The organism is Halomonas urumqiensis, assembly GCF_003028575.1.
GTDB classification, from domain to species: domain Bacteria; phylum Pseudomonadota; class Gammaproteobacteria; order Pseudomonadales; family Halomonadaceae; genus Halomonas; species Halomonas urumqiensis.
On sequence record NZ_PYUD01000012.1, the window covers coordinates 1 to 54,371 of the forward strand.

General features: G+C 64.4%; 53 protein-coding genes. 24 read left to right on the plus strand and 29 right to left on the minus strand.

Annotated elements, in window-relative coordinates; genetic code table 11:
• Positions 1-189 precede the first annotated feature (189 nt).
• Together C6V82_RS17305 and C6V82_RS17310 are read left to right on the plus strand one after the other, a co-directional pair.
• Complete coding sequence (locus C6V82_RS17305) at positions 190-933, plus strand: COG3650 family protein (protein WP_102588892.1); 744 nt, start codon at positions 190-192, stop codon at positions 931-933.
• Positions 934-1,070: 137 nt separating this feature from the next.
• A complete protein-coding gene (locus tag C6V82_RS17310) occupies positions 1,071-1,679 on the plus strand; it encodes an FMN-dependent NADH-azoreductase (protein WP_102588893.1) in 609 nt (202 codons plus the stop codon).
• A gap of 84 nt (positions 1,680-1,763) precedes the next feature.
• On the opposite strand, the gene C6V82_RS17315 is transcribed toward C6V82_RS17310, so the two are convergent.
• Together C6V82_RS17315 and C6V82_RS17320 are read right to left on the minus strand one after the other, a co-directional pair.
• The gene (locus tag C6V82_RS17315) at positions 1,764-2,831 is read right to left on the minus strand and encodes a metal-dependent hydrolase (protein ID WP_102588894.1); all 1,068 of its coding nucleotides are present in this window, start codon (positions 2,829-2,831) and stop codon (positions 1,764-1,766) included.
• A gap of 3 nt (positions 2,832-2,834) precedes the next feature.
• A complete protein-coding gene (locus C6V82_RS17320; RefSeq protein ID WP_102588895.1) occupies positions 2,835-3,383 on the minus strand; it encodes a DNA-3-methyladenine glycosylase I in 549 nt (182 codons plus the stop codon).
• Between the two features lie 124 nt (positions 3,384-3,507).
• Between C6V82_RS17320 and C6V82_RS17325 the strand changes: the two genes are divergently transcribed.
• Together C6V82_RS17325 and C6V82_RS17330 are read left to right on the plus strand one after the other, a co-directional pair.
• Positions 3,508-3,957, plus strand: a complete 450-nt coding sequence (locus C6V82_RS17325) for a DUF411 domain-containing protein (RefSeq protein WP_102588896.1) — start codon at positions 3,508-3,510, stop codon at positions 3,955-3,957.
• A 52-nt stretch (positions 3,958-4,009) separates the two neighbouring features.
• Positions 4,010-4,450 carry a VOC family protein gene (locus tag C6V82_RS17330; RefSeq protein WP_102588897.1) on the plus strand — a complete coding sequence of 147 codons (441 nt, stop codon included), beginning with the start codon at positions 4,010-4,012 and terminating at the stop codon, positions 4,448-4,450.
• Between the two features lie 4 nt (positions 4,451-4,454).
• Here C6V82_RS17330 and C6V82_RS17335 read toward each other — a convergent pair whose 3' ends face one another.
• Entirely contained in the window at positions 4,455-4,859 is a 405-nt protein-coding gene (locus C6V82_RS17335; protein ID WP_102588898.1) for a DoxX family protein, read from the minus strand.
• Between the two features lie 101 nt (positions 4,860-4,960).
• Here C6V82_RS17335 and C6V82_RS17340 point away from each other — a divergent pair, with 101 nt between their 5' ends.
• Positions 4,961-5,410 carry an META domain-containing protein gene (locus C6V82_RS17340; RefSeq protein WP_102588899.1) on the plus strand — a complete coding sequence of 150 codons (450 nt, stop codon included), beginning with the start codon at positions 4,961-4,963 and terminating at the stop codon, positions 5,408-5,410.
• 77 nt (positions 5,411-5,487) lie between these two features.
• Here the strand turns inward: C6V82_RS17340 and C6V82_RS17345 are convergent, their stop codons facing one another.
• The 4 genes from C6V82_RS17345 to C6V82_RS17360 all read right to left on the minus strand — a co-directional run bounded on the left by C6V82_RS17345 (position 5,488) and on the right by C6V82_RS17360 (position 12,074).
• Positions 5,488-8,334 (minus strand): valine--tRNA ligase, encoded by a 2,847-nt coding sequence (locus C6V82_RS17345; RefSeq protein ID WP_102588900.1) that lies wholly within the window; start codon positions 8,332-8,334, stop codon positions 5,488-5,490.
• A 305-nt stretch (positions 8,335-8,639) separates the two neighbouring features.
• The gene (locus C6V82_RS17350; RefSeq protein WP_102588901.1) at positions 8,640-9,107 is read right to left on the minus strand and encodes a DNA polymerase III subunit chi; all 468 of its coding nucleotides are present in this window, start codon (positions 9,105-9,107) and stop codon (positions 8,640-8,642) included.
• Between the two features lie 203 nt (positions 9,108-9,310).
• The gene (locus C6V82_RS17355; protein WP_102588902.1) at positions 9,311-10,411 is read right to left on the minus strand and encodes a branched-chain amino acid aminotransferase; all 1,101 of its coding nucleotides are present in this window, start codon (positions 10,409-10,411) and stop codon (positions 9,311-9,313) included.
• Between the two features lie 142 nt (positions 10,412-10,553).
• The gene (locus C6V82_RS17360) at positions 10,554-12,074 is read right to left on the minus strand and encodes a leucyl aminopeptidase (protein WP_102588903.1); all 1,521 of its coding nucleotides are present in this window, start codon (positions 12,072-12,074) and stop codon (positions 10,554-10,556) included.
• 222 nt (positions 12,075-12,296) lie between these two features.
• Between C6V82_RS17360 and lptF the strand changes: the two genes are divergently transcribed.
• From lptF to C6V82_RS17400, 8 genes are all read left to right on the plus strand, one after another.
• Positions 12,297-13,379, plus strand: coding sequence for an LPS export ABC transporter permease LptF (lptF, locus tag C6V82_RS17365; protein WP_102588942.1), 1,083 nt, complete (start codon positions 12,297-12,299; stop codon positions 13,377-13,379).
• Positions 13,376-14,440 carry an LPS export ABC transporter permease LptG gene (gene lptG, locus C6V82_RS17370; protein WP_102588904.1) on the plus strand — a complete coding sequence of 355 codons (1,065 nt, stop codon included), beginning with the start codon at positions 13,376-13,378 and terminating at the stop codon, positions 14,438-14,440. Before lptF ends, lptG begins: the two co-directional genes overlap by 4 nt.
• A gap of 34 nt (positions 14,441-14,474) precedes the next feature.
• On the plus strand, positions 14,475-14,963 hold the full coding sequence (locus C6V82_RS17375) for an RDD family protein (protein WP_102588905.1): 489 nt from the start codon (positions 14,475-14,477) through the stop codon (positions 14,961-14,963).
• Positions 14,964-15,077: 114 nt separating this feature from the next.
• Positions 15,078-15,284 carry a (2Fe-2S)-binding protein gene (locus tag C6V82_RS17380; protein WP_102588906.1) on the plus strand — a complete coding sequence of 69 codons (207 nt, stop codon included), beginning with the start codon at positions 15,078-15,080 and terminating at the stop codon, positions 15,282-15,284.
• Positions 15,285-15,479: 195 nt separating this feature from the next.
• Positions 15,480-15,962, plus strand: coding sequence for a bacterioferritin (bfr, locus tag C6V82_RS17385; protein ID WP_102588907.1), 483 nt, complete (start codon positions 15,480-15,482; stop codon positions 15,960-15,962).
• A 349-nt stretch (positions 15,963-16,311) separates the two neighbouring features.
• Positions 16,312-17,349, plus strand: a complete 1,038-nt coding sequence (locus tag C6V82_RS17390) for an ABC transporter substrate-binding protein (RefSeq protein WP_102588908.1) — start codon at positions 16,312-16,314, stop codon at positions 17,347-17,349.
• Between the two features lie 2 nt (positions 17,350-17,351).
• Positions 17,352-18,128 (plus strand): ABC transporter ATP-binding protein, encoded by a 777-nt coding sequence (locus C6V82_RS17395; RefSeq protein ID WP_102588909.1) that lies wholly within the window; start codon positions 17,352-17,354, stop codon positions 18,126-18,128.
• 43 nt (positions 18,129-18,171) lie between these two features.
• The gene (locus tag C6V82_RS17400) at positions 18,172-18,939 is read left to right on the plus strand and encodes an ABC transporter permease (protein ID WP_102588910.1); all 768 of its coding nucleotides are present in this window, start codon (positions 18,172-18,174) and stop codon (positions 18,937-18,939) included.
• Between the two features lie 6 nt (positions 18,940-18,945).
• Here C6V82_RS17400 and C6V82_RS17405 read toward each other — a convergent pair whose 3' ends face one another.
• The 3 genes from C6V82_RS17405 to C6V82_RS17415 are packed head-to-tail and all read right to left on the minus strand — an operon-like array spanning position 18,946 to position 20,809.
• On the minus strand, positions 18,946-19,170 hold the full coding sequence (locus tag C6V82_RS17405; RefSeq protein WP_102588911.1) for a DUF1653 domain-containing protein: 225 nt from the start codon (positions 19,168-19,170) through the stop codon (positions 18,946-18,948).
• Between the two features lie 53 nt (positions 19,171-19,223).
• Positions 19,224-20,054 carry a tRNA cyclic N6-threonylcarbamoyladenosine(37) synthase TcdA gene (gene tcdA, locus C6V82_RS17410; protein WP_102588912.1) on the minus strand — a complete coding sequence of 277 codons (831 nt, stop codon included), beginning with the start codon at positions 20,052-20,054 and terminating at the stop codon, positions 19,224-19,226.
• Positions 20,051-20,809: a pseudouridine synthase gene (locus tag C6V82_RS17415; protein ID WP_102588913.1), complete on the minus strand. Its 759-nt coding sequence runs from the start codon at positions 20,807-20,809 to the stop codon at positions 20,051-20,053. The genes tcdA and C6V82_RS17415 overlap by 4 nt, the downstream gene beginning before the upstream one ends.
• 426 nt (positions 20,810-21,235) lie before the next feature.
• Between C6V82_RS17415 and C6V82_RS17420 the strand changes: the two genes are divergently transcribed.
• Both C6V82_RS17420 and C6V82_RS17425 read left to right on the plus strand, forming a co-directional pair.
• On the plus strand, positions 21,236-22,201 hold the full coding sequence (locus C6V82_RS17420; RefSeq protein WP_102588914.1) for a TAXI family TRAP transporter solute-binding subunit: 966 nt from the start codon (positions 21,236-21,238) through the stop codon (positions 22,199-22,201).
• A 68-nt stretch (positions 22,202-22,269) separates the two neighbouring features.
• Positions 22,270-24,072 (plus strand): TRAP transporter permease, encoded by a 1,803-nt coding sequence (locus C6V82_RS17425; protein WP_102588915.1) that lies wholly within the window; start codon positions 22,270-22,272, stop codon positions 24,070-24,072.
• Positions 24,073-24,092: 20 nt separating this feature from the next.
• On the opposite strand, the gene C6V82_RS17430 is transcribed toward C6V82_RS17425, so the two are convergent.
• The 13 genes from C6V82_RS17430 to C6V82_RS17485 form a co-directional block, all read right to left on the minus strand.
• Entirely contained in the window at positions 24,093-24,650 is a 558-nt protein-coding gene (locus tag C6V82_RS17430; protein WP_102588916.1) for a hypothetical protein, read from the minus strand.
• Between the two features lie 250 nt (positions 24,651-24,900).
• The gene (locus C6V82_RS17435; RefSeq protein WP_102588917.1) at positions 24,901-25,377 is read right to left on the minus strand and encodes a nucleoside deaminase; all 477 of its coding nucleotides are present in this window, start codon (positions 25,375-25,377) and stop codon (positions 24,901-24,903) included.
• A gap of 53 nt (positions 25,378-25,430) precedes the next feature.
• Entirely contained in the window at positions 25,431-26,618 is a 1,188-nt protein-coding gene (locus C6V82_RS17440) for a glycosyltransferase (protein ID WP_229843251.1), read from the minus strand.
• 27 nt (positions 26,619-26,645) lie between these two features.
• Positions 26,646-26,795 (minus strand): hypothetical protein, encoded by a 150-nt coding sequence (locus tag C6V82_RS18330; protein WP_229843252.1) that lies wholly within the window; start codon positions 26,793-26,795, stop codon positions 26,646-26,648.
• 174 nt (positions 26,796-26,969) lie between these two features.
• Positions 26,970-28,034 (minus strand): sn-glycerol-3-phosphate import ATP-binding protein UgpC, encoded by a 1,065-nt coding sequence (locus C6V82_RS17445; RefSeq protein WP_102588918.1) that lies wholly within the window; start codon positions 28,032-28,034, stop codon positions 26,970-26,972.
• Between the two features lies 1 nt (position 28,035).
• On the minus strand, positions 28,036-28,887 hold the full coding sequence (ugpE, locus tag C6V82_RS17450; protein ID WP_102588919.1) for a sn-glycerol-3-phosphate ABC transporter permease UgpE: 852 nt from the start codon (positions 28,885-28,887) through the stop codon (positions 28,036-28,038).
• 10 nt (positions 28,888-28,897) lie between these two features.
• On the minus strand, positions 28,898-29,782 hold the full coding sequence (gene ugpA, locus C6V82_RS17455; RefSeq protein ID WP_102588920.1) for a sn-glycerol-3-phosphate ABC transporter permease UgpA: 885 nt from the start codon (positions 29,780-29,782) through the stop codon (positions 28,898-28,900).
• An 87-nt stretch (positions 29,783-29,869) separates the two neighbouring features.
• On the minus strand, positions 29,870-31,192 hold the full coding sequence (gene ugpB, locus C6V82_RS17460; RefSeq protein ID WP_102588921.1) for a sn-glycerol-3-phosphate ABC transporter substrate-binding protein UgpB: 1,323 nt from the start codon (positions 31,190-31,192) through the stop codon (positions 29,870-29,872).
• Between the two features lie 315 nt (positions 31,193-31,507).
• Positions 31,508-32,704, minus strand: a complete 1,197-nt coding sequence (locus tag C6V82_RS17465) for a cation diffusion facilitator family transporter (protein ID WP_102588922.1) — start codon at positions 32,702-32,704, stop codon at positions 31,508-31,510.
• 135 nt (positions 32,705-32,839) lie between these two features.
• Positions 32,840-33,685 (minus strand): carbohydrate ABC transporter permease, encoded by an 846-nt coding sequence (locus C6V82_RS17470; RefSeq protein WP_102588923.1) that lies wholly within the window; start codon positions 33,683-33,685, stop codon positions 32,840-32,842.
• Complete coding sequence (locus C6V82_RS17475) at positions 33,682-34,569, minus strand: carbohydrate ABC transporter permease (protein ID WP_102588924.1); 888 nt, start codon at positions 34,567-34,569, stop codon at positions 33,682-33,684. The genes C6V82_RS17470 and C6V82_RS17475 overlap by 4 nt, the downstream gene beginning before the upstream one ends.
• Positions 34,570-34,623: 54 nt before the next feature.
• Complete coding sequence (locus C6V82_RS17480) at positions 34,624-35,907, minus strand: ABC transporter substrate-binding protein (protein WP_102588925.1); 1,284 nt, start codon at positions 35,905-35,907, stop codon at positions 34,624-34,626.
• A 17-nt stretch (positions 35,908-35,924) separates the two neighbouring features.
• Positions 35,925-37,106 (minus strand): ABC transporter ATP-binding protein, encoded by a 1,182-nt coding sequence (locus C6V82_RS17485; protein WP_102588926.1) that lies wholly within the window; start codon positions 37,104-37,106, stop codon positions 35,925-35,927.
• A 497-nt stretch (positions 37,107-37,603) separates the two neighbouring features.
• Here C6V82_RS17485 and C6V82_RS17490 point away from each other — a divergent pair, with 497 nt between their 5' ends.
• Positions 37,604-38,854 carry an MFS transporter gene (locus C6V82_RS17490; protein WP_180978317.1) on the plus strand — a complete coding sequence of 417 codons (1,251 nt, stop codon included), beginning with the start codon at positions 37,604-37,606 and terminating at the stop codon, positions 38,852-38,854.
• Here C6V82_RS17490 and phnE (C6V82_RS17495) read toward each other — a convergent pair.
• The 4 genes from phnE (C6V82_RS17495) to phnD are packed head-to-tail and all read right to left on the minus strand — an operon-like array spanning position 38,847 to position 42,404.
• Positions 38,847-39,662 (minus strand): phosphonate ABC transporter, permease protein PhnE, encoded by an 816-nt coding sequence (gene phnE / locus C6V82_RS17495; RefSeq protein ID WP_102588928.1) that lies wholly within the window; start codon positions 39,660-39,662, stop codon positions 38,847-38,849. The genes C6V82_RS17490 and phnE (C6V82_RS17495) overlap by 8 nt on opposite strands.
• An 18-nt stretch (positions 39,663-39,680) precedes the next feature.
• On the minus strand, positions 39,681-40,490 hold the full coding sequence (gene phnE, locus C6V82_RS17500) for a phosphonate ABC transporter, permease protein PhnE (RefSeq protein WP_102588929.1): 810 nt from the start codon (positions 40,488-40,490) through the stop codon (positions 39,681-39,683).
• Positions 40,487-41,371 (minus strand): phosphonate ABC transporter ATP-binding protein, encoded by an 885-nt coding sequence (gene phnC / locus C6V82_RS17505; protein WP_102588930.1) that lies wholly within the window; start codon positions 41,369-41,371, stop codon positions 40,487-40,489. Before phnC ends, phnE (C6V82_RS17500) begins: the two co-directional genes overlap by 4 nt.
• 37 nt (positions 41,372-41,408) lie before the next feature.
• Positions 41,409-42,404 carry a phosphate/phosphite/phosphonate ABC transporter substrate-binding protein gene (gene phnD, locus C6V82_RS17510; RefSeq protein WP_102588931.1) on the minus strand — a complete coding sequence of 332 codons (996 nt, stop codon included), beginning with the start codon at positions 42,402-42,404 and terminating at the stop codon, positions 41,409-41,411.
• Positions 42,405-42,620: 216 nt separating this feature from the next.
• Between phnD and C6V82_RS17515 the strand changes: the two genes are divergently transcribed.
• From C6V82_RS17515 to C6V82_RS17550, 8 genes are all read left to right on the plus strand, one after another.
• Complete coding sequence (locus C6V82_RS17515) at positions 42,621-43,607, plus strand: ABC transporter substrate-binding protein (protein WP_102588932.1); 987 nt, start codon at positions 42,621-42,623, stop codon at positions 43,605-43,607.
• 2 nt (positions 43,608-43,609) lie between these two features.
• Positions 43,610-45,310 carry an ABC transporter permease gene (locus C6V82_RS17520; protein WP_102588933.1) on the plus strand — a complete coding sequence of 567 codons (1,701 nt, stop codon included), beginning with the start codon at positions 43,610-43,612 and terminating at the stop codon, positions 45,308-45,310.
• Positions 45,298-46,344, plus strand: coding sequence for an ABC transporter ATP-binding protein (locus C6V82_RS17525; RefSeq protein ID WP_102588934.1), 1,047 nt, complete (start codon positions 45,298-45,300; stop codon positions 46,342-46,344). Before C6V82_RS17520 ends, C6V82_RS17525 begins: the two co-directional genes overlap by 13 nt.
• Entirely contained in the window at positions 46,341-47,384 is a 1,044-nt protein-coding gene (locus tag C6V82_RS17530; protein WP_102588935.1) for an MBL fold metallo-hydrolase, read from the plus strand. The genes C6V82_RS17525 and C6V82_RS17530 overlap by 4 nt, the downstream gene beginning before the upstream one ends.
• Entirely contained in the window at positions 47,371-47,904 is a 534-nt protein-coding gene (locus tag C6V82_RS17535) for a histidine phosphatase family protein (protein WP_102588936.1), read from the plus strand. The genes C6V82_RS17530 and C6V82_RS17535 overlap by 14 nt, the downstream gene beginning before the upstream one ends.
• A gap of 115 nt (positions 47,905-48,019) precedes the next feature.
• Positions 48,020-49,765, plus strand: a complete 1,746-nt coding sequence (gene aceK, locus C6V82_RS17540; RefSeq protein ID WP_102588937.1) for a bifunctional isocitrate dehydrogenase kinase/phosphatase — start codon at positions 48,020-48,022, stop codon at positions 49,763-49,765.
• Positions 49,766-49,806: 41 nt separating this feature from the next.
• Positions 49,807-50,547 (plus strand): SIR2 family NAD-dependent protein deacylase, encoded by a 741-nt coding sequence (locus C6V82_RS17545; RefSeq protein WP_102588938.1) that lies wholly within the window; start codon positions 49,807-49,809, stop codon positions 50,545-50,547.
• Between the two features lie 111 nt (positions 50,548-50,658).
• Positions 50,659-51,420: a tRNA-uridine aminocarboxypropyltransferase gene (locus C6V82_RS17550; protein WP_102588939.1), complete on the plus strand. Its 762-nt coding sequence runs from the start codon at positions 50,659-50,661 to the stop codon at positions 51,418-51,420.
• On the opposite strand, the gene C6V82_RS17555 is transcribed toward C6V82_RS17550, so the two are convergent.
• Both C6V82_RS17555 and C6V82_RS17560 read right to left on the minus strand, forming a co-directional pair.
• Positions 51,421-52,662, minus strand: a complete 1,242-nt coding sequence (locus C6V82_RS17555; protein ID WP_102588940.1) for a TraB/GumN family protein — start codon at positions 52,660-52,662, stop codon at positions 51,421-51,423. It lies immediately after the preceding gene.
• Positions 52,663-52,752: 90 nt separating this feature from the next.
• The gene (locus C6V82_RS17560) at positions 52,753-54,201 is read right to left on the minus strand and encodes a TrkH family potassium uptake protein (protein ID WP_102588941.1); all 1,449 of its coding nucleotides are present in this window, start codon (positions 54,199-54,201) and stop codon (positions 52,753-52,755) included.
• Between the last annotated feature and the right edge of the window lie 170 nt (positions 54,202-54,371).

The window sequence follows — 54,371 nt, forward strand, 5'->3', positions numbered from 1 at the left end:
GAGCTTCGGGGGCCTCCAGTGAATACTGGACGACATGGCGTTTGAACTCTAGCGTGAACTGACGTCGAATTTTAAAGCGCATAGCACCTTACCTTCGGTTGTCGGCAAAGTGTCTACAAAACCGGGGCACACCACATTGCGATCTACCAATTTCGATCTACTAATTTCGATCTACTACAAGGAACCGTCATGGATCGTTTGTCGCCACCTCCGTTGACCCTTGCTTGCGCACTGGTGCTGACGCTTGCCCTGGCGGGCTGCGTCAGCGCGCCGGGGCCCGCTCCCGAACCCATTACCCCCCGTGGTGGAGACGCTGGCGGAGATGCCCCGTTGATGCCCTCGGCATTCTTCGGTGGGGGAGGCGAGGCGTTCACCGCCTGGCACTGCACGCCCTCCCAGAACCTCGTCACAACGCAACTCGATGAAGAACTAAGGCTGTGGTCCGCCCACGGGGCCTGGCGTCTGACGCCCGCGGTGGTGGCCAGTGGCGCGCGTTACCAGCAAGGTGACATCAGCTTCTGGAACAAGGGGGATGAGGCGGTCGTCGAGAGCCCAAGCGGCCGGCTGGAGTGCCAGGCGCACATGCAGCGCACGGCGCTCACTCGTCGAAACCGGCCCGGCGTGATGTTCTTCGCGCGCGGCAATGAGCCGGGTTGGGCGGTCAGCCTTGCCAACGACGTGGCCGAACTCGACCTGACCCTGGATTACGGCAGCCGACAGCAGACGCTCCCTTACCGCGTGACCACCCTGGACAATGGCGAAGGCCGCATGATTCTGGCCAGTGGCCGGGGCGATACGCCGTTCGAGCTGCGCATCGAAGGGCGCGCCTGCTTCGATGACATGAGCGGCGAACCCTTTCCAGCACAGGTGACCCTGAGCATCGAGGGTGAACAGTATCGTGGATGTGGGCAGGGGATACCCGCCGCCCCTTGATGGCGGTCATTTCCGCACCTCAATTCGTTTTTATCGAACATGAGGTGCGGATTAATGCGCTTTTCTGTGCATAATCTACACGTATCATGTCAATCATCATCCCGCTAACGAACCTTTCATGGTTTCAGGAGATTGTCATGATGACCCGTGCACTGGTGTTGACCTCTTCCATCCTCGGCGAAAACGGCCAGTCCAAGGGCCTCGCCGAGCATTTCCTCAAGCGTGCCGCCAACCGCGACGACCTCTCCGTCACTACTCGTGACCTGGTCGCCAATGAGCTCCCGCACCTCAAGGCCGATGAGCTGGGTGCCTGGCAGGTGCCAGCCGACGAGCGTGATGCCGAGCAGCGTGCCCTGGCCGCGCGCTCCGATGAACTGCTGGCGGAGTTTCGCGACCACGATGTGATCGTGCTGGCGGTGCCGCTCTACAACCTCGGCATTCCGTCGCAGCTCAAGGCGTGGTTCGATCGTATCCTGCGGTCCGGCGAAACCTTCCGCTACACCGAGAATGGCCCGAAGGGGCTTGTCGAGGGCAAGCGGGCGGTGATTCTCGCCGCGCGCGGTGGCCAGTACGCCGGCACTGAACTCGACAGCCAGACCCCGCATCTCAAGACCATGCTCGGCCTGATGGGCATCACGGAAGTGGATACGGTGTTCGCCGAGGGGCTTGCGATGGGCGAGAGCCATCGTGAATCGACCCTTAAGGAAGCTCGCCAAGCCATCGACTCACTGGTCGAGCGCCTGTAATCCGCCGGATTCGGTGATTCACGAAAACGGGGTGGCCACAGGGCCACCCCGTTTTTTCGTGTGCGTGCAATCAACCAGGGGGTATCAACACTGGCTGGGCCGGCTGATCAACCACTGGCGGGGCACGAAATCGCTGGTGCAGAGCAAGGGAGTGGGGGCGAGGATGCGCTTGCCAAGCCGCGCAAGGGCCTCGCGATTGCCACGTGATGGCCCCTCGAGTTGCTGGGTGACCATGAGTGGTTGCCACTCATCGGCCTCCCGGGTGGCAAGGGTGAAGCTGAAGGGGTAGAAGCCGGGGAAACCAAGCCGCAGGTCGGTGGCCACCAGGGTCTCCTGGCCGTCGATGGACGCGGACTCGTAGCGCAGGAAGGGCCCGGCGAACCAGTCGAGCCGCTGGCCTTTCTCGCTCTGCAGGGCCACGGCTTCCCGTTCGGCGCCGCGCGAGAAGGTTTCCAGTTGCGGGGTGCTGTCGCCATCGAAGACCCCGACGAGGGTTTCGTGCTGATCCACGCCGTCGACCACGGTGACCCGCCACAGCAGGGTGTTGAACGGCGTGGGTTGCACCAGGCGAGGCGCCTCGGCCAGCCCCTGGGCTGCCAGCACCGGTTCGATACGATGCTCCACCAGCAGTTTGGCGCCGAAGGCGAAGACCAGGTAGGCGGTCGCCAGCGCCAGGCCGGCGCGTGGCGCGCGTAGGCCATTCCCCGTGGCCATTGCCACGCCGATACCGACCAGCAGGGGTAGGGTATAGAGTGGATCGATGATGAACACGATAGGATAGGCCGCAGGCCGGACGTCCAGTGGCCACCAGATCTGGGTGCCGTAGGTGGTCAGGGCATCGAGCAGCGGGTGGGTCATCAGGATCAGCCCACAGAACAACCACCAGCGCGAGAGCGGGATATCGCGTGCCGGGGCGAAGCGCCTGGCCAGCAGGGCAAGCAGCGTGGCAAGTCCTGTCAGCACGAACAGCGAATGGCTGAAGCCCCGGTGTTCGGTGACATTGGCGATGGCATCGCCGTAATCGAGGATCACGTCCAAGTCGGGCAGGGTGCCGAGGGCGGCACCGATCAATACGGCCTTGCGGCCGAGCCGGCGGCCAAGCACGGCGCCGCCTATCGCTCCGCCCAGTGCGGCCTGGGTAATCGAATCCATGCGTCAAGCTTCCTGGTGGGTGGTGGCCCAGGCCGGGCCAGCGGCGAGAATCCGTGCCTGCACCGGGCAGTCGTCGCGATGGGCGCCGGGCAAATACCCGGTGCTCATCAGGAATTCATTGACGATCTCGGGGCCTGTGAAGCGGAAGGTGCGCTTGAACAGCCGCACCCAGTCGGCGTGGGGAAGCGGATGGTGATGGTCGAGCCAGGCCTTGAAACTGCCATGCTCGGCCTGCAGGGTTCGCACCACGCTGGCGTTGTGGATCACCGCATCGACCTTGAGACGATTGCGGATGATCCCGGCGTCATCGAGCAGCCGGGCGCGGTCGGCGTCGCCGAAGCGGGCGACCCGGTCGATGTCGAAGCCGGCGAAGGCATTGTGGAAGGCCTCGCGCTTCTTCAAGACGGTCAGCCACGAAAGCCCGGCCTGGTTGATCTCCAGCACCAGGCGCTCGAACAGTATGGTGTCATCCGCTACCGGGAAGCCGTACTCGTGATCATGGTAGGGGCCATGAAACGGATGCTCGGGTGCCAGGTCACAGTAATGGCTCATCAATGCCTCACAGGCTTGGCAAGGCCGCGGCCATTGCCGAAAATGTCCATGAATCGAAGCGCTAACCTTACCCCCGGGTGGCCGCCAGTTGAAGCGGACAGACCCGATGACGCGAGGTAATCAGATGAAACGTACCCTTCGCCCACTGGCGAGTACAGTGCTGTTGGTGGCCATGGCGTCATCCGCCTGGGCCAAGGACCCGGTGGTCACGGTCTACAAGGATCCCAACTGCGGCTGTTGCTCGGCCTGGGCAGAGCATCTTGAAGACTCAGGCTTCGAGGTGCGCCAACATGACACCCGCGACATGCGTGCCGTGAAGATCGAGCATGGTGTCTCGCCGGAGCTGTCGTCCTGCCATACCGCCGTGGTCGACGGGTATGTGATCGAGGGCCATGTACCGGCGGATGACATCCATCGACTGCTGGACGAAAAAAGTGAGCTTGCAGGCTTGGCGGTACCCGGAATGCCCCACGGCTCACCGGGGATGGAAACCGGTCGTGTCGATGACTATGCCGTTCTAGGCTGGCACCATGACGACCGAACACCCGACATCTTCAGTGAATACACCCACTGAGCCTTGCCCGACCCCCTAAACGGGGCCCCAACCGTCACACAAGGAATCCGCTATGCAGTATCTGCACACCATGGTTCGCGTCAGTGATCTCGACGCCTCGCTGCACTTCTACTGCGACCTGCTGGGCCTCAAGGAAGTGCGTCGCAAGGAGAACGAGAAGGGCCGCTTCACCCTGGTGTTCCTGGCCGCGCCGGAGGATGAAGGCCGCAGCGCCGAGCTCAAGGCACCGGAACTCGAGCTGACCTACAACTGGGACCCCGAGGAATACGCCGGCGGTCGCAACTTCGGCCATCTGGCTTACCGGGTCGACGACATCTATGCGTTGTGCGAGAGGCTTCAGGCCGGTGGCGTGACCATCAATCGACCTCCGCGTGATGGGCACATGGCCTTCGTCAGAAGCCCCGACAACATCTCCGTCGAACTGCTGCAGAAGGGCGATGCCCTGGAGCCCAAGGAGCCCTGGGTTAGTATGGAGAACACCGGCACCTGGTAAACCCTTAATCCGGGCGGTAGGCCATGCGGCCGCTGCCCATCAACATGATGGCCAGCGCCCCGAACAGGAACAGGCCTTGAAGCTCCAGCGCCCAGCCGCCATTGCCGTTCAACGCCATGAGCTCGCCGCGATGGGCCAGGAAGATCGCCATCAGCATGTTCACCGCCATGATCAGGCCCGCCAACCGTGTCTGCAGGCCGATGATGGCCATCAGCGGCGCAACGATCTCGCCGAGCAGCACGCCGTAGGCGAGAAAGCTCGGCAGCCCCTGGCCCTCCAGGGTATTGCCGATCCAGGTCAGGCTGCCGGGGTTGGTCAGCTTGGCGATGCCGTGCAGCAGCATCAGGCCGCCCACCGAGAGGCGCAGGACCAGCTTGCCGAGGGCGTCGTTGTGCAGGGCGTGAAGCATGCGGCGTTCCTTGAAGATCGGCGTTTCATTGTCTCCCGGAGGTGGCTGGTGCAAGCTTGCAGGCGTGGCCGCCGCTCTCCGGTTCCCTCAAGGAAGATACCATGAAGATCAATTCGTTAGGCAAGTCTCTCGCGGTTCTGCTCGGTGTGCTGGCGCTGGCTGCCTGCGGTAGCCGCGATACCGCACCGCCCGCCACCCAGACAAGCGATCTGGAAGGCCCGGTGGTGGAACAGCGCTGGAACCTGTTGCTGGTGGGCACCGACGAGCGGCTGTCGATGCCCGAACGCGCCTGGTTTCGCATTAGCAGCGACGGCAAGGTCAGCGGCAGCGATGGCTGCAATCCGTTGATGGGCCAGGCCAGCCTCGGGGAGAGCCAGCGCATCGAATTCAACGAGCTGGCCACCGGCCGGCGCGCCTGCCCACAGGCCGAGGATGCCCAGCGTATCCGCACCATGCTGGAGACCGCCTACCGCTACCTGATCGACCATGACAGGCTGGTGTTCTTCGGCCCCGACCAGCGTGTGCTGGGTGGCTGGCGCAAAGCCAACTGACTCCCGGTAACCCTTACACACCACACGAACACGGCCCGCATTGGCGGGCCGTGTTCGTTTGACGCAGATCGCGGTGCTTACAGCGCGGCGATCTTGTCGCGCTGTTCCAGCAGCAACTGGCGAGCGGCCTGGAACTCCTTGAGCTTGCCGCGCTCCTTCTCGACCACCGCCTCCGGCGCCTTGGCGACGAAGCTCTCGTTGCCGAGTTTCTTCTCGATGCCGCCGATCAGCTTGTCCTGCTTGTCGATTTCCTTGGCCAGGCGCGCCAGCTCGGCATCCTTGTCGATCAGGTCGGCCATCGGCACCAGCACTTCCATGTCGCCGACCAGTTGCGTGGCCGAGAGCGGTGCCGCGGACGGGTCGTCGAGCCAGGTGATGCTCTCGAGCTTGGCCAGCTTGGCGAGAAACGGCCGGTTTGAATCCAGCCGCTCGCGGTCGGCGTCACTGCCCTTGGTCAGCAGCACGTCCAGCGGCTTGCCGGGGGCGATATTCATCTCGGCGCGAATGTTGCGCACGGCGATGATCACGCCCTTGAGCCACTCGATGTCGTGAATCGCCTGCTCGTCGACCTTGCCCGGCTCCGCGACCGGCCATGCCTGGGCCATGATCGAATCGCCCTCACCCGAGGCGGTGCCGGCCAGCGGGGCGACACGCTGCCAGATCTCCTCGGAGATGTACGGCATCATCGGGTGGGCCAGGCGCAGGATCGCTTCCAGCACGCGCAGCAGGGTGCGGCGGGTGCCGCGCTGGGATTCGGGCGTGGCGGCGTCGTCCCAGAGTACCGGCTTGGAGAGCTCCAGATACCAGTCGCAGTACTCGTTCCACACGAACTCGTAAAGCGCCTGGGAGGCGTGGTCGAAGCGGAACTCCTCCAGGGCGCGGGTCACCTGCGCCTCGGTCTGCTGCAGCCGCGAGATAATCCAGCGGTCGGCCAGGGAGAGCTCGACCTCGCCACCATCGGTGCCGCAATCCTGGCCCTCGGCGTTCATCAGCACATAGCGCGAGGCGTTCCACAGCTTGTTGCAGAAGTTGCGGTAGCCGTCCAGCCGCCCCATGTCGAACTTGATGTCGCGACCGGTCGTGGCCTGGGAGAGGAAGGTGAAACGCAGCGCGTCGGTGCCGTGGGGCTCGACGCCCTCCGGGAATTCGGCGCGGGTGGCCTTGGCGATTGCCTTGGCCTTCTGCGGCTGCATCATGTTGCCGGTGCGTTTCTCGACCAGGTCGTCGAGGGAGATGCCGTCGATCAGGTCGATGGGGTCGAGCACGTTGCCCTTGGACTTGGACATCTTCTGGCCCTGGCCGTCGCGTACCAGGCCGTGGACATAGACGGTCTTGAAGGGCACTTCATCGGTGAACTTGAGGGTCAGCATGATCATCCGCGCGACCCAGAAGAAGATGATGTCGAAGCCGGTGACCAAGACGCTTGAGGGGTGGAAGGTCGCAAGCTCCGGGGTCTGCTCGGGCCAGCCAAGCGTGCCGAAGGTCCACAGCCCCGAGCTGAACCAGGTGTCGAGCACATCGTCGTCCTGGGTCAGGGTGACGTCTGCGGCCAGGCCGTGCTTGTCGCGGGCCTCGGCTTCGGTGCGGGCGACGTAGACATTGCCCTCGGCGTCGTACCAGGCGGGGATGCGGTGACCCCACCACAGCTGGCGCGAGATGCACCAGTCCTGCAGGTCGCACATCCAGGCGAAGTACATGTTCTCGTAGTTCTTCGGTACGAACTGGATGTCACCGTTCTCCACCGCCTCGATGGCCGGCTTGGCGAGGCTTTCCACGGCCACGAACCATTGATCGGTGAGCAGCGGCTCGATGACATCACCGGAGCGGTCGCCGTAGGGCAGGGTGTTATTGACCGTCTCGATCTGCTCGAGCAGGCCCTGGGCCTCCATGTCGGCGACGATGCGCTGGCGTGCTTCGAAGCGATCGAGTCCGGCGTAGGCCTCGGGCAGGGTCGGGTCGATGTCGGGCAGCGGCCGGCCCTGGATATCGAAGGCCTCGGCGCGCGGAAGGATCGCGGCATCCTGGCTGAACACGTTGATCAGCGGCAGCGACTGGCGCCGCCCGACTTCGTAGTCGTTGAAGTCGTGGGCCGGGGTGATCTTCACGCAGCCCGAGCCCTTTTCCATGTCGGCGTGTTCGTCGGCGACGATGGGGATGCGGCGGCCGACCAGCGGCAGGGTGATGAACTTGCCGATCAGCGAGGCGTAGCGCGGATCTTCCGGGTTGACGGCGACGCCGGTATCGCCGAGCAGGGTCTCGGGGCGGGTGGTGGCGACCACAAGGTGGTCGAGGCCCGCATCGGTGGTCACGCCATCGGCCAGCGGGTAGCGGAAGTGCCAGAAGCTACCCTGCTGGTCGCGGTTCTCCACTTCGAGATCGGAGATCGCGGTGTGCAGGGTCGGGTCCCAGTTGACCAACCGCTTGCCACGGTAGATCAGGTCCTCTTCATAGAGACGCACGAAGGTTTCCTGAACCGCCTTGTAGAAGCCGTCGTCCATGGTGAAACGCTCGCGCGACCAGTCGACGCTGGCGCCCATGCGGCGCAGCTGGCGGGTGATATGGCCACCGGATTCGTGCTTCCACTCCCAGACCTTGTCGATGAACGCTTCGCGGCCCAGATCATGGCGGGTCTTGCCTTCCTCGGCGGCGACCTTGCGCTCGACCAGCATCTGGGTGGCGATGCCGGCGTGGTCGGTGCCCACCTGCCACAGGGTGTTGTTGCCCCGCATGCGCCGCCAGCGGATCAGCGTGTCCATGATGGTGTCCTGGAACGCGTGACCCATGTGCAGGCTGCCGGTGACATTGGGCGGCGGAATCATGATCGAGAAGGGGTCGCCACTGCCCGACGGGGCGAAGCGGCCATCGGCTTCCCAGCGCTGGTACCAGCGGGATTCGATCTGCTCGGGTTGGTAGGTCTTGTCCATGGGGCGTTCCGGGTCCAGAAATGGTCGCCAGCGGTTAGGTGCCGGCGGCAGGATGTCGTCGGGGAGCGTTCGAGAATGTGTTCGAATCAGCGTCCGAAAAATGGCCCCGATTATAGCGCGATGAGACGCAAGACGTCAGCCAGGCAGGTGGGCCAGGCTGAATATGCTATACACGGGGCGCCGGGGACAGGCCGTAGCGGAGGTCATTTGCCAGGGATGGCAAATGTAGCGCCCAGGGAAGGGTTTACAGCGCCTCCGCGAAGGCCTGTCGACGGATCGCCCCGGTCCACCACCTCCAGAAGGGCTTAGCCTTCGCTATCCTGACCGCGCAGCTGGTGCGCCTTGACCGGATAGCCGCGTTGCTTGTAGGTCTGCCAGCACTCGCGCTTGGCGACCAGCACGTCCTGGTGCTGGTTGATGATCTCGGCGACCCGTTCGAAGCGCGAGAACCATTCGGGAATGCCCGGCGAGAGGTTGAGCAGCGCCTGGACGGGCTGCTCGGGCGGCGGCGGGCCCTGCCAGCCGATGGTCACCGGCACGTCGCTTGCCGAGGTGTCGTCGCGCGGCTCGCTCTCCATCAGCACGTGTGGCACGTAGGCATCCGGGCGGAACGTCCAGAGTACCTCGTCGAGCTCCCGGGCCATGGCCTCGTCCTCGGCATGCAGGTGCAGGCGGTAGCCCTTGCGCTGGATGGTTTCGGCCAGGCGGCAGGCGAAGGCGAGGCGTGCCTGTAGCGTGGTGTCGGGAAGCACGTAGAAATCGACCTGGGTCATCGCGAACTCACCAAAAGTCGTGCTGCTATGTTGTCGGGATACGAAGCCCCCGCCGACAGGTCTACGCGAGGGCGCTGTGAACCCATCCCTGGGCGCTACTTTTTCCTTCCCTGGAAAAAGACCCTCGCTGCGACCTGTCGCCGGGATGCACAAGCCAAGCGGTGAAACGCTGCCAAGCCCGCTCGGTCAGACGCTCGGCAGACTTATACCAACCGGGTCAGCCAGCCGTGAGTGTCTTCCGCACGGCCGTACTGCAGGTCGAGCAGCTTGGTGCGCAGGCGCTTGGCGATGGGGTTGCCATCGCCGCCGGTCAGGCGGATGCGTTCGTTCTCGGTGACCAGTTCGCCCACTGGAGTGATCACCGCGGCGGTGCCGCAGGCAAACACTTCGGTGATCTCGCCGGAGGCGGCACCTTCGCGCCACTCGTCGATGCTGATCGGCCGCTCCTCCGGGGTCAGGCCCTCGTCGCGGGCCAGGGTCAGCACCGAATCGCGGGTCACGCCCTCGAGGATGGTGTCGGTGAGGCGCGGGGTGACCACGCGGCCGTCGCGGTAGACGAAGAACAGGTTCATGCCGCCCAGTTCTTCGATCCACGTGTTCTCGACGGCATCCAAAAAGGCCACCTGGCTACAGTCGTGGGCACTGGCTTCCTTCTGTGCGGCAAGCGAGGCGGCATAGTTGCCACCGCACTTGGCAAAGCCCGTGCCGCCGGGGGCGGCGCGCTTGTAGTGGGTGGAGAGCCAGATCGAAACCGGCGCGATCCCGCCCTTGAAGTAGGCGGCGGCCGGCGAGGCGATGACGTAGTAGTCAACCTCCTGGGACGGTCGCACACCAAGGAAGGCTTCACTGGCGATCATGAAGGGACGCAGGTAGAGGCTGCATTCGTCGGCGGCACTGGCGGGGGTGGGCACCCAGGCGTGGTCCTGGGCCAGCAGCGCCTTGAGCGAGCCGATGAAGTCCTCGTCGGAGAGTTCAGGCAGCGCCAGGCGGCGCGCACTGCGACGGAACCGCTCGGCATTCTTCTCCGGACGGAAGGTCCAGATCGAGCCATCGGCATGGCGGTAGGCCTTGATGCCTTCGAAGATCTCCTGGCCGTAGTGCAGCACGGCGGCGGCCGGGTCGAGGGTCAGCGGGCCGTAGGGGCGCACCTCGTGGCCGTGCCAGCCGGTGTCCAGAGTCCAGCGCACATGCGCCATGTGGTCGGTGAAATAGCTGCCGAAGCCGGGGTTGGCGAGGATCCCGTCACGCAGGGTGTCGGCCTTGGGGTTGGCATTGGGCAACAGGTCGAAGCTAGCTGTGGGCACGGCAATGGGTCTCCGTTACCCCTGGGGCGGCGCTGGCGTGCTCCAGGGTGATACTGGAACAGCGGGCCGGCGTTGACCGGCCCGCTGCGTGGAATCGTTGTCATGTCACATGAGAAAGTCGCGGCGTGAAAAAGGCAACCCCTCATTCACTGTCGATTTCCACCTCGGCATCCACCTCGCGATCCAGCAGGTACTGGCTGAGCAGTCCCACCGGGCGGCCGCTGGCGCCTTTCTGCTTGCCGGAGCTCCAGGCGGTACCGGCGATATCCAGGTGCGCCCAGGGGAAAGTGTCGGCGAAGCGTGACAGGAAGCAGGCCGCCGTGATGGTGCCGGCCGGGCGCCCGCCGATGTTGGCGAGATCGGCAAAGTTGGACTCCAGCTGCTCCTGGTACTCGTCCCACAACGGCAGGTGCCAGGCGCGGTCCCAGGCGGTTTCGCCGGCGTCGAGCAGGTCGAGTGCCAGGTCGTCGTCATTGGAGAGCAGGCCAGTGGCGTGGTGCCCGAGCGCGATGATCGCGGCCCCGGTGAGGGTGGCGATATCCACGACGCTTGCCGGCTTGAAGCGCTCGGCGTAGGTCAGCGCATCGCACAGCACCAGGCGACCCTCGGCGTCGGTGTTGAGGACCTCCACCGTCAGGCCCTTGAGCGTCTTGATGATGTCACCCGGCTTGGTGGCGCGGCCATCGGGCATGTTCTCGGCGGCGGCCACGATGAACACCAGATTCAGGCGTGGCTTGATGGCAAGCATTGCCTTCACGGTGCCAAAGACGCTCGCCGCGCCGCACATGTCGAACTTCATCTCGTCCATGGCCTCGCCGGGCTTCAGCGAGATGCCGCCGGTATCGAAGGTGATGCCCTTGCCGACCAGCACATGAGGTGCTTCATCGGGATTCTCGGCGCCCTGGTACTTCATCACGATCAGTCGCGAGGGTTGGTCGCTGCCGCGTCCCACCGAGAGCAGGCTGTGGGCACCCAGCGCCTCTAGCGCTTCCTCATCGAGGATCTCCACTGCCAGCGCGCCATTGGATGCCTCGCCCAGCGCTTCCGCCTGCTCGGCAAGGTAACTCGGGGTGCAGACGTTGCCCGGCAGGTTGCCAAGCGTGCGGGTGTAGGCCACTCCTTCGCCGATGGCGTCGCCGATACGCGCCCCGGCACGCGCCGCATCGGCATTGCCGCCTTCGCTGACCAGCAGGGCGACCTGGGAAAGCCTCGGCCTGGGGGCCTTTTCCGACTTGAACTCGTCGAAGCGATAGACGGCACGATGGGCGGCTTCGGCCACCATGCGGGCCTTCCAGTCGCACTGGCGGTCAGGCACAGGCACATCGGTGAAGGCCACAGCGACATCGTCGGCGGGAAGTGCCGCGATGGCCGAGAAGGCGGCATCCAGCGCCTTGCGAAAGGCGGCTTCCCGGCACGTCTCGCGCTTGCCAAGGCCCACCAGCAGCAGCCGTTCGGCGCCCAGCCCCGGGGCGAAGGGAATCATCTGCACGCTGCCCAGCTTGGCATCGAAATCGCCGCGCTCGATCAGCTGGCCGATCAGCCGCTCACTGGCGTCATCGAGGCGTTCGGCGGTCGGCAACAGGTCACCATCCTCGAACACCGGGATCACGAGGCAGGGTGTCTCGACCTTGGCGGGATTACCCGTCTGAACTGGGAATTCCATGGTGTCTCCACTAGACAAGCAAGTAAGGTAAGGGACGATATGGGTGCGAGGAACACGCCGTGCAACCCCTTGGCATCCAGGGTTACCGAATGCTGCGCCAGCCAACGCATCAAGTGCCGCATGCAGGGGTTACAACCCCCGGGGGATTCTGGATAATGCCGGCACGTTGCCTTGTCGCTCCAGTGTACCGAAGGCATGGCCCCATTGCATGGCAGACGCCGCATGATCATCTTTCGATATCTGACCCGCGAGATCCTGTTGACCATGGCGGCCGTTGCCGGCGTGCTGTTGCTGGTGATCATGGGCAGCCGGTTCATCCGCTACTTCGGCAATGCGGCCGAAGGCGAGATTCCGGTCACCATCCTCGGCACGCTGATGCTCCATCATCTGCCGGGCTTTCTCGAGCTGATCCTGCCACTGGCGTTCTTTCTCGGCATCCTGCTGGCCTATGGGCAGCTCTACCTGAACAGCGAAATCACCGTGCTGGTGGCGTGCGGCACCAGCCCCAACCGGCTGTTGCAGGTGAGCATGGTGCCGGCCACGCTGGTCGCGGTGCTGGTGGCGCTGTGCAGCCTGTGGTTGACCCCCGCCGGTGCGCTGCAGACCGAGGTGATGCTCGAGGAGCAGCGCAGCCAGCTGGATTTCTCGGCACTGGCCCCGGGCCGCTTCCAGGATTTCGGCAGTGGCCGCACCGCCTACACCGAGGGCATGAACGATGACCAGAGCCGCATGCAGGGGGTGTTCATCAGCGAGCGCCAACGCCGTGGCGATGGCACCCCCGAGAGTGTGGTGACCCGTGCAGAGAGCGGCTACCAGACTGTCGATCCCGATACCGGCAGTCGCTTCCTGGTGCTGGCCGATGGCCAGCGCTACAGCGTCGAGCCCGGACGCCATCAGGCCGAACGGCTGATCTTCGATACCTATGCGGTCAGGCTCTCCCAGGCTGCCCAGGGGGATGACCTCGATTCCCCCGAATACGCCACCACCGCTGCACTGCTGATGGACGATTCTTCTGCGGCTCAGGCTCAATTGCAGTGGCGGCTGGGGATGCCGTTGATGGTGTTCATCCTGACCTTGATGGCGATGCCGCTGTCACGCGTCAATCCGCGCCAGGGGCGCTTCGCCAAGTTGCTGCCGGCCATGTTCCTGCATATTGCCTACCTCAGCCTGCTGCTGGCCGCACTGGATGCCATCGGGCGTGGCAGCCTGCCGGCGATCATTGGCATGTGGCCGATCCATGCCGCGTTTCTGGCACTAGGGGTGATGATGACGCTGCAGGCCCAGCGCAGGGGGATAGGTGGATGATCGCCGATCGTTTCGACCGTTACCTGGCGCGCAACGTGCTCGGCGCCATCCTCGTCGTCCAGGTGGTGCTGCTGGGGCTTGACCTGGTGATCACCTACATCAACGACCTTGGCGACGTGGAAGGGGAGTACGGCGCCTTCCAGGTACTGCTTTACTTGATCATGCGGCTGCCCTGGCGCTTCTATCAGTACTCGCCGGTGGGCGTGCTGATCGGCGCGCTGATCGGGCTTGGCAGCATGGCATCCAGCAACGAGCTGACGGTGATGCGGGCGGCTGGACGCTCGCTGGCGCGTATCCTGTGGGGTGCGATGAAACCGATCATCCTGGTGGTCGCGGTGGTGCTGTTGATCGCCGAGTTCGTCAGCCCCCGCACCGAGCAGTTCGCCAGTGCCTGGCGGCTCGAGCGCATTCAGGGCACGGGCGCGGTGGTGACCCAGCAGGGTGGCTGGCAGCGTGAGGACGACAGCATCTATCGCTTCGGCGCCATCCGTGCCGACGACACTGTGCTGGATCTGACCCGCTACCGCTTCGATGACCGCACCCTTCGCGAAGCGATGAGCGCCGAGCGTGCCGTATGGCGGGACAGCGGCTGGCAACTCGAGAATGTCGCGATCACCCGGATCGAGGAAGAGCGAACCGAGACCGAGCACCATGCGACGCACGTATGGGACACCAGCCTGACCCCAGCCCAGCTCGATCGCCTGCTGCGTGATGTGGAGAGCCAGGCGCCCAGTGAGCTCTGGGCCTATGCCGGTTATCTGCGCGACCAGGGGCAGCAGGCCACCGAGCCGCTGCTGCACTTCTGGCAGAAGATGCTGATGCCGCTGACCATGGGGTCACTGGTGCTGGTGGCGGCCTCCTTCGTGTTCGGCCCGCTGCGTAGCGTGGCCGCGGGGACTCGGGTCTTCTACGGCGTGATCACCGGGCTTTCGTTCAAGTACCTGCAGGATCTTCTGGCACCCGCCTCCATGGTGTTCGGCTTCTCGCCGGCCTGGGCGGTGCTGGCGCCCACGTTTATCTGCGCGGTGGTAGGGTTCTACCTCTTGCGGCGCACCGGTTAGCATCGCACGTTTCAGTGTGACAACAGGACGTTTCATGCAACGACGCTTCGGTAATCTCGATGATGTATGGCCGGCGGGCCTGGCCCGCCGAGTTGGTGCCATGATCTACGACGCCTTCCTGGTGGTGGCGATCTGGATCCTGTTTACCGGGCTGCATCTGTTGTTCGTGCGCCATGTGCTTGGCATTCCCGCCGAACAGGTGGCGGTGGGTGCCGCCCAGGTGCTGTCGCTGCGTCTGTTGCTGTTTGTCGCGGCGTTTACCTTCTTCGCCTTTTTCTGGACCCGCGGTGGCATGACCCTGGGCATGCAGGCCTGGCGGCTGCGCGTGCAGACTATCGATGGCTACACCATCACCCTGATGCAAAGCCTGATCCGCTACCTGGTGGCCTGGTTATCGGTGGCGGCCTTCGGGCTCGGCTATTTATGGATCCTGTTCGACAGCGAGCGGCGCAGCTGGCCGGATATCGTCTCCGGCACGCGGGTGGTGGTACTTCCCAAGCCGCGCAAGAACTCGCCGCGATGAAGGCTGCCCAATAAGGATAATCGTCTCATCGAGGGCGTTGTCAGTATTGGGGGTTGCAATAGCCTATGCGAATCATTTACATTTGCTCCTGCAATCAGCAGCGAGGTGATGTTCATGTACGTATGTCTCTGCAAGGGAGTCTCCGATCACCGGATTCGTCAATCCGTCGAGGAGGGCGCCCGTAGCTGGCGCGACGTGCAGCGTGAGACGGGGTGCGGCACTCAGTGCGGCAAGTGTGCGTGCCTGGGCAAGAGCATCACCCGCGAAGCGGTCAAGAGCGAATTGCTGATGAACTCGGAAGATCTCGCCTACGCCGTTTGAACTTTTCGCATGACTTTTCCGGCGGCCCTTCAATGAGCACGTGCCCCGAACGCCAATCACTCTCGTTTTTGTTATCAACTTTCTGATTTAATTGATTTTTTGCCGTAGTCGCCTAGACTGTCCAACAGGCAGTTGGCACGCCCGTGCGCGTCATGCCATGCTGAATGATCCCCCACGAGAGCGACAGGTGAAGTCATGAAAGGCGACAGCAAGGTCATCGAACATCTCAACAAGGCCCTCGGCAATGAGCTGGTGGCCATCAATCAGTATTTCCTGCACGCTAAGATGTACAAGGACTGGGGTCTCAAGGTGCTGGCGAAGTGGGAGTACGACGAGTCCATCGAGGAGATGCAGCACGCCGACAAGCTGATCGAGCGTATCCTGTTCCTCGAAGGGGTCCCCAATCTTCAGGATCTTGGCAAGCTGCACATTGGCGAGAACGTACGCGAAATGCTCGAGAGCGACCTCAAGATCGAGCATGAGGGTCGCAACGACTATATCGCCGCCATCACCTACTGCGAGCAGGTCAAGGACTACGTGACCCGCGACCTGTTCCGCGACATCCTCGCCGATGAAGAAGACCATATCGATCATATCGAGACCGAGCTTGGTCTGATCGACAAGGTCGGCATCGAGAACTACATGCTCAAGCAGATGCAGGAAGCCGGCGAGCAGTAACCCCGTCTGTCGCCTGGGATCGTCCAACAGGATGACCTCCTGCACGAGAAGAGAACCGGACCGACGCCCCAGGGCGTCGGTCCTGCGTTGGTGGCCCAGTCGTTGCTCCCCACATGTATCCCGCCAGGATGATCTACGCTGGTGCAAGTGAACGCCCTGTCAGTACCCGCCTGCACCCCTGTGGTGAAGAGCGGCCGGCACCCGGCGGCCGCGATGCGCCACCGTATGGAGGGTCGAGGCCCAGCCGGATGGCCGGGCCCGGCGAGTTGGCAGGAATGCTGCATCAGCAAGAAGAGCTTCATTAGCACAAAGAGAACAACATCTTCTAGCATCCGCGAGGGGTAACATCATGAGCCGTCATCTTCTGCATTCCGCGGGCGTTCTTGTCGCCCTGGCGTTGGCCGGCACCAGTGCGGCCCAGGCCAATGACACCGCCATCCGCTTCCAGCTCGACTGGCGCTTCGAGGGGCCTTCCGCGCCTTTCCTGATGGCTGTCGAACGCGGTTACTTCGCGGACGAGGGGCTGGATGTGCAGATCGACTCCGGCAGCGGCTCGGCGGGCGCCATCAATCGCGTGGCCTCCGGTGCCTATGAGATGGGCTTCGGCGATCTCAACGCACTGGTGGAATTTCTCGCCGAGAACCCCGATGCGCCGGGTATCCAAGGGGTTTACGTAGTTTACGATGGCACGCCGGCGGCGGTCTTCGCGCGCAAGGATCGCGACATCGAGACGCCTGCCGATCTCGAAGGCAAGGCACTTGCGGCGCCGGCCTTTGACACCGGCTATCGGGCCTGGGGCATCTTCGCCGCCGCCAACGATCTCGCGGCCGATTCGGTGGAGTGGCAGAACGTCGACCCGACCCTGCGCGAGACGCTGCTGGTGCGTGGCGACGTCGATGCCATCACCGGTTTCTACTTCACCAGTCTGCTCAATCTCGAAGGACGCGGCATGGGAGAGGAAGACCTCACCATCCTGCCGTTCTCAGACTACGGTGTGCCGCTCTATGGCAATGCGATCATCGCAAGCGAAGCCTTTGCCGAGGAGAACCCGGAGGCCGTGGAAGGCTTTCTGCGCGCCTTCAACCGTGCTCTGGAAGAGACCCTGGCCGATCCGGATGGCGCCATCGACTACGTGCGAAACCGTGATGAGTTGATCGACGTGGAGATGGAGACCCGTCGCCTGAAACTTGCCATCGAGAGCGTGATCGATACCGAAGACGCGCGAGCCAACGGTGTGGGTGCGGTGGATGAAGAGCGCCTGGCCAACGCCATCCAACTGGTCGCCGATGCCTACGAGCTGCCCTCGGTGCCGACTACCGACCAGGTGTTCAACGCCGCCTTCCTGCCGCCCAAGGAGCAGCGCATGATCTTCCCCGAGGGGCCGTGAGCATGGCGTTCGTCGATTTCGACCGGGTCAGCCTGGCCTACGACGACAGCGGCAATGCCATCGAGGACATCACCCTTAAGATCGAGGAGGGTGAGTTCGTGGCCTTCGTTGGCCCCTCCGGCTGCGGCAAGTCGACCTTCATGAAGCTCTGCACCGGGTTGCACGGCCCCACTGGCGGCCAGGTGCGGGTGGACGACGAGCCGGTGGGCGGGCCGCTGAAGATCTCCGGCATGGCGTTCCAGAACGCCAATCTGCTGCCCTGGCGCACCACGCTCGACAACGTGCTGCTGCCGCTGGAGATCGTCAAGCCGTACCGCCACGAGTTTCGCCGGCGCCGCGAGGAGTTCGTCGGCTGGGCGCGCGACCTGTTGCGGACCGTGGGGCTCGAGGGTTACGAGGACCAGTATCCCTGGCAGCTCTCGGGGGGGATGCAGCAGCGCGCCTCGATCTGTCGGGCATTGATTCATCGCCCGCGCCTGTTGATGCTCGATGAGCCGTTCGCTGCGCTGGACGCCTTCACCCGCGAGGAGCTGTGGTGCGTGCTGCGCGACCTCTGGGAAGCCCAGCGCTTCACCGTGGTGCTGGTGACCCATGATCTGCGTGAGGCGGCCTTCCTGGCCGACACCGTCTACGTGATGAGCCGCCGCCCTGGGCGCATCATCGAGCGTCGGCAGATCGACCTGCCACGCCCGCGGGAGCTCGCTACCACCTACGAGGCGCCGTTCATCGAGCTGGTGCAGGCACTGCGTGCCCAGATCGGCGAGATCAGAAGCGCGTGAGGCGCCACGCACGCTACGCGGCCCCGGGCCGCCGGGAGGCACAATGACCAACAAGGAAAAATGGCGCGAGCGCCTGGCGCCGTGGGTGGCGGTGGTGGTACTGGTGCTGATCTGGGAGGCGGCGGTGCGGCTGTTCGACGTGCCGTCGTTCATCTTCCCCAGCGCCTCGGCCACCGCCCAGGCCCTGGTGACCTTCGCCGGCCCCATCGGCATGCACTCCTGGCAGACCTTGTGGACCACCATGGCGGGCTTCGCGCTTGGCGTGGTGGTGGGGTTGGGGCTGGGCTTCATCATCGGCTCGTCGCGCTTTCTCTACCACGCCTGCTACCCGCTGCTGGTCGGCTTCAATGCGATCCCCAAGGTCGCCTTCGTGCCGATCCTGGTGGTGTGGTTCGGCATCGGCTCGGTGCCGGCGATCCTCACTGCCTTCCTGATCTGCTTCTTTCCCATCGTGGTCAACGTGGCCACCGGCCTTGCGACCCTGGAGCCGGAACTGGAGGACGTGCTGCGGGTGCTCGGCGCGCGGCGGATGGACGTGCTGCTCAAGGTGGGGCTGCCGCGCTCGTTGCCGTACTTCTTCGCCTCGCTGAAGGTCGCCATCACCCTGGCCTTCGTCGGCACCGTGGTCTCGGAAACGGTGGCCTCCAACCAGGGAATCGGTTACCTGATGATGAGCGCCGGTTCGCAGATGCGCATGTCGCTGGTGTTCGCCGGGCTGATCGTGATCAGCGCCATGGCGATGGTGATGTATGAGCTGTTCGCGTTGCTGGAGAAGAGAATGACGGCCTGGGCGCACCGAGGCCAGAGGTAGGGCGCGTTAGAACGCCTTTTCCAGCGCGAAGCGCGCGACCGGCTCGCCAAGTACCTCGACGCGTTCGGTGAACATCTCCAGTGGTCTCACCCACAGGCCGAACTCGCCGTAAAGCGCCCGGTAGACCACCAGTGGCTCCTCGGTCTCGCTATGCTGGGCAACGCCCAGCACCTCGTAGCGGTTACCCTTGTAGTGGCGGTAGATACCCGGCACGGGAAGCGATGCTGTCATGGTGGGCTCCTTGGGGGACAGGGTGAGTCGTGAGAGGTGAATCGTGAGCCGTGTCAGGCGTTGCCCGGAGATGATTTGGCAGCTTGCCTGGCCAACCGGGCCATCACCCTTGCGGCCGCGACGAAGCCGAAGCTGCCGGTGACGAAGGTCGCCGCGCCAAAGCCAGAGGCGCAGTCCAGGCGTGTCGGTTCGCCCTGTCCCGGTTTCTGAAAGCACACCTCGCTGTCACTGCCGGGATAGACCAGTTGCTCGTCCGAGTACACGCACTCCACCGAGAAGCGCCGCTTGGGGTTGCGCGAGAAGCCGAAATCACGCCGCAGCCGCGAGCGAACCTTGGCCAGCAGCGGGTCGTGTTCGGTGCGCGATAGATCCGCAACCTTGATGCGCGTGGGGTCGGTCTGGCCGCCGGCGGCCCCGGTCACGGTGATCGGCAGCTTGCGGCGCTTGCACCAGTGGATCAGCGCGGCCTTGGCCACCACGCTGTCGATGGCGTCGACCAGGTGGTCGGCATCCTCGGGAATGCGCTGGGCAAGGTTGGTCGGGGTGACGAAGGCGGTATCCGCGATCACCTCGATGCCCGGCTGGATTGCCCGGCAGCGCTCGGCCAGTACCTCCACCTTGGGTCGTCCCACGGTGCCGTCCAGGGCATGCAACTGCCGGTTGACGTTGGACACGCAGACATCGTCCAGGTCGATCAGGGTGAGCTTGCCGATGCCGGAGCGTGCCAGCGCTTCGACCGTCCAGCTGCCCACTCCTCCGACGCCAACCACGACCACATGGGCGTGGCGGAAGTGCTCGAAGGCACGCGCGCCATACAGCCGGCGAATGCCACCGAAGCGCAACGCGTGGTCGTCCTGAGTTGGTGGGTAGCGGGTATCTGTCATGATCGTGCGAGCTCCATTGACCTTGCCGAGTCGACCGGCAGATGTCCGGCCCAGCCGAAGCGGTTGAATAGCGCTGTCATGGTGGTGTCCAGCGCGCAGTCGAGCTCGAGCCTGCTTTCCTCCATCGGGTGGTCGAAGGCCAGTGACACCGCCGCCAGCAACAACCTGGGTGCCTCGAGGCGTTCGGCGAAGAAGCGGTTGTGGTTGCCCTTGCCGTGCTTGGCATCGCCGATGATCGGGTAGCCGCGGCTGGCCAGGTGGCGGCGGATCTGGTGACGGCGCCCGGTCAGGGGCCGCGCCTCCATCAGCGAATAGCGGCTGCGTGGATAGCGATCCACCTGCACGGGCAGCTCCACGCTGTCCAGCCGTGACACGTCGGTGATGGCCTCCATGGCCGGCATCTCGGCCTTGTGGCGGCTGCCATCCTCTTCGCGCAGCGGGGTGTCGAGCCGTTCGCCCTCGGGGCCCACGCCACGCACCACCGCCAGGTAACGCTTCGTGACGCGGCGCTGGGTGAAGGTGTCGGTCAGCTTGGCCGCGACCGCCGAGTTCAACGCGAACACCATCACCCCGGAGGTGGGGCGGTCGAGGCGGTGAACGGGGTAGACACGCTGGCCCAACTGATCGCGCAGTCGCTGCAGCAGGAACTGGTGCTCACCCCGCGCCAGGGCGGTGCGATGCACCAGCAGGCCCGCCGGCTTGTGCACGGCGACCAGGTGGTCATCGCGATGGAGAATGCGCAGTGAATCCGACATGCCTCTCGGCCTATCCAGAAGGGCGGACATTGTCGCCGCCGGAGGCGCGCTTGTCATCCCGCCGCACGATGCATGACCGGGCGGAGCTCCCCCGGAGGCTCGTTCGTTGCGGCGGGATTGCCGGCAGGGCTATTGAAGTTAGCAATTTCACTCGGTGCTGAACCGTCGACAGGCCTGCGAGGAGGCGCTGTAAACCCCTCCCTGGGCGCTACTTTTGCCATCCATGGCAAAAGACCTCCTCTTCGACCTGTCCCCGGCGTCCCTCGTTATGTGCAACTGCGATTGCCCTAGGATTGCCCGGGCGCCGCTTGTGTCGGCCTTGACTAGATGGTCTATTACCGAGGTGTCCGATGATGCCGGGCACTCGTCATAGCCAATAACGAAGTCAGGCGCACCAGCGCCGGATGCGCCACAAGGGAGATTTTCATGCGCCATTTCTCACGCACGCTGCTGGCATCGGCCACCGCAGTCCTGCTGGCCGGTACCGCCTTGCAGGCCCAGGCCGAGACCCGTGTCACTTACAAATCCGCTTCCGCCGGCACCGCCTACTATCAGATGGGCGTCGAGCTGTCAGAGGCGATTCGTCAGGGCACCGACGATGCCATCATCCTGACCCTGGAGGAGAGTCAGGGATCGGTCCAGAACGTCATGGAAGTGATGGCAAGGCAGGGCAACTATGTCTTCACCACGCCGCCGGGGCTGATCGATCTGGCCCATGCCGGGGAAGGCCCGTTCGCCGAGCGCCAGAGTCCGCGCTTCGAGGAGATTCGCGGGCTGTTTCCGATTCCCGCCATCACCATGCACTTCGTGGCCGAAGGGGATGAGGGCGTGATCGCCATGCAGGATCTCGCCGACAAGCACATCCTCATCGGGCGTGGCTCGTTCGGCGCCCGCGAAGCCGAGCGCTATCTGGAAATGTTCGACCTGCTCGACAAGGTGGAGGTCGCCGATGCCTCGATCGGCAGTGGCCCCGACGCCCTCAAGAATGGCCAGGTCGATGCCTTCGTCACGGCGAGCTCCTACCCCACGCCGAATGTGATCGAAACCGCCGCCAGCATGCCGATCAGCCTGGTGTCGCTGACCGATGACGAGATCGAGCAGACCGGTGCCGCGCGCCAGACCATTCCCGCCGGTACCTACTCGGGCGTCGAGCAGGACGTGGAGACCACCTCGCTCCCCGTGATTGCCTACACCACCTCGGCCATGGATGACGAGACGGCCTATACGCTGACCAAGACCTTCTGGGAGCGCCGCGAGGCCATGGCCGAGGAGTCTCCGTGGTGGGGCAGCATCAACCACGACATGATCGGCAACATCGCCGGCTCCCTGCATCCCGGCGCACTGCGCTACTACGACGAGGCCGGGATCGAGATCCCCGACGAGTTGCGCTGAACGAACCGCTCCGCACCGCCACGGCGACTCGCCGTGGCGGCACCCCTTTCCTCTGATGACCGACCGACATGCCCAACTCCCTCTCATCGCTCACCGCCTCGGCAAGCGGTGACTCCGCTCGTTTCGCGCCCGGATGGGTCGCCCTGGGTGCCGCCACCATCCTCTTTCACCTCGGGTTGATCTTCTATGGGCTGACGCCGGCACTGGTCAGCCGGCCCATGCACATGGCGCTAGCGCTGCCGTGGGTGTTGATCTTCATGGCGACCACGCCCTGGCAGCGTGCCAGTGGCTGGGTGCTGACGGTGTTCGGCATTGCCGCCTGCGCCTACATCGCGCTCAACGAACGGGCACTCGCCAACCAGTACGGCTTCATCGATACCCATCTGCAGATGGCCATCGGCATCTTCCTGATCGGCCTGGCACTGGAAGCGGCACGCCGCGCGATCGGCTGGCCATTGCCGCTGGTGGCGCTGGGGGCGCTGGCCTACGGCGTCTTGGGCCAGCATATTCCCGGTGCCTTTGGTCACCCCGGGCTGCCCATGCAGAGCCTGGTCGGCACCCTGACGATTGCTGAAGGCGGGCTGTGGGGATCGCTGACGGGGGTCAGCGTGGGCGTGGTGGCGATCTTCGTGATCTTCGGGGCGGTGCTCAATGCCGGAGAGGCCGGGCAGGGTTTCATGAACCTGGCCAGTGCCATGGCGGGTCGGCTGACCGGTGGTGGCGCCAAGGTATCGGTGATCTCCTCGGCGCTGATGGGCTCGATCTCCGGTTCGGCCTCGGCCAATGTGGCTTCCACCGGTGCCATCACCATCCCTTCCATGGTGCGGTTGGGCTATCCCCGCTCCCTGGCGGGCGCGGTCGAGGCGGTGGCCTCGTCGGGCGGGCAGATCATGCCACCGCTGATGGGCGCCGGTGCCTTCGTGATGGTCGAACTGACCGGCACCCCTTACACCGAGATCATGGCCGCGGCGATGCTGCCGGCACTGCTCTATTTCGCCACCGTGTGGGTGGGCATCAACGCCTATGCCACGCGTCATGACCTGAAGCCGATGCCCGAGAGCGATCGGCCCACTCCGCGGGAGGTGCTGGTCACGTCGCTGTTCTTCGCCGTGCCCTTCGTGATTCTGCTCGAACGCATCTTCAATGGCGGAGTGACACCGCAATATGCCGCCAGCATCGCGATATTCGCCGGCGCCGCCCTGCTGCTGTTCGATGTTCGGCTGCACTTCTCGCTGGGCGGCTTTTTCCGGCGGATGGCCGATGCGGCGATGACCGCCGGGCGCCAGGTGGCCGTGATCGGCTCGATCATCATCTGTGCGTCGCTGGTGATTGGCGTGCTGTCGATGACCGGGTTAGGGGTGAAGATCACCTCCGGTATTCTGTCGCTTTCCGGCGAGATGCTGTGGCCGGCGCTGCTGCTCACCGCGCTTGCCTGCCTGATTCTCGGCATGGAAGTGCCCACCACGGCCGCCTACGTGATCTGCGTCTCGGTGGCCGGGCCCGCGCTGATCTCCCTGGGCCTCGAGCCCCTGATGGCGCACCTGTTCGTGTTCTGGTTCGCGCTGCTGTCGACCATCACCCCACCGGTCTGCGGCGGGGTATTCATCGCCGCCGGCATGGTCGGCGAGAACTGGTTGAAGGTGGCACTCAAGGCGATGGCGTTGGGCATCGGGCTGTATATCATCCCGCTGGCGATGATCGCCAACCCCGACATCATCCGCCTGGCCTTCGATCCGTTGGCGGCGGCGTTCGATACCGTGAAGATCGCCGTGGGGCTGACCGCCATCTCGTTCGGGGTGATTGCGCGGCGTGCCTGGTGGTTGCGCGCCTTGCTGGTGGTGGCGGGGGGACTGGTGATCTTCGCCTTCTAGGTGAAGTGGAACCGGTGATATCAGCGGGGAGCCGGTGCGCACAGCACCAGGTCGCCTGGCAGCTTCTCGCGACCGAACAGCACCCAGGTATCCAGCGCCGGGCCCAGGTCCTGCACCAGGCGCAGGCATTCGGGGTGCTGGTCGAGCGCCTCCCTTGCGCATATCCCGGCCTCCAACCGCCCGCTGAGCAGCCCTTCGGCCACGCTGACGGTGGTGGGCTCTTCGATCAGTTCAGGGTAGGCGGAGAGATCGGCATAGTGTCGGGTGGCCGGTTGCAGCCCCAGGCGCCTGGGGCTCGCGATCTCCGTGCGGGCGAGAATCGCCAGTGGCTTGCTGGGGGCGATGAAGGCATCGACGGGAAAGGCGCGGTGCATGGTGCGACTGACCCATTCGCCATGGCTCGGGTGCGCCGAGCACTGGAGCAGGTAATCGACGTCACCGGCCAGCAGTGCCGGGAAGGCCTCATCGAAGCTCGCAAACAACCGAGGTGTCGCCGAGCTCAGCTCACGGGTGGCGATATAGCGGTCAAGCACCAGCACGTGGTTGCTGCCGGCGGGGCCGAGGGTGGCGATGCGCATGGTTGCCTCCAGTCAGTTAAGCCCTAGGCTTTGTCCGAAAACTGGCTGCGCTAGGCCATACGGCGTTAAAAATTGACTCAAAGTACTCATTTACACCCCGTAAACTCCGTCTTTTCGCCAATTTTTGCCTTGTCTGACCTTCGCTCGCCGACTTTTCAGACGAAGCCTAATGTGCCACCCATCGCGCCGCAGGAGTATTCGGCTGTCGGCGGCAATGGCCGCTTGCGTTGCCATTTGCGTCTCGCCTGGATCAGCCTCCATGCAGCCTCAGGTGCAGGGCTTTCACCTCTGCGTCGAGCCCGGGTACCGGGCCATCCACCTCAAGCCCCGGCACGACCTGCTGGATCGGTAGGGTGGCAACCGGTGGTGGTGCGATATCCAGTTCCGCCAACCACTCACCCAGTTGTGCCGATGAGCTGACATAGACGATCCGTCCGAGTCCGACCCAGCCATGGGCGGCTGCACACATCGGGCAGTGTTCGCCAGAGGTGTAGACGGTACAGCGCGTGCGCTGTGCGGGTGTTAGATGCGTTGCCGCCCAGCGTGCCAGGGCAAACTCGGGGTGCCGGGTGGCATCGCCTCCGGCAATACGATTGCGATCCTCTGCCAATATCCGGCCATGTTCATCCACCAGCAGCGAACCGAACGGTTCGTCGCCGGCTTCCAGTGCTTCCTGGGCCAGCGCGACACAGCGCTCGAGGTACTGCCGTTCGTCGTCGTGGATCATCGTCTTCTCCTGGGCTTGCCGACATCGATCCGCCAAGCCTATCAGAGTGTCGCTCAACCACGGGAAGCAAGCGTCGCTGTGTGATGAGCGAGCCGCGTCACCTCGCGGTAGAGCGAAAGCAGGTCGGCCGCCTTGTGATCCTCATGCCACCCTTCCGCGTAACGTGTGGCGCGTTCGGCGAGCACAGTGCGCAACGAGGGGTCATCGAGTAGGCGGATGACGGTGTCGGCGAAGGCATCCGGCGCGTCCTCGGCGATCAGGCAGCCTTGGCCGTCCACCAGCACATCTCGGGTGCCCATCACCGCCGTTGCGACCACCGGCGTGCCTAGTGCCAGTGCCTCCAGCAGCACCAGCCCCTGGGTCTCGGTTCGCGAGGCGAACACGAACGCATCGGCGGCCCGGTAGGCTGCCTGCAGCGGGCCATCACGTCCCAGGTAGCCAAGGAACAGCACCGCGTGTTCCACATCGGCGCCACGCGCGCGGCGCGCCAGGTCAGCCTGAGCGGGCCCTTCGCCGGTGATGATCAGCCGTGTGGTGGGGTGGCGGGCCAATACCCTCGGCAGCAGGTCGATCAAGAACCCGATGTTCTTTTCATGGGCGGTGCGGCCGACGAACAGCAGCAGCCGGGCATTGGTGGGCAGCCCGTAGCGAGAACGGAAATCGCTGTCGTCCTGAGGATGGCGAAAACGCTCCAGGGCAATTCCGGTGCCGATCACCGACACAGGCGTCGTGACCCCATAACGTGTCAGGGCCTCTTGCATGGCCCGGGAGGGTGCCACCAGTGCCGCGATCTGGCCGCATTGGCGCACGGAAACGCGCCGGGCGAACCAGCGCAGCCAGCGGCGTGGTAGCCAGCGCACGTAATGGTGCAGGTACTCCTCGAACAGGGTGTGGTAGGTCGCCACCACCGGAACGCCAAGCCGCTTCCCCAACGTGATGCCCGCGTAATGGGCCACGAAAGGCGTGTGCACATGAATCAGGTCGAACCCCTCGGCCGCAAGCGCCGGTGCCAGGGCCAGCACCTCCCGGAATCGCATCATGCGATCCTCGGGGTCGCCCCACACGCCACGCGAGGGAATCCTCAGGATATCGGGTTCGTCGACCTGGCCGACCGGGTAGTCCGGGCAGACCAGTGTCACCGTATGCCCCAGGCGATGAAGCGCTTCCCTGAAGCTTGCGATGGAGGTCGACACGCCGTTGATGCGTGGGAAGAACACGTCCGAGATCATCACGATATTCATGTCGCCACCCCCTGACGGTTGCCTTGATCATGATGGGTCGGGTGGCGGCTGCCGAGTCGCCCGCTCACGATCCCGTCTGCGCTGTCTTGCCAACGCATTGCCATTGGCCAACCGGGTCAGGAACTCGATCTCGTCGTCGCTCAGCGGTTCACGCTGGCGCCGGGCACCCTTGCTCATCGCGCATCACCTGCAGTTCGTCGTTTGCCTCGACGCTAGCCGTGGCAGGTGTCAGCAAGGTGACGAACAGGTGTCAGTTTCAAGACGTCATCTGCCGGCCGGCACGTCATCGCGTTCAAGCGGCGGGAAATGGTGGGTCCCTGGTTGACGATGCCAGCGGGAGCCGGCGGCCTGCTACTGCATGCGTTTGCCACTCGCTTCGTTGAAGGGATGCAACGCCGTGCGAGGCACATGAAAGCGAAGGACGTCACCTTCATCCACAGGCGGCTGGCCCGAGGTACGGATTACCGTCGGCTGGTCGCTGCCCTCCATGCGCACGTAGAGGTGGCTCTCGGCTCCGGCGGCCTCGAACAGTTCAAGTGTCGCTTCCACCACCAGGTGTGGCTCATCGGGGGCGTGCAGCAGCATGTCGTCGGGGCGCATGCCGACGATATCGGTGCCTGGCGGCAGGTCGTCGAGTACGCCACTGAACGAGTGGCCGTCATCGCGTGCCTCCAGGTAGGCACGCGGCATCAGGTTCATGGCCGGTGATCCGATGAAGGTGGCAACGAACGTCGATGCGGGACGTGAATAGATCTCCATCGGCGTACCGACCTGTTCGATCAACCCGTCATTGAGCACCACCAGGCGGTCGCCTAGCGTCATGGCCTCGAGCTGATCGTGGGTGACGTAGAGGCTGGTGGTCTTCAGGCGTCGCTGAAGCTGCTTTATCTCTACCCGCATCTGCACGCGTAGCTTGGCGTCGAGGTTGGAGAGCGGCTCATCGAACAGGAAGGCGGCGGGTTCGCGTACCAGCGCGCGGCCCATGGCCACGCGCTGGCGTTGGCCGCCTGAAAGCTGGCGTGGTTTGCGGGTCAGGAACGCCTCGATCTCCAGCATCCCAGCAGCTTCACCGACCCGGCGTTCGATCTCGTCGGCCTTGAAGCCTCGATTCTTCAAGCCGTAGGCCAGATTGTTGTAGACCGTCATATGCGGATAGAGCGCGTAGTTCTGGAACACCATGGCGATGTCGCGTTCGGCGGGTTCCAGGGTGTTCACGACCCGCTCGCCGATATGCAGCGTGCCCTCACTGATGGTCTCGAGCCCTGCCACCATGCGCAGCAGGGTCGATTTTCCACAACCGGAAGGGCCCACCAGCACGACGAACTCGCCATCGGCGACATCCAGGTCGATGCCCTTCACCGCCTGTACGTTGCCCGGGTAGGTCTTTTTCAGGCCATCAAGCTTGATGCGCGCCATGCTATTTCTCCGTCTCGGTCAGGCCCTTCACGAACAGCCGCTGCATGAACAGGATCACCAGCACCGGCGGCAGCGCTGCCATTACCACGGCGGCCATCACCAGGTTCCAGTCCGGTGTCTCGTCGCCGCTGGTGCTGGTCATGCGCTGAATGCCCATGACGATGGTGGTGTAGTCGGGGTCGGTGGTGATCAACAGCGGCCACAGATACTGGTTCCAGCCGTAGATGAACATGATCACGAACAGCGCGGCGATATTGGTTACCGAGAGCGGCAGTAGAATGTCGCGAAAGAACTTGAGAGGCCCCGCTCCATCGATGCGTGCCGCTTCCAGCATCTCTTCGGGAATCGTCATGAAGAACTGGCGGAACAGGAAGGTGGCCGTGGCCGAGGCGATCAGCGGAATGGACAGGCCGGCGAAACTGTTGAGCATGCCGAGATCGGCGACCACCTGGAAGGTGGGGATAATGCGCACTTCCACCGGCAGCATCAGCGTTATGAAGATCAGCCAGAAGAAGAACAGCCGGAACGGGAAGCGGAAGTAGACGATGGCAAATGCCGAAAGCAACGAAATGAACAGCTTGCCGATGGTGATGGCAAGTGCCATCACCAGGCTGTTCCAGAGCATTCGCCAGGCCGGCGGCGAGCCCGCCTTGGCCAGGCCGGCTTCCCACATCAGCCGGTAGTTCTCCACGGCCTGGTCGCCGGGCGTGAGCGGCAGCACGCCACGCATGAACTCTCCCGGGCCATGGGTCGAGGCGATGATGGCGATATACACCGGAAACAGCACCAGAGCCACGCCACTGATCAGGATCAGGTGGGCCGCCAGATTGCCCAGGGGACGGTTTTCGACCATCTCGATATCCTCAGTAGTTGACGCGCCGCTCGATGAATCGGAACTGAACGAAGGTGAGTACCACCACGATGACCATCAGGATCACCGACTGGGCGGCGGAGGCCCCGAGGTTCAGGCCCACGAAGCCGTCGGCATAGACCTTGTAGACCAGCGTGTTGGTGGCCTGGGCCGGGCCACCCTGGGTGGTGGCGTGAATCACACCGAAGGTGTCGAACATCGCATAGACGATGTTGACGACCATCAGGAAGAACGTCGTGGGTGTGAGCAGCGGGAAAACGATGGTCCAGAAGCGTTTCGTAGGGCTGGCACCATCGATGGCGGCGGCCTCGATCAGTGACTGCGGTATCGATTGCAGCCCGGCCAGGAAGAACAGGAAGTTGTAGGCGATCTGTTTCCAGGCAGCGGCGATCACCACCAGCAGCATGGCGTCGCCACCAGACGTGCGATGGTTCCAGCGATAACCGACCATCTCCAGTGCATAGGGCACGATGCCGATCGCCGGGTTGAAGATGAACCACCACAGCACCCCGGCAATGGCCGGAGCAATGGCGTAGGGCCACACCAGCAGGGTGGTGTAAGCGTTGCGTGAGCGCAGCATGCGGTTGACGGTGACGGCCAGCAGCAACGCGGCGGACATCGACAGCAGGGTGGTGCCGATGGCGAATACGGCGGTGACGGAGAGCGAGTTGAGGTAGCTGCCATCGCTGAACAGCCGGGTGAAGTTCGCGAGTCCCACGAAGTTGCTGCTCAGCCCGAAGGCATCCTCGCGCAGCAGCGACTGGTAGAGCGCCTGGCCGGCTGGCCAGATGAAGAAGATCAGAGTGACGATAACTTGTGGGCCGAGCAGGGCGTAGGGTAGCCAGCGGCCCGGAAAAGTCATGCGTTTGGTCTGCATGGACGTCTCGGCGGCAGGGGGGAACCAACAATGGAGAAGTGACGCCAGCCACCCGGGGGTGGCTGGCGTCAGGCGCGTGGCAAAGCCTCAGTCGTTGGCGGACTCGAAGTCGCGCAGCAGCGCGTTGCCGCGCTCGACGGCATCGGCGGTTGCTTCGCTGCCGCTCTTGTCACCGGTCATCACCGCTTCCATCTCCTCGGAGATGATGTCGCGGATCTGCACGAAGTTGCCGAAACGCAGCCCCTTGGAATTTTCAGTGGGGGTATTGAGGGTCATTTGCCGAAGCGATATGTCGGTGCCCGGGTTTTCCTCGTAGTAGCCCTGCTCGGCGCTCAGGTCCCAGGCGGCCTGGGTGATCGGCAGATAGCCGGTCTGCTGGTGCCACGCGGCCTGTACCTCGGGAAGCGAGAGGTACTCGAAGAAGGCGGCGACGGCTTCGTACTCGTCGTCGCTGTGGCCCTGCAGGGTCCACAGGGTGGCGCCACCGATGATCGAGTTCTGCGGTGCGTCGTCTTGGTCGGCGTAATAGGGCAGCATGCCATAGCCGACCTCGAAATCGGCATTGCCGAGTACCCCGGCGCGCGCGGCGGAGGAACCGAAGAACATGGCGCAGTCGCCGGCGTAGAACATCGGTGCCGCATCATCGCCTGGCCCCGGTCCCCCCCAGCGGAACACGTCTTCGTCCTGCCAGGTCTTGAGGTTGTCCCAGTGGCTGGCCACCAGCTCGTTGTCGAACGCAAGCTCGGTACCCAGGCCGGCGAAGCCATTCTCCAGGGTACCAAGCGGTGAGTCATGCATCGCCGAGAAGTTCTCGAGCATCACCCAGCTCGGCCAGGAGGTGGTGAACCCGCATTCCGCCGCTTCTGACTCGATGATCTGACGGGAAGCGGCCTCCATTTCTTCCCAGGTTTCCGGGGCTCGCGGCTCTAGCCCGGCCGCCTCCAATATCTCGAGGTTGGCGTAGAGAATCGGTGTGGAGGAGTTGAAGGGGAACGACAGCATGTTGCCGCGGGTGTCGGTGTAGTAACCGACCACGGCGGGCAGGAAGTCCTCGCGTTCGAACGCGCGGCCGTGGTCCTCCATCAGTTCGAAGGTCGGATATACCGCCCCTTCGGCGGCCATCATGGTGCCGGTACCGACCTCGTAGACCTGCAGGATGTGCGGCTGCTCCCCGGCACGAAACGCGGCGATGGCACCGGTCATGGTTTCGGAATAGTTGCCACGATAGCTGGGGATGACCCGGTAGTCGTCCTGGGAGGCATTGAAGTCCTCGGTGATGCCGACGAGGATTTCGCCCAGCTCTCCGCCCATGGCGTGCCACCATTGCACCTCAGTGGCGGCCTGGGCAGAAAATGACAGGCTGGCGGCGGCGATACCGCTAACCAGCGCCTTCATTGTGATGTGCGACATGATGCTCTCCCTGGGATATGACGCGACCGGATCGCGATGGCCTGAATGACATGTCGACCCTAAGTCACATGTATGTCAGCGGGATGAATGGATCATGAAGCGCTTATGAAAAGAAAGGCGTGGCTATGCTGTGCCAGGCGCATGTCATTGCGGATGATGCACACTCCTGGCCATCTGATTGAAAAGGCATAGTTGGTCGTCAAACGTGGCGAAACCCGGAGTGAAGAGCGGAGTGAAGCAATGCGTTGTGAGACGACCAAGCGGGCACGCGGGGAGTTGGCCCCACATGCCGCTGGAATGGACGGCAGTAACGCGTCAGGAGTGCGTGGAGGGGTGTGGAGAAGGGACGTTGACAGCGCTTTGGGCACAGGCCAGCCGGCGGATTTCGACGTGGGAGAACCACTCCAGGTCGCGGGCGTGCTTTTCCAGTTGCTGGCACGTGTGGTGGCTGTCCAGCGGGGCGTCCTCGTCGAGGCAGGCGACCACGATCACCCGGCCGTCGAGATAATGGAGCTCGACATCGCGTATCCATGGCCACTGGCTGAGCCCGGACCAGCGCTCGCCGAGGGCGAACTCCACCTCGGGGCGCAGCGGAAGCCCGGGGAAGCGGCTGGGGTCGCCTTCGCCGGCATCGTCTTCGGGGTCGACGTGGAAGGTCAGGTCGGTCAGTTCCGGGTAGGCGATGCGCAGCCGTCGACTCACTTCATTGCCGATCTCGTGGCCTTCCGAGACGCTGATGCGCGGCGATACCACCACGTGCAGGTCGAGCATGGTGCGACCGGCCGATTGGCGGGTGCGCAGGTCGTGCACGCCGGCCACGCCCGGTACGTCAAGTGCCACCTGGCGCATGCCGTGCTGGTCCTTCAGCGGCAGGGCGGTGTCGACCAGTTCGCGGCCCGATTCCCACAGCAGGTCCCAGCCGATCTTGCCGACCAGCAGGCCGACGATCACCGCCGCCAGAGTATCCAGCCAGCCATGGCCGAACTGGGTGCCGACCAGGCCGACCATCACCACGCCGGTGGAGAGCACGTCGGAGCGCGAATGCCAGGCGTTGGCCTGCAATAGCTTGGAGCCGGTGCGCCGCGCCACACGCATGGTGATCTGGAAAAGCCACTCCTTGATGAGCAGCGTCACCAGCGCCACCACCATGGCCCAGATGCCGGGCGGCGGTATCTCTGCGCCAGAGATCAGTCGCTCAAGGCTCGACCAGGCGATGGCACCCGCCACGAAGATCAGCACGCTGCCGAGAAACAGCGTAGCAAGCGTTTCGATGCGGCCGTGACCGTAGGGGTGGTCGTAGTCGGGGTCCTGGCTGCCGTAGTGGGTAGCGGCCAGCACGAAGCCGTCGGTCACCAGATCCGAGAAGGAGTGTATGCCGTCGGCGATCAACGCCGCCGAGCCCACCAACATGCCGGTGATCAGCTTGGCGATGCCCACCAGGGCATCGATCCATATGGCCAGGATGGTGACACGCCGCGTGTCACGATTCCTGTCGTGTGCTGAGGTTGACATCGGGGGGCGACTCCACTGAATCGGTGGGCCTGAAGTGACCCATAGTGTACTAAATAGGTCCACTTTTCGGCAAGACGCGCACCCGACCTGTTCTTGCCACTGTAGGGGGCAAAAAGGGACTGGTGCGGGAGCTGTCTAGCGGATACCCGAACGCAGGAATGACTGCACGAACTGGCGTTGGAAGAGCAGGAAGGCAATCAGCAGCGGGGCGATGCTGAGCAGGGTGGCGGCACTGACGGTGGCCCAGTTGACCCCGGTTTCCGGCGCCGAGAAAACGCCCAGGCCGACGGTGAGCGGGCGGCTTTCCACCGAATTGGTCACCACCAGCGGCCACAGGAAGTTGTTCCAGTGGTGACTGATCGAGACCAGCCCATAGGCCAGGTAGGTCGGCCGTGCCAGCGGCACGTAGACCTTCATCAGAATGGCCATCCAGCCGCAGCCCTCGATGCGCGCGGCGTCTTCCAGTTCACGGGGAATGGTCTTGAAAGTCTGGCGCAGCAGGAAGATGCCGAAGGCACTGGCCACGTAAGGCAGGCCGATGCCGGTGATGGTGTTGACCAGCCCCAGGGAGCTTGCGATCTGGTAGTTCTCGACGATCAGCACTTCGGGGAACACGAACAGTTGGATCAGCACCAGCATGAACAGGATGTCCTTGCCGGGGATCGGGAAGCGCGCGAAGGCGAAGCCGGCCAGGGTACACACCACGAACTGTGCCAGCACCACGCCGGTGACCAGCAGGAAGGTGTTGAGGTAGTAGCGTGCGAAGGGCGCCTGCTCCCAGGCGTTGGCGAAGTTGTCCAGGGTCAGCGGTGCCAACAGCTCGAAGCGCACCATGAACTCCGGCGGATGGAAGGCCGCCCATAGTGCATACAGCAACGGGAAGATCCAGATGATCGCCAGCAGCCACGCGGCGGTGGTTTCGAGGCCGGGAAGGCGCAGGGCCGTGCGCCTGGCGGACGCGTTGAGAGTGGTCTGGCTCATTGATAGTGCGTCCTGCGGTCGAGAATGGCGAACTTGACCGTGGCCACCACCGCCAGTACCAGCAGGATCACCACGGTGATGGTGGCGGCGTAGGTGCGGTCGAAGAACGAGAAGGCGTTCTCGTAGACGTAGTAGAGCAGCAGGTTGGTGGCGTTGTTGGGGCCGCCCTTGGTGAGGATGAACAGGTGGTCCACCACACGCACGGCGTTGATCAGTGCATTGATCAGCACGAACAGTGTGGTCGGCATCAGCAGTGGGAAGGTCACGCGCCAGAAGAAACTCCAGCGGCTGGTCCCTTCGAGGTCGGCGGCTTCCTTGAGCTCCGGTGCCATGCCCTGCAAGGCGGCCAGGTAGAAGATCATGAAGAAGCCGGCTTCCTTCCATACCGTCATCACGATCACCGAGCCAAGCGCGACACTGGGATCGCCTAGCCAGTTGACGCCGGAGAATCCCAGCGCACCCAGCAGTGAGTTGAACAGGCCGATTTGCGGTGCATAGAAGAACATCCAGATGTTCGCCGCGGCGATCATCGGCAGGATGGTCGGGGTGAAATAGGCCATGCGCACGAAGCCACGCCCCGGCAGCCTGGCATTGACGAATAGCGCCATGCCAAGCGCCAGGGCGATCGACGTGGGAATGGTGCCGAGCGCATAGATCAGGTTGTTGCGGGCGACCCGCCAGAACGTCTGATCCTCGATCAGCAACTGATAGTTCTCGAGCCCGGCGAATGAGGGCGGCTCACCTCGAAAGCCCGGCAGGAACAGGCTGTTGATGAGGGTGGCAATGGTCGGCAGATAGGCGAAGGTGGCCAGCAGCACCGCCGCCGGCAGCAGCAACAGCGCACCGTAGATCTGCATGCGACGGTCGGCGTTGTGGATCAGCATAGTCCTTGCCCCTGCGTCCCTCTTGTGCGTATGCACCGAAGTGCGGCGTCAACGTCAACGCGCGTAGCGGCGCAGCGCTGCATCGGCTTCGGCCTGGGCCTGGGCCAGCGCCTCGGCCGCTGACATCTGCCCGGTCAGCGCCGCCTGCACAGCGTTGTCCAGCGCGCGACGAATGCGCCCTCCCTGGTAGGTGGAGAGTTCGGCGGTGCCATGCTCGAGCTGGTCGCGGGCCACCGCCGCCGGCGGGAAGCTCTCGACATAGTCGCGCAGTGCCTCGGTGTCATAGGCAGCGGGGCTGACGCCCATGTAGCCGGTCTCGATGGACCAGGCGGCGGCGCGCTCGGGGTCGGTCATCCATTGGATGAAGGTCATGGCGGCCTGCTGCTCGGCTTCGCTTGAATCCTTGAACAGGTAGAAGTTGCCACCCCCGGTGGGGCTGCCGCGCTGGGTCTTCATCGGCAACATGGCCACACCGAAGTCGAACTCGGCATCATTGCGGACCGCGGTGAGGTTGCCGGTGCTGTGCCATATCATCGCGGTGGACTGCTCGAGGAAATTCTGGCGCAGAGTGCCCCATTCGATGGCGCCATCGGGCATGGCGTCATGCTCGTCGGCTAGCGACACCCAGTATTCCAGGGCCTCGATGGCGGCGGGGTCGTCGAAATAGACCTCGGTACCGTCGTCGCTCATCAGCCGGTGGCCATTCTGGAAAGCGAAGGCCTGGAACATCCAGTAGGGGTAGCCGGTGGAAGGCACCATCACGCCCCACTGCTCGCCGTCGGAGGCTTCGTGCACGGCGCTTGCCATCTCGGCCATCTCGTCCCAGGTCTCCGGGGGAGTCTCCGGGTCGAGCCCTGCAGCTTCGAAGGCGTCCTTGTTCCAGTAGAGCACGATTGTCGAGCGCTGGAAGGGGATGCCATAGGTCTGGCCGTCGACCTGGCCATTCTCCATCAGGCCCGGATAGAAGCTGTCGAGCCATTCGCGTTGCTCGTCGGTCTCTATCACCTCATCGAAGGCGATGATGGCGTCCTGCTCGAGCAGTTCGTAGAGATCGATGGAGAACAGCACCGAGAGCTGCGGGGGGTCGCCAGCCTCGATGGCTGACATGGCGCGTACCCGGGTGTCGTCGTAGTTGCCGGCGTAGATGGCTTCGACATCGATATCGGGGTGTTCGGCCTCGAACTCATCGACCAGGCCGTCGATGACATCGGTCAGTGCGCCGCCCACGGCGATCGGGTAATACATGGTCAGTTCGACCGGGTCCTGGGCCGAGGCCTGGCCAGCGGAGAGCAGGCCGGCGGCCAGCGCCGTCAGCGGGAAGGAGAGACGCGCACGCATGGGGATGACTCCTGAGTTCACGGATGGATGCCTTGGGCATTGCCAGGGGGATTGGCAGATTGCGGAGGCAACGCAGTGGCATCGCCTTCGCCATGGGAGCGGCCTTCGGCCGCGGAAATCGCATGGGGCGTAAGGTCATCGCGGCGATGACCATCCGCGCCGAACAGGTGGGCCGCTGCCGGTGCCCAGGCAAGGCGGCAGGGTTGGCCTTGCTCGAGCGGTTGCTTGCCGGGCAGGCGCGCGCGCAGGGTCTGCTCACCCACGGCGAGCCGCAGGATGGTGTCGGCTCCCAGGTATTCGCTGTCCAGCACCTTGGCCGGCACGCCTTGTGCCGACTCGCGACATATCTCGATATCCTCGGGGCGCAGGCCCAACTGGCCTCCCGCGGCGTCCACGGGCGCCACGCTGACACTCGCTTCTCCTGCGATCACCGCACCCCGGTCACCGGCCACCAGCGGCAGCAGGTTCATCGCCGGGCTGCCGATGAAACTCGCCGCGAAGGCGCTGGCTGGGCGGTTGTAGAGTTCGTCCGGCGTGCCGTCCTGCACGATGCGTCCATCCTGCATCAGGATGACGCGGTCGCCCATGCTCATCGCTTCGACCTGGTCATGGGTGACGTAGATCACCGTCATGCCCAGGCGTGTCTGCAGCGCCTTGATTTCACGGCGCATTTCACCACGCAAGCGGGCATCGAGGTTGGAGAGCGGTTCGTCCATCAAACAGATGGGATGCTCGGAAATGATCGCTCTGGCCAGCGCCACGCGTTGACGTTGGCCACCTGAGAGCTGGGCGGGCTTGCGCTCCAGGTAGGGGCCGAGATCGACCAGTTCGGCAACGCGCTCGAGGCGCTGGCGTCGCTCGGGCTTGGGCACCTTGCGGCTGCGCAGACCGAACACGATGTTGTCGGCCACGCTCAAGTGCGGAAACAGCGCATAGGATTGGAAGACCATGCTGATGCCACGATCCCCGGGCGGCAGGAAGGTGACATCTCGCTCGCCGATACGAATGCGCCCAGCGCTTGCCTGCTCGAGCCCCGCGACCATGCGCAGCGTGGTGGACTTTCCACAGCCCGAGGGGCCAAGCAGGATCACGAACTGACCTGGCATGACGTCGAAGGAGATCGCGTCCACCGCGGCGGTGTCGGCCCAGCGCTTGCTGACCGCCTCTAGGCGAATGCGTTGGTGGTCGTTGCTGATCATGGCGTTCCCGATGCGGCTGGCGTTCCTGGCACCCTGGTGGGTACTTGTTGGCACTCTATCGGCGCCTATGCAACTAGCGTAGACGCTGACGCCGTTCTGTCATGTTTCGATGGTGGGGGTATTCGATGACCGTGGGCTGACACTCGGATGACGTTTGCGTGTCGGCCGGCCAAGGCGCTGGGCTCCCGAACGGGCCCGGGAGCGCTTTAGTAATTTCACTCGGTGCTGAACCGAGGACAGGTCTACGAGGAGGCGCTGTGAACCCGTCCCTGGGCGCTACTTTTGCCATCCATGGCAAAAGACCTCCTCTTCGACCTGTCCTCGGCGCCCCTCGTCACGTCCAACTGCGATTGCCCGACGCCTTCCCCGATGGCACTGGCGGTATGATTCAAATTGTGTGTAGGCTAACGGTTAGCACCGTTGCATTATGTATTCGTTTTCTTGGTATGTATTCGTTTTCTTGGTATGTATTCGTTTCCTTGAAGAGTGCCCTGCCCATGGCCAATGCACCCAACGCATCCCACTCGCCAAAAGATTCGTCCCGGGATTGGGGAGAAGGACTGCGCGTGCTGGCGGCAACCACCTGGGTACAGGCGCTGTGCAGTGCGGCGATGTTGCTGGTGCCGACCCTGGCGCCACAGGTGGCCGCGGCATTCGGGGTACCCACCGGGCTCGTCGGCTTGCAGATCAGCCTGCTGTATGGGGTGGCCATGCTGACCTCGCTGCAGTCGGCGGTGGTGGCGCGGCGCTTGGGCGGATGCCGTACCAGCCAGCTGGCCATGCTGCTGGTGCTCGCGGGCTGTGGCATGGTGCTGATGGGTTCGCCCGTGGCACTGCTCGCCACCACCCTGCTGCTGGGCGTGGCCTATGGGTTGACCAACCCGGCGGCGGCGCAGTTGTTGAGCCGTTTCACCCCCGCCGACCGGCGCAATCTGGTTTATTCGATCAAGCAGACCGGGGTGCCGCTGGGTGGCATTCTTGCCGGCCTGCTGGCGCCTCCCCTGGCCGCCGCCTGGAATTGGCAGGCGGCTTTCATGGCGGTGGGCGGCGCGACCATGGCGACGGTGCTGGCGCTGCAATGGCGGCGGTCCCGCTGGGACAGCGACCGCGACAGCTCGGCCCGCATGCATGGCTTCGGCAGTCTCGAGGTGCTCAGGCGTCGTGTGTCGATGCGCTGGCTGGGGTTCACCGGGTTCTGCCTGTCCGCCGCTCAACTGTCGCTGATCAGCTTCGCGGTGGCCTTCATGGTCGAGGAACTGCTGATCACCCTGGTGACGGCGGGCATCATTATTTCGTTGATGCACGTGGCCGGGGTCTCCGGTCGCATCGGCTGGGGGCTGCTGGCGGATCGCCTGGGGGGCAGCCTGCCCGTGCTGTATGGCCTGTCAGCGCTCATGGCGGTGGTGTTCCTTGTCATCTCGCTTGTCGGCGCCGCCTTGCCGACCTGGCTTGCCGTGGTGCTGCTGGTGATTGCCGGCACCACGGCGATTGGCTGGAACGGTGTGTACCTGGGCGAAGTGGCCCGGCGCAGCCTGCAACGGGACGTGGGCGATGCCACCGCCGCCGTGCTGGTGCTCACTTATATGGGCGTGCTGGTTGGTCCTGCGCTTTTCAGCCTAGTGGTCTGGCTGACCGATAGTTACGCGGCGGGCTTCATGCTGCCGGCGGTAGCCGCGTCGCTTGCCATCATCTGCCTGCACAACTGCAGGCGCGCCAGCCAGGAGGTCGAGACCGCGGCATTCAGATGACGGCGTGGCGCACCCGCGCCGAGATCCACTCCGATACCAGCACCGTGGCGAAGATCATCACGAAAATGACGCTCACCTGGTCCCAGGCCAGGCTATTGATCGAGGCATTCAATTGAAGGCCGATGCCGCCTGCCCCCACCAGCCCGAGCACCGTGGATTCGCGAATGTTGATGTCCCAGCGGTAGATGCTGATCCCGGCGAAGGCAGGCATCACCTGGGGCAGCACCCCATAGTTCATCACCTGCAGGCGGCTGGCACCGGTGGCACTGATCGCTTCGACCGGCGTGGGGTGGATCTCCTCGATGGCCTCGTACAGCAGCTTGCCGACGAAGCCGATCGAGCGCAGGGCGATGGCGATGATGCCGGCGAGCACCCCGGGGCCGAGAATGGTCACCAGCAGCATCGCCCAGATCAGCGAGTTGATGGAACGCGAGGCGACGATGATCACCATCGCCAGGCTTCTGATCAGTGGGTGGGGAGTGGTGTTACGGGCCGCCAGGAAGGCCACTGGAAAGGCCATGGCGATGCCCAGCAGGGTGCCAAGGGTGGCAATGTTCAGGGTGTCCCACATCGGCTTCCACAGCTGTTGGGCGAACTGCCATTCGGGGGGCATCATGCGACGGATCAGGTCGCTGCCCTGGCGGCCGGCGTCTTCCACGAACACCCACATGGTATTGTCGGAAATCACCTTCCAGCACAGCAGGAACAAGCACAGGCCGAAAAGCCAGGCCAGGTAGCCGAGCCACTGGGCGCGTGTGGTGCGCAGGCGCCATATCGGCGTACCTCGCGCTGTGGTCGAAACAGGCATGTCGAGAATCTCCGAGGCTTACTGCGTCCAGCGCCGGACGTGGCTTGAACCGTATTCGCAGAGCAGCACGATGGCGATGATGATCAGCAGGATGGCCGCCGACGTGTCGTACTCGTAGCGGCTGATGGAGGTGTTGAGGGTGGCGCCGATGCCGCCGGCACCGACGATGCCGATCACCGCTGATTCGCGGAAATTGATATCCAGGCGATACATGGAGAGTCCGATCAGGCGTGGCATCACCTGAGGTTGCACGGCATGGTTCATGGTTTGCCACCAGCTTGCCCCGGTGGCACGCACCGCTTCCACCTGCCGCCAGTCCAGATCCTCGATATCCTCGGCCAGAAGCTTCGCCATGAAACCCACCGTGGCGAAGGCCAGGGTGATCATTCCGGCCAGCGGGCCGAAGCCGAACATCACCACGAACAGGATGGCGATGATGATCTCCTGGAACGTCCGCGATACGGTGATGATGCTGCGACACAGCAGATAGATCGGCCAGGGCGCGATGTTGCGCGCCGCGCCAAGCCCCACCGGAATCGCCAGAGCCACGCCGATCACTGTCGAGGTCAGCGTCATGGTCAGGCTTTCCAGCAGGCCATCGATGATGTCGCCACGCCGACTGAGAAAATCGGGCTGGGCGAAGGCGGCAACGAAATTCAGGCCACGGGTCATGCCCTCGGCGACGCGTGCCCAGTTGACCTCGATGGTGCCGATGGCCACGGCGAGATAGGCCACGGCTCCAAGCACCAGCGCCCAGCGCAGCCAAGGTTTGGCAATGAAGGCCGGACGGCGCCAGTGTCCCTGTGCGGCAAGGGTCTGGCGGTTCATCGGCTGGCTCCCGCCGCCAGCCGGGGTGCCGGCCTTGGTGCATCAGTCGCGACGCTTGGCTCGGTCGGGCCGCTGGCTTGCCCGGTGTCATCCGCCTTCCGCTGCGCGTCCGCCTGTTGATCGTCGTTGGCGTCGGTGCTCCAGTCCTCCTCGCCATAGATGGTCGTGAGGATATCCGTGGAAAGTGCCGCGGGCGTTCCATCGAAGACGATCTTGCCTCCACGCAGGCCGACGATGCGGTCGGCAAACTGCCTGGCCAGCGCCACGTCATGGATATTGATGATGGCCCCCAGTTCGCGTTCGGCGCACAGCTCGCGAATCAACCGCATGATCTGTCGCGAGGTCTTGGGGTCAAGGCTTGCGGTGGGTTCGTCGATCAGCAGCAACCTTGGGCTTTGCAGCAGCGCACGGGCAATCCCGACCCGCTGGCGCTGGCCACCGGAGAGGGCATCGGCGCGCTTGTCCAGCGCATGCGCCAGGCCCACGCGCTCGAGCAGGCGAAAGGCCTCGACGACCGCATCCTCGGGGTAGCGCCTCATGAAGCTGCGCCAGAACCCCACATAGCCGAGCCGACCCGATAGCACGTTCTCCATCACGCTGAGACGATCCACCAGGGCGTATTCCTGAAAGATCATGCCCATCGCCCGGCGTGCCTGGCGCAGCTTGCGGCCAGTCAGCCTGGTCAGCTCGGTGTCATCCAGGCGGATGCTGCCGGAGGTGGGCTCCACCAGGCGATTGACGCAGCGGATCAGGGTGCTTTTACCGGCCCCTGAGGGGCCGATCAGCGCCATCACCTGGCCACGTGGCAGGCTGAGTTCGATGTCGGTCAGCGCCCGGTCCCCGGTGGGGTAACGCTTGCAGACGCCTGACAGGGTCAGCATGTGGGCTCTCCTGAGTTCAGCACGAGGGCTCTCCCCATCAGTCGCAGTCGTAGGTCACGCCGTTGGCGTCGGCGATGGTGCGAATCACATCCCAATGTTCCTCATAGGTGATCGGGATGAACTGCGCTTCACCGGAGTTGCTGAACTCGGCCTCGAGTGCCGTGCCTTCCCAGTCGTAGCTGAAGAAGGCGTCCTGGATCTTCTCGGCGAGCTCCGGGTCCAGGTTGTGAGCCGTGCCGTAGGCGGTGGTGGGGAAGGTGGCCGAGGTGTAGATGACCTCGTAGTCCCCTTCCTCGATCACCCCGCGCGCCAGCATGCGATTGCCCACCGAGTTGGCGATGGCGGCCGCCTCGTAATCCTCGTTGATCACGCCGAGGATCGAGTTGTCATGGGAGCCGGAGAAGGCGGTCTCGAAGTCCTCGTCGGCTTCCATGCCATATTCGCTTCTCAGCAGAGCCGAGGGCGCGCGGAAACCGGAATTCGAGGTGGGTGAGGTAAAGGCCAGTTGGCGACCGGCGATGTCCTCGACGGATTCGATGCCACTGCCCGGGTGGGTGATGATCTCCATCTCGTAGCCAAAACTGCCATCTTCGGCGGCCATGATGGTGAAGGGACGGAAACCGCCGCAATTCACCGCCACGGGCACGCCACCGGTGTTGAAGCCCGCCACATGCAGGCGGCCGGCGCGAATCGCTTCCTGCTGGGCAGCGTTGGATTGCACCGGGAAGAACTGCACCGGCTTGCCGGTCACTTCCTCCATGTGCTCGAGGAAATCGGCCCATACCTCGGCATACACGGCGGGGTCTTCCACCGGAGTGTAGGCGAACACCAAGGTATCCGGGTCGGCCCACTGCGACGCGTCGGCCGGCACATCGGCGATCATGTCGCCATCGGCATCGCTGTAGCGCGAGGAAAGATCGGCGCTGGCCTGGAAAGTGGAGAAGGCAAAGGCGCCGGCAAGCGCAGTGGTGATCAAGGTACGGGGTAGGGTGGTGCGGGGCTGGTGCTGGAGTGCCGTGGTCTTGAGTCGCATCGAGTTCACCTGCTGAAGGGGAATGTAAGGACAGGCGTCATCTTGGTGGTCGCGCGTGACGGTTTCGGGTCAGATGTGTGTCGATGGGATGAAGATGGGGTGACGGTGGCGACAGCGCCAAGATGAATACGTGACTTCCGAATGAAAGCTTACTGTCACCGAGCTGTAAGCCAACGACAGTAATGTCGTTGCGGCTCACTCATCGGAGGTTTTCTCATGTTGAAGCACCCCGTGGTCACCACCCTGTCCGTGTCCGTAGCCCTCGCTGGCCTGGCCCTTCCGGCGCTCGGCAACGAGAAACTGGTGCTCTACACCAGTCAGCCCGCAGGCGATGCCCAGCAGACCGTCGACGCCTTTCAGGCGGCCTACCCGGAGATCGAGGTGGAGTGGGTACGCGACGGCACCACTCGCTTGATGACCCGTCTTCGTTCCGAATTGAGCGCCGATGTCAGTAACCCCGACGTGCTGCTGATTGCCGACAGCATGACCATGGAGTCGCTCAAGCAGGAAGGGCACCTGCAGCCCTACCTGAGCCCAGAGCGCGACGCCTACGACGCCGAGCTGTATGACCCGGAAGGCTATTACTACGGCACTAAGCTGATCACCACGGGCATCGTCTACCACACCGGGGCCGAGCACCAGCCGCAGAGCTGGCAGGCGCTTACCCAGCCGGAGTACGAAGGGCTGGTGACCATGCCGAGTCCGCTCTACTCCGGCGCCGCACTGATCCATATGGCGGCGGTCGAGGCTCACCCCGAGCTCGGTGAGGAGTATTACGATGCCCTGCACGCCAACCGCGTCGAGGCCCAGGGCGGCAACGGCGGCGTGTTCAATGCCGTGGCTGCGGGCAGCAAGCCCTACGGTATCGTGGTGGACTTCCTGCCGATTCGTGAGGCGGCCAAGGGTTCGCCGGTGGAGTTCGTGTTTCCTGAAGAGGGCGTGAGTGCGGTCACCGAACCGGTGGCCATCATGCAGGGGGCGGACAACCTCGAGGCGGCACAGACCTTCGTCGATTTCGTGCTCTCCCGGGAAGGGCAGGCGTTGGTGAGCGAGCAGGGTTATCTCCCGGCTCACCCCGAGGTCGCTCCGCCCGAAGGTTTCCCCTCCCGTGACAGCATCGCGCTGATGCCGCTGGATACTGAAAGCGCCCTGGCCAAGGAGGCCGAACTCAAGCAGCGGTTCAGCGACCTGTTCGGCAGCTGATCATGACACCGGCCCTCACCGGCGGCAGCCAGCACCGCTGGCTGCTCACCCTGCTGATGCTCGTCATTGTGGCGCTCAGCCTCGTTCCCAGCCTGCGCTTGCTGATGGAGGCGCTGGGCGATCTGTCCCAGGGTAGCGAGTCGCCACTGTGGCGAGTGCTTCAGGCCGAGAGCACCTGGCGCGCGCTGTGGCGCAGCCTCTATACCTCTGGGCTGGGCATGCTGATCGCGCTGGTGCTGGGCTGCCTGTTCGCCTTTGTGATCACCCTCACCGATATTCGCGGCAAGGCCTGGTTGGTGTTCTGCTTCATGTTGCCGATGATGATTCCGCCCCAGGTCACCGCGCTGAGCTGGCTGCAGCTCTTCGGCCCCGCCAGTCCGCTGTTGAAGAGCATCGGCATGGCGCCGCCGCTGGGCAGCCCGCAGCCGCTCTACTCGGCCGAGGGCATCGCGCTGCTGCTGGGGATCCAGAGTGCGCCGCTGGTGTTTCTGGCCCTGCGTACCTCGCTGCTTTCGTTGCCCCGCGAGTTGGTCGAGGCGGCGCGTATCAGCGGCGCACGCCAGGCCCAGGTGTGGGGGCAGATCATCCTGCCGGTGACCCGCAGCGGCCTGATCGCGGGTGGTGCCATGGCGTTCATCTCGAGCCTGGGCAACTTCGGCATTCCCGCCATGCTGGGTATCCCCGCGGGCTATTACGTGCTGCCGACCCTGATCTATCAGCGCATGGCGAGTTTTGGCACCGGCGTGCTGGCCGAGATGGCTTCGCTCTCGCTGCTGATCGGTGTGTTGGCGCTGGCCGGGGTGGCGCTGCAGCAAGCGTGGATGAAGCGCAGCCGCTTTGGCCTGGTGGGGCACGGTGGCCGTGCCCACGACTTCTCGCTGGGACGCTGGCGTGGCGGCGTGACCGCGCTGCTGGTGGCAATATTGCTGGTGATTCTGGTCGCGCCCCTGGCGGCACTGGTGGTGAGCTCCCTGGTGCCCGCCATGGGCGTGCCACTGACCTGGGAAACCGTCACCCTGAATGCCTATCACGAGGTGATCGGACGCCAGGGAGCGACCTGGCGCGCGGTACGCAACAGCCTGTGGCTGGCGGGCAGTGCCGCGGTGGTGCTGATGCTGTGCAGTGTGCCGCTGGCCTACCGCCTGCAGCGTTTGCCCCGGCGCTGGCAGGGCCTGGCGCTGAGCGCCATCGAGCTGCCCTATGCGCTGCCGGGCGTGGTGCTGGCGGTGGCCTGTATCCTGCTGTTCGTGCGCCCCATTCCAGTGGTGAACGTGGCGCTCTACGGCACCCTGGGGCTGATCTTCGTCGCCTATCTGGCACGCTTTCTGGTGGTATGTCTCAAGCCGGTGGCCGCCGGCCTCGCCCAGCTCGACCCTTCGTTGGAGGAGGCCGCCCAGCTCGCCGGCGCCGGTCCCTGGCGGCGCCTGAGCGGTATCGTGCTGCCTTTGGTGGCCCCGGCGCTGTTCGCCGGTGGGCTACTGGTGTTCCTGCTCGCGGTGAACGAGCTGACCGTTTCGGCGCTGCTGTGGAGCGCGGGCAACGAGACCCTGGGCGTGCTGATCTTCAACCTGGACGAGGGGGGTGAGAGCGTGCTGGCCTCCGCGCTCTCCGTGCTGGTGGTGGCGATGGTCGCCGCGTTGATGCTCTGCCTGAGCCTCCTGGCGCCGCGCCTGCCCAGAGGAGTCGTGCCATGGCAGGGCTGAAGATCGCTGGTGTGACCAAGCATTTCGGCGACCAGACTGCCGTCGATGCGCTCTCCCTGGATATCGAACCTGGCGAATTCGTCGCTCTTCTAGGCCCCAGTGGGTGCGGCAAGACCACCATGCTGCGCATGCTGGCTGGCTTCGAACCTCTCAGTCAGGGCGAGATCCGCCTGGGCGGGCGCACCCTGGCCAGCCGGGAGCAACACGTGCCGCCTGAGCAGCGCAACATGGCCATGGTGTTCCAGTCTTACGCCCTGTGGCCGCATATGAACGTGGCCGACAACGTCGGCTATCCGCTCAAGCTGCGCCGTTTGAGTGGCGAGGCCTATCAGCGCCAGGTAGCGAAGGCGCTGGCCATGGTGGCGCTGGCGCCCTACGCCGAGCGATCCCCGCAGGAGCTCAGCGGCGGCCAGCGGCAGCGTGTGGCGCTGGCGCGCTGCCTGGTCACCGATCCTGACGTCGTGCTGCTCGACGAGCCACTGGCCAACCTAGACCGCCACCTGCGCGCGGCCATGGAGCACAGCTTTCGCGACTTCCATCGCCGCACCCGGTCTACCCTGGTCTATGTCACCCACGACCAGAGCGAGGCCATGGCGCTGGCGGATCGTATCGCCGTGATGCGTGATGGCCGGCTGGAGCAGTGGGCCACGCCGGAAACGCTTTATCGGCAGCCGCGTACCGCCTGGGTGGCCAGCTTCATCGGCCAGGGTTCCCTGTTGAACGTTACCGCGGGTTGGCCGGGCAAACGCCTGGAGGAGGCCGCGTTGATGAGCGGTATCGCCGCGGCTGTCACTGAGCGCACGCAACCGGTGCTGGTACGCCCGGAGCACGTGAGGGTGCTTCCCGACGCTCCGTCCGCACAGGCCTTGCGAGCGCAAGTGGAAGGCGTGACCTTCCGCGGCGAGCGCTATGAGCTGCACCTACGCCTCGAAAGCGGTGAAGCGCTCCTGGCCTATCACCACGCGGCGCTTAGCGAAGGGCGCCAGGTGGGGGTGATTCTGCGCGAGGGCTGGTGCCTGGAGCCCGAGGCATGAGCGTGCGCATCGAGGTGCTCAGCGGGTTGGGTGACAAGGCGCCCGCCGCCATCCTGGTCGAGGCAGAAGGCAGGCGTCTGCTGCTCGATGCCGGTGGCGCCCTGCATCCGGGCCAGTCGATGGCCTGGTCCGATGGGCTGGACGTCGACGCCGTGCTGATCAGCCACGACCACATCGATCATATCGGCGGTGTGTCGGCACTGCCCGCCGAGCTGCCCCTCTATTGCACCGCTGAAGTGGCGATGTCACTGCCGAGAGGACGTGAGTGGCGAGCGTTGCCCGCGCGAGGTCAGTGCCGAATCCGGGGCATCCCGGTGACCACCGGTCAGGCCGGACACTCTCTTGGTGGCATATGGATGCATCTTGGCGTCGATGGCGGGGTGTTCTACAGTGGCGATGCCTGCCTGGAATCGTTGCTCTTCCCCTTCGACGACCCGCCGCCGGCGCGAGTCGCCCTGCTGGATGCCTCCTATGGGCTCTACGACACGCCCCAGGTTCAATGTCGCGAGACCATCGCGCAGCGTTTGACCGAGCCCCGGGTGCTGCCGGTTCCGGTATCGGGACGGGCACTGGAAATGGCGCTATGGCTCGATGAACAGACCGAGTGGCTGGGTGTGACCTGGAACCTGGACGACGCCTGTCGTGAGAGCCTCGAGGCGTTGTTGACGCTGCCACGTTCGCTGCGCCGGGGAGGTCACGACGCGGCCATCCGCCGGCTGCTCGACGCTTCCCGTGCGGATTCCCCCATGCTCTGGCTGGTGGAGGACCGCGACGACGACCCCGAGGACTGGCCGGAGCACCGGCTGCTGCATACGGGCTATCTCACGCCCCGGCGACAGCGCCAGCGAACGGCGGGTGAAGTCGACTGGCAGCGCTGGAACGTCCACCTGCGGCTTGCGCATATGCGTACAATGGTTAACCGATTGCGAGCCGCGCGCGCGACTCCCCTGTTTACCGCTGAGGTGCGTGACGTGAGCGAGTCGCTGAAGAGACCCAGATCGTTGGCCCTGTCCGAAGAGGGCAGCGATGCTGTTGGCTAGGCCGTTCGTCTTCATTCGCCACGGTGAGACGCGCCTCAACCGCGAGCAGCGCATTTGTGGACGCAGTGACGTGCCGCTGACTGCGCTGGGCGAGGCCCAGGCGCGGCAGGCCGCTGGGTGGCTCGACCGCCCCTGGAGCCGGGTCGTGACCAGCACGCTGCAGCGCGCCTGGCGCACCGCCGAACTGGCGGTGCCTGGCCAGCAGGCGGTGCGGCTGGACGGTCTCGACGAGCGTGACTGGGGGCGGCTGGACCAACTACCGCTTGCGCGGCAGCCTTCCTACGAGGCCACACCGCCCGGGGGCGAGAGCTGGGCGGATTTCCAGGCCCGCGTGCTGGCTGCGCTCAACGGCGTGCTGGCAAGCGAGGAGATGCCACTGGTGGTGGCTCATTCCGGGGTCTTTCGGGTCATCCGTGTCCAATTGACCGGGAGCCCGAATGGCCCCCGGCTGGCCAATGCGACACCGTTTCTGATCAGGCCCGGCCTGTTGGGCTGGCAGATTCACCGCTACATGATGTAGAAGCCGGACATGCTGCCCGCCCGTCATTCGACTACTGCGAGCCCCACCTTTGTCGGCTCGCCACGCGCAGTGAAATTGGCGATGCTGGGGGTGCTCGCCGACAGGAGTCAGCCCCATGAAACACTCGCCCGCCTACCGGATCGCTGCCACCATCTTGCATGGCTTCGACGAGTACCGTTCGCGTTTCAAGCAGATCACCGCGGATGCCAGCCGGCGCTTCAGGGATGCGGCGTGGCGCGATGCCCAGCAGGCCTCGGCGGAGCGGATCAATCTCTACGAGGAGAAGGTGCAGGACACCCTGGAGCGTCTGCGGCGCACCTTCCCTGCCGACGAGTTGACGCACTGCGAGTGCTGGCGGGAGGCAAAGAACTACTATGCGGAAACGATCAATCAGCGTCTGGACTACGAGTTGGCCGAGACCTTCTTCAACTCGATGTTCTGCTCCATCTTCCATCACCGGCACATCCGCAACGACTGGATGTTCGTCTACAGCTCACGCGTGAAGGCGGCGCACCACTCGGGCCTCGAGTTGTGCCGGCGTATCCGCGTAGGGGGAGACTGGGAGGCCGCCACCCAATGGGCACTGGTCGAGGCGCCCTTCGAGACTCCGTTCGTCGACATGGAAGGCGACACACGCCTGGCCGGCGAGTTTCTGAGTGGGCACCTGCCGCAGGCGATCCTCGAGGCCGAAGATGCCGAGATCGAGCTGATCAAGAGCGTGTTCTACCGCAACAAGGGCGCCTACCTGGTCGGGCGCATCAAGGGCGGTGGCGAACAGGTGCCGCTGGTATTGCCGGTGTTGCACGAAGAGGGCGTGGGGCTGCACCTGGACACGGTACTGATCGAACCCGACGAGGTGTCGATCATCTTCTCCTTCACCCGGGCCTACTTCCAGGTCAAGGTGCAGGTGCCCGGTGAGTTCGTGGAATACTTGAAGGAGCTGATGCCTGGCAAGCCGGAAGGCGAGCTGTATGCCGCCATCGGCTTCTTCAAGCACGGCAAGACCGAGTTCTTTCGCGCGCTGAATCGCCAGGTGGCGCGACGCGAGGATCAGTTCATCATCGCCCCCGGTGTCCGTGGGATGGTCATGGCGGTGTTCGTGCTGCCGTCGTTTCGTACCGTGTTCAAGATCATCAAGGATCGCTTCGACCCCACCAAGGAGATGAGCCACGAGAACGTGCGCGACAAGTACCGCATGGTCAAGCGCCACGACCGGGTGGGGCGCATGGCCGACACCCAGGAGTTCTCGCACTTCATTGCCCGCAAGGACCATTTCGACCCCGAGTGCCTGGCGCACCTGCTGGAAGTGGCGCCTTCCACGGTCTATCTGAAGGGTGACAAGGTGATCATCGAGCATTGCTACACCGAGCGCATGATGACCCCGCTCAACATGTATATCGAACAGTGCGACGAGACCGAGATGCGCGCGGTGCTCAAGGAGTATGGCAATGCCATCAAGCAGATGGCGGCGGCCAACATCTTTCCCGGCGACATGCTGTTGAAGAACTTCGGAGTGACCCGCCACGGGCGGGTGGTGTTCTACGATTACGATGAGGTCTGCTACCTCACCGAGTGCAATTTCCGGCACATTCCCGAGCCGCTCTATCCCGAGCAGGAGCTCTCCGACGAGCCCTGGTACTCGGTGGGCCCGAATGATATTTTCCCCGAGGAATTCGGCCCCTTTCTGTTTGCCAAGATTCGGCTGCGTAAGTTGTTTTATGAGCTGCACCCGGAGCTGCTCGACGCCGACTACTGGAAAGGGGTGCAGCAGGCGATTCGCGACGGCCGCGTGATCGATGTGTATCCCTATCGCAACAAGCAGCGTTTCTCCGGCGGCGACGACAACAGCCTGACATATTGAGCCTGGGGCACTTGCCCTAACCCCCGAGACGGAGCCGCGTCATGGCCCAGCCGACACGCCCGCACCTGGTGGTGCTCACCGGAGCGGGTATCAGTGCCGAGAGTGGCATCCAGACCTTTCGTGCCAGCGATGGCCTGTGGGCCGACCACCCCATCGAGGCGGTGGCGACCCCCCAGGCCTTCCGGCGTGACCCCGAGCGCGTACTGCGCTTCTATGACCAGCGTCGCGACCAGGTACGGCACGCGCGCCCCAATGCCGCCCACAAGGCGCTGGCTGGGCTCGAGAAGCGCGGTTTTCGGGTCAGCATCATCACCCAGAATATCGACGACCTTCACGAGCGTGCCGGTTCCCGCGACGTACTTCATCTGCACGGCGAGATTCTCAAGGCACGCTCCACGGTGGATGCGCGCATGCGCTACCCGCTGCCACGCGGCGGCATTGCGCTTGGCGACGTGTGCGACAAGGGCAGCCAACTGCGGCCCGATGTGGTGTGGTTCGGCGAGGCGGTACCGCATTTCGTCGATGCCTGCGACATCGTCAGCGATGCCGACCTGCTGCTGGTGGTGGGCACTTCGCTTGCGGTGATGCCGGCAGCCTCGCTGCTCGACCACGCCCCCATGGATGCCCCCTGCGTGCTGGTCGACCCCGAGGCTCATGCCCTGGCACCACCCGGTGTCGTGCGCCTCTGCCAGCCGGCCGGCAAGGGCGTGCCGGCGCTTGTCCGGCACTGGAAACGCGAGGGTAGGCTATGGGTGCCGGAGGTCCTGTTGAGTGAGGGGTGAGGGCAATAGCAGTTGGAGATGACGAGGGGTGCCGGGGGGACAGGTCGAAGGGGAGGCGAGACTCCCGCGAGTCGGTGGTAGAATGCCGGCCCGCTTCTTCGGGTAGCTACCATGCAGTATCACGAGACTCTTCATACCGACCCCGCCACCGGTCTCTCCACCGACCCCGCCACCGGTCATCCACGTCCGCCACGTCGCGAATTCAAGGCGCGGGGCAGCTTCGTATCACGTTGCGACGGCTGCAACCTGCCCCAGCTCAACTGCTTGTGTCCCTACCAGGCGAGTGCCGAGAGCGAGGCGCGAGTATGGCTGCTGACCCATCCCCTGGAGCACCTCAAGCCGACCAATACCGGGCGGCTGGTCGGTGACGTGCTGGCCGAGACCGAGGTGTTCACCTGGTATCGCACAGTGCCGGACCAACGCTTGCTGGCGCTGCTCGACGACTCGCGCTTCGAGCCCTTCGTGATCTTTCCCGATGACCAGCCCGACTACGCCGACCGTGTGGTGGGTATCGAAGCGGTATCGCAGGCCAAGCATGCCGGGCGCATCCCGGTATTCATCCTGCTCGATGGCACCTGGCGCCAAGCACGGCGGATCTTCCGCAAGAGCCCCTATCTCGATGGGCTACCGGTGCTGCCGCTGGCCACCGACCGCCAGACCCGCTACCAGCTGCGCAAGCCGGCCTCGGCATCACACCTGTGCACCGCCGAAGTTGCCGCCGAACTGTTGCGCCAGTCGGGCGATAGCGATGCCGCCCAGGTGCTCGATGATTATTTCGATGCCTTCAATGTCAGCTACGCCGCCAGCCGGCGTTTCGAGAAGCTCGAGACACCGACGGCGGCGATGCGACGCCTGCTTGACCGTCTGACCTGATCAGGCGCTGCCGAACAGCGCCCCGGCGATGCGAAAACCGGCGATCCAGGTGCCGGCGGCGGAGCCGAGCGTGGCCATGATGAACACCAGCAGCGTGCGCGAGACGCGGTTGTGCCACCAGCCCTTCAGCGAGGTGACATCGTGGCGCAGGGTCGAGAAGTCGCGCACCTTGGGCTTGCGCAGGTAGAGCTCGACGCCGGCGGCGACGAAACCGGCACCGATGGTGGGGTTCAGCGAGGTCAGGGGGGCGGCGAACATGGTCGCCACCACGGTGAGCGGATGCGCCCAGGCTATCAAGGTGGCAAGCCCGGAGAGCACGCCATTGATCAGGAACCACTCGCCGACCAGTTGCCAGCCAAGGTCGGTATTGCGTGAGAAACCGATGGCGAAGCCGGTCAGCACCAGGCCGGTGATCAGCCACGGCAGTGCCTTCCACAGCTTCGAGGGCGGCGGGGTGCGCTCCAGTGCTTCGCGCTCTGGGGTCGGCGCCGCCGGTGTCGGGCCTTCCAGGTCCTCGGCCATGCCCTTCATATGGCCGGCGCCGATCACTACCAGCACGTTGCGAAAGCGCCCGGGAGGAGCGTCTTCGGCCAAGCGCAGCACCATGTAGCGGTCGCGCTCGGTGATCAACGGGACATACAGTGATTGCGACTCGGCGGCGAACTCGCTGAAGGTGGCTTCCAGCACGTCGCCCTCCTTGAGCCGTTCGATTTCCTCGGCCGAGACATCCTGGCGCGACAGCACGCTACCGAGCAGCCCCGAGAACAGGTTGAAGCGCTGCCACCACGGCACGTTGTGGTAGATGCGCTTCAGCGTGACGCCCACGTCGCGGTCGATCAGTATCAGCGGCAATTCGGCCTTGCGCGACTCCTGCAACGCGGCACGCATCTCGGCGCCGGGCTCGATCCCCGACTGTTCGGCCAGGCGCTGCTGGAAGGCGCCGAGCGCCAGGCTCGCCGCCACCATGCCGGCCTTGCCCTGGCGGAAGATCTCGAAGAGATCCTGGTTGGCCAGTGCGTCGGGGTTGTCGAGGCTCTGGTGGCGGGAATCGCACAGCTCGATGGCCACGGCATCGAAGTCGCCGGAGCGAATCAGCGTGCGCACGTCGTTGGCGCTCTCGGAGGACACATGGGCCGTACCGAGCAAGGTATAGCGGGTCTCGCCCACCTGAATGACACGCTGCGGGCCGGTGATGGCGGGCGTCTGGTCGGCGGTGGGGACGGTGTCCTGAGGGTCGGTCATGTAGGCTCGGTCAGAAAAAGTGGTGGGTCGATTATCCATCAAGCGGCCCGGCCGGCCAAACGCCGCGGTTCGCGGCGTCACGGGTCAGGCTCAACGTCGCCAGAAAGCCGGTGTGAACAGCACCAGCACGGTGAAGATCTCCAGACGCCCGAGCAGCATCGCCATCACCAGGATCCATTTGGCGAGTACCGGAAGCTGGCCATAGTTGGCCGAGGCCTCGCCCAATGCCGGGCCGAGATTGTTCAGCGATGAAGCCACGGTGGACCAGGCGGTGACCTGATCGATGCCGGTGGCCATCACGCCCACCAGCATCAGGAAGAAAAGCATCACGTAGACCGAGAAGAAGCCCCATACCGCCTGGGCGATGCCATCCGGTACGCTGACCTTGCCGACCTTCACCGCGATCACCGCGTTGGGGTGGATCAGGCGCATCACTTCGCGCATGCCCTGCTTGAGGATCAGGATGATGCGGATCACCTTCATGCCGCCACCGGTCGAACCTGAACAGCCACCGACGAACGCCGCCACGAACAGCAGGAACGGCAGGGCGCCTGGCCAGGCGGAAAAGTCGGCGACCCCGAACCCCGCGGTGGTGGCCACCGACACTACCTGGAAGATGCCGTGGCGCAACCCGCGTTGGGTGTCGTAGGTGTCGGTGAGCCATAGCGTGACCACCGTCACTACCACCAGGCTCGCCAGGAAGATCAGCAGGAAACGCGCCTCGGGATCCTGGAGGTAGTGGGTCAGGCGCTTCTCGCGCCAGGCCAGGAAGTGCAGGCTGAAACTCATTGCCGAGACGATCAGGAAGAACACGCAGATCAGCTCGATCAGCGCACTGTCGAAATGACCGATACTGGCGTCGTAGGTGGAGAACCCACCGATGGCCACAGTCGAGAAACTGTGTCCCAGGGCGTCGAACCAGTTCATTCCCGCCGCCCAGTAGGCGGCGAAGCAGGTCAGGGTGAGCGAGGCGTAGATGTACCACAGCGCCTTGGCGGTCTCGGTGATCCGTGGGGTCAGCTTGGAGTCCTTCAGCGGCCCCGGAATCTCGGTACGGTAGAGGGCCATGCCGCCGACGCCCAGCGTCGGCAGAATCGCCACCGCCAATACCACGATCCCCATGCCGCCCAGCCACTGGAGTTGCTGGCGATAGTAGAGGATCGATTCCGGCAGCAATTCGATACCGGTGATCACCGTGGCACCGGTGGTGGTCAGCCCCGAGAAGGATTCGAACACCGCATCGGTGATCGACAGGGCATCGGGGCCGGTGAGCATCAGGGGCAGCGAGCCGAACAGCCCCAGCACGCTCCAGAACAGCGCGGCGATCAGGAACCCGTCGCGTGTGCGCAACTCCTTGCGGGCGCGGCGATTGGGCAAGAACATCAGTGCGCCGGTCGCCACCGTGATGGCGATGGCGATGGCGTAGGCATCCCACAGGCCATCACCGAACAGGATGGAAATCACGATCGGTGGCATCATGGTCAGGCTGAACAGCATCAGCAGCAGGCCCAGGATGCGCAGGATCATGCGCAGGCTCATCGTGCGGCGCTCCTTGCGTTGGGTTCCATGTCCAGGCTGATCATCAGAAGAACGTCAGCCCGACCTGGAACAGCCGTTCGACGTCACGCAGGCGGCGCTTGTCGATCACGAACAGGATGACGTGATCGCCGGACTCGACCATCACGTCGTCGTGGGCGATCAGCACCTCC

Excerpts from the sequence above, each read along its gene's own strand:
- C6V82_RS17320 (WP_102588895.1), bottom strand. The coding sequence starts at position 3,383 with ATGAGCCATTACTGTGACCTGGCACCCGAGCATCCGTTTCATGGCCCC.
- C6V82_RS17550 (WP_102588939.1), top strand. The coding sequence starts at position 50,659 with ATGCAGTATCACGAGACTCTTCATACCGACCCCGCCACCGGTCTCTCC.
- C6V82_RS17310 (WP_102588893.1), top strand. The coding sequence starts at position 1,071 with ATGATGACCCGTGCACTGGTGTTGACCTCTTCCATCCTCGGCGAAAAC.
- C6V82_RS17360 (WP_102588903.1), bottom strand. The coding sequence starts at position 12,074 with ATGGAATTCCCAGTTCAGACGGGTAATCCCGCCAAGGTCGAGACACCC.
- C6V82_RS17435 (WP_102588917.1), bottom strand. The coding sequence starts at position 25,377 with ATGATCCACGACGACGAACGGCAGTACCTCGAGCGCTGTGTCGCGCTG.
- C6V82_RS17305 (WP_102588892.1), top strand. The coding sequence starts at position 190 with ATGGATCGTTTGTCGCCACCTCCGTTGACCCTTGCTTGCGCACTGGTG.
- C6V82_RS17535 (WP_102588936.1), top strand. The coding sequence starts at position 47,371 with ATGCTGTTGGCTAGGCCGTTCGTCTTCATTCGCCACGGTGAGACGCGC.
- phnE (WP_102588928.1), bottom strand. The coding sequence starts at position 39,662 with ATGCCTGTTTCGACCACAGCGCGAGGTACGCCGATATGGCGCCTGCGC.
- C6V82_RS17470 (WP_102588923.1), bottom strand. The coding sequence starts at position 33,685 with ATGAGCCAGACCACTCTCAACGCGTCCGCCAGGCGCACGGCCCTGCGC.
- C6V82_RS17395 (WP_102588909.1), top strand. The coding sequence starts at position 17,352 with ATGGCGTTCGTCGATTTCGACCGGGTCAGCCTGGCCTACGACGACAGC.
- C6V82_RS17480 (WP_102588925.1), bottom strand. The coding sequence starts at position 35,907 with ATGCGTGCGCGTCTCTCCTTCCCGCTGACGGCGCTGGCCGCCGGCCTG.
- ugpB (WP_102588921.1), bottom strand. The coding sequence starts at position 31,192 with ATGTCGCACATCACAATGAAGGCGCTGGTTAGCGGTATCGCCGCCGCC.
- C6V82_RS17420 (WP_102588914.1), top strand. The coding sequence starts at position 21,236 with ATGCGCCATTTCTCACGCACGCTGCTGGCATCGGCCACCGCAGTCCTG.
- C6V82_RS17405 (WP_102588911.1), bottom strand. The coding sequence starts at position 19,170 with ATGACAGCATCGCTTCCCGTGCCGGGTATCTACCGCCACTACAAGGGT.
- C6V82_RS17440 (WP_229843251.1), bottom strand. The coding sequence starts at position 26,618 with ATGAATATCGTGATGATCTCGGACGTGTTCTTCCCACGCATCAACGGC.
- C6V82_RS17375 (WP_102588905.1), top strand. The coding sequence starts at position 14,475 with ATGCAACGACGCTTCGGTAATCTCGATGATGTATGGCCGGCGGGCCTG.
- ugpA (WP_102588920.1), bottom strand. The coding sequence starts at position 29,782 with ATGCAGACCAAACGCATGACTTTTCCGGGCCGCTGGCTACCCTACGCC.
- ugpE (WP_102588919.1), bottom strand. The coding sequence starts at position 28,887 with ATGGTCGAAAACCGTCCCCTGGGCAATCTGGCGGCCCACCTGATCCTG.
- lptG (WP_102588904.1), top strand. The coding sequence starts at position 13,376 with ATGATCGCCGATCGTTTCGACCGTTACCTGGCGCGCAACGTGCTCGGC.
- C6V82_RS17515 (WP_102588932.1), top strand. The coding sequence starts at position 42,621 with ATGTTGAAGCACCCCGTGGTCACCACCCTGTCCGTGTCCGTAGCCCTC.
- C6V82_RS17340 (WP_102588899.1), top strand. The coding sequence starts at position 4,961 with ATGAAGATCAATTCGTTAGGCAAGTCTCTCGCGGTTCTGCTCGGTGTG.
- C6V82_RS18330 (WP_229843252.1), bottom strand. The coding sequence starts at position 26,795 with ATGAGCAAGGGTGCCCGGCGCCAGCGTGAACCGCTGAGCGACGACGAG.
- C6V82_RS17475 (WP_102588924.1), bottom strand. The coding sequence starts at position 34,569 with ATGCTGATCCACAACGCCGACCGTCGCATGCAGATCTACGGTGCGCTG.
- C6V82_RS17530 (WP_102588935.1), top strand. The coding sequence starts at position 46,341 with ATGAGCGTGCGCATCGAGGTGCTCAGCGGGTTGGGTGACAAGGCGCCC.
- phnD (WP_102588931.1), bottom strand. The coding sequence starts at position 42,404 with ATGCGACTCAAGACCACGGCACTCCAGCACCAGCCCCGCACCACCCTA.
- C6V82_RS17345 (WP_102588900.1), bottom strand. The coding sequence starts at position 8,334 with ATGGACAAGACCTACCAACCCGAGCAGATCGAATCCCGCTGGTACCAG.
- C6V82_RS17465 (WP_102588922.1), bottom strand. The coding sequence starts at position 32,704 with ATGTCAACCTCAGCACACGACAGGAATCGTGACACGCGGCGTGTCACC.
- lptF (WP_102588942.1), top strand. The coding sequence starts at position 12,297 with ATGATCATCTTTCGATATCTGACCCGCGAGATCCTGTTGACCATGGCG.
- phnE (WP_102588929.1), bottom strand. The coding sequence starts at position 40,490 with ATGAACCGCCAGACCCTTGCCGCACAGGGACACTGGCGCCGTCCGGCC.
- C6V82_RS17325 (WP_102588896.1), top strand. The coding sequence starts at position 3,508 with ATGAAACGTACCCTTCGCCCACTGGCGAGTACAGTGCTGTTGGTGGCC.
- C6V82_RS17400 (WP_102588910.1), top strand. The coding sequence starts at position 18,172 with ATGACCAACAAGGAAAAATGGCGCGAGCGCCTGGCGCCGTGGGTGGCG.
- bfr (WP_102588907.1), top strand. The coding sequence starts at position 15,480 with ATGAAAGGCGACAGCAAGGTCATCGAACATCTCAACAAGGCCCTCGGC.
- C6V82_RS17335 (WP_102588898.1), bottom strand. The coding sequence starts at position 4,859 with ATGCTTCACGCCCTGCACAACGACGCCCTCGGCAAGCTGGTCCTGCGC.
- C6V82_RS17350 (WP_102588901.1), bottom strand. The coding sequence starts at position 9,107 with ATGACCCAGGTCGATTTCTACGTGCTTCCCGACACCACGCTACAGGCA.
- C6V82_RS17415 (WP_102588913.1), bottom strand. The coding sequence starts at position 20,809 with ATGTCGGATTCACTGCGCATTCTCCATCGCGATGACCACCTGGTCGCC.
- C6V82_RS17315 (WP_102588894.1), bottom strand. The coding sequence starts at position 2,831 with ATGGATTCGATTACCCAGGCCGCACTGGGCGGAGCGATAGGCGGCGCC.
- tcdA (WP_102588912.1), bottom strand. The coding sequence starts at position 20,054 with ATGACAGATACCCGCTACCCACCAACTCAGGACGACCACGCGTTGCGC.
- C6V82_RS17545 (WP_102588938.1), top strand. The coding sequence starts at position 49,807 with ATGGCCCAGCCGACACGCCCGCACCTGGTGGTGCTCACCGGAGCGGGT.
- C6V82_RS17330 (WP_102588897.1), top strand. The coding sequence starts at position 4,010 with ATGCAGTATCTGCACACCATGGTTCGCGTCAGTGATCTCGACGCCTCG.
- C6V82_RS17445 (WP_102588918.1), bottom strand. The coding sequence starts at position 28,034 with ATGGCGCGCATCAAGCTTGATGGCCTGAAAAAGACCTACCCGGGCAAC.
- C6V82_RS17430 (WP_102588916.1), bottom strand. The coding sequence starts at position 24,650 with ATGCGCATCGCCACCCTCGGCCCCGCCGGCAGCAACCACGTGCTGGTG.
- C6V82_RS17390 (WP_102588908.1), top strand. The coding sequence starts at position 16,312 with ATGAGCCGTCATCTTCTGCATTCCGCGGGCGTTCTTGTCGCCCTGGCG.
- C6V82_RS17380 (WP_102588906.1), top strand. The coding sequence starts at position 15,078 with ATGTACGTATGTCTCTGCAAGGGAGTCTCCGATCACCGGATTCGTCAA.
- C6V82_RS17520 (WP_102588933.1), top strand. The coding sequence starts at position 43,610 with ATGACACCGGCCCTCACCGGCGGCAGCCAGCACCGCTGGCTGCTCACC.
- C6V82_RS17485 (WP_102588926.1), bottom strand. The coding sequence starts at position 37,106 with ATGATCAGCAACGACCACCAACGCATTCGCCTAGAGGCGGTCAGCAAG.
- C6V82_RS17525 (WP_102588934.1), top strand. The coding sequence starts at position 45,298 with ATGGCAGGGCTGAAGATCGCTGGTGTGACCAAGCATTTCGGCGACCAG.
- phnC (WP_102588930.1), bottom strand. The coding sequence starts at position 41,371 with ATGCTGACCCTGTCAGGCGTCTGCAAGCGTTACCCCACCGGGGACCGG.
- aceK (WP_102588937.1), top strand. The coding sequence starts at position 48,020 with ATGAAACACTCGCCCGCCTACCGGATCGCTGCCACCATCTTGCATGGC.
- C6V82_RS17560 (WP_102588941.1), bottom strand. The coding sequence starts at position 54,201 with ATGAGCCTGCGCATGATCCTGCGCATCCTGGGCCTGCTGCTGATGCTG.
- C6V82_RS17555 (WP_102588940.1), bottom strand. The coding sequence starts at position 52,662 with ATGACCGACCCTCAGGACACCGTCCCCACCGCCGACCAGACGCCCGCC.
- C6V82_RS17490 (WP_180978317.1), top strand. The coding sequence starts at position 37,604 with ATGGCCAATGCACCCAACGCATCCCACTCGCCAAAAGATTCGTCCCGG.
- C6V82_RS17425 (WP_102588915.1), top strand. The coding sequence starts at position 22,270 with ATGCCCAACTCCCTCTCATCGCTCACCGCCTCGGCAAGCGGTGACTCC.